Source organism: Alkalimonas mucilaginosa (assembly GCF_036327005.1).
Taxonomy (GTDB): domain Bacteria; phylum Pseudomonadota; class Gammaproteobacteria; order Enterobacterales; family Alteromonadaceae; genus Alkalimonas; species Alkalimonas mucilaginosa.
Genome location: NZ_JAUGZK010000001.1, coordinates 403700 through 457996, shown reverse-complemented (window position 1 = coordinate 457996; position 54297 = coordinate 403700). Strand labels below are relative to the sequence as shown.

At 51.2% G+C, this 54297-nt stretch carries 64 protein-coding genes (2 of these 64 only partly in view); 29 read left to right on the top strand and 35 right to left on the bottom strand.

Annotation, left to right across the window (positions count from 1 at the left end):
• The 12 genes from rfbC to rfbB all read right to left on the bottom strand — a co-directional run.
• Window positions 1-291: the 5' portion of a dTDP-4-dehydrorhamnose 3,5-epimerase gene (rfbC, locus tag QWF21_RS02075; protein ID WP_330086371.1), read on the bottom strand. The gene continues 255 nt to the left of window position 1, outside the view; only the first 291 of its 546 coding nucleotides appear in the window; its start codon is at window positions 289-291; the stop codon falls past the left edge of the window.
• A 131-nt stretch (window positions 292-422) separates the two neighbouring features.
• A complete protein-coding gene (locus tag QWF21_RS02070; RefSeq protein ID WP_330086370.1) occupies window positions 423-1148 on the bottom strand; it encodes a nucleotidyl transferase AbiEii/AbiGii toxin family protein in 726 nt (241 codons plus the stop codon).
• An 8-nt stretch (window positions 1149-1156) separates the two neighbouring features.
• Window positions 1157-1363, bottom strand: coding sequence for a hypothetical protein (locus QWF21_RS02065; RefSeq protein ID WP_330086369.1), 207 nt, complete (start codon window positions 1361-1363; stop codon window positions 1157-1159).
• Window positions 1364-1493: 130 nt separating this feature from the next.
• Window positions 1494-1799, bottom strand: coding sequence for a nucleotidyltransferase domain-containing protein (locus QWF21_RS02060; protein WP_330086368.1), 306 nt, complete (start codon window positions 1797-1799; stop codon window positions 1494-1496).
• On the bottom strand, window positions 1796-2200 hold the full coding sequence (locus tag QWF21_RS02055; RefSeq protein ID WP_330086367.1) for a nucleotidyltransferase substrate binding protein: 405 nt from the start codon (window positions 2198-2200) through the stop codon (window positions 1796-1798). Before QWF21_RS02055 ends, QWF21_RS02060 begins: the two co-directional genes overlap by 4 nt.
• Window positions 2197-2481: a nucleotidyltransferase domain-containing protein gene (locus QWF21_RS02050; protein WP_330086366.1), complete on the bottom strand. Its 285-nt coding sequence runs from the start codon at window positions 2479-2481 to the stop codon at window positions 2197-2199. Before QWF21_RS02050 ends, QWF21_RS02055 begins: the two co-directional genes overlap by 4 nt.
• Before the next feature lie 84 nt (window positions 2482-2565).
• Complete coding sequence (locus QWF21_RS02045; protein WP_330086365.1) at window positions 2566-3027, bottom strand: hypothetical protein; 462 nt, start codon at window positions 3025-3027, stop codon at window positions 2566-2568.
• Window positions 3024-3326 (bottom strand): nucleotidyltransferase domain-containing protein, encoded by a 303-nt coding sequence (locus tag QWF21_RS02040; RefSeq protein ID WP_330086364.1) that lies wholly within the window; start codon window positions 3324-3326, stop codon window positions 3024-3026. The genes QWF21_RS02045 and QWF21_RS02040 overlap by 4 nt, the downstream gene beginning before the upstream one ends.
• 150 nt (window positions 3327-3476) lie before the next feature.
• Window positions 3477-3764: a type II toxin-antitoxin system RelE/ParE family toxin gene (locus tag QWF21_RS02035; RefSeq protein WP_330086406.1), complete on the bottom strand. Its 288-nt coding sequence runs from the start codon at window positions 3762-3764 to the stop codon at window positions 3477-3479.
• Window positions 3764-4051 (bottom strand): CopG family ribbon-helix-helix protein, encoded by a 288-nt coding sequence (locus QWF21_RS02030; protein WP_330086363.1) that lies wholly within the window; start codon window positions 4049-4051, stop codon window positions 3764-3766. The genes QWF21_RS02035 and QWF21_RS02030 overlap by 1 nt, the downstream gene beginning before the upstream one ends.
• Before the next feature lie 159 nt (window positions 4052-4210).
• Window positions 4211-5083, bottom strand: coding sequence for a dTDP-4-dehydrorhamnose reductase (gene rfbD / locus QWF21_RS02025; protein WP_330086362.1), 873 nt, complete (start codon window positions 5081-5083; stop codon window positions 4211-4213).
• A gap of 28 nt (window positions 5084-5111) precedes the next feature.
• Window positions 5112-6152, bottom strand: coding sequence for a dTDP-glucose 4,6-dehydratase (rfbB, locus tag QWF21_RS02020; protein WP_330086361.1), 1041 nt, complete (start codon window positions 6150-6152; stop codon window positions 5112-5114).
• Between the two features lie 144 nt (window positions 6153-6296).
• Here rfbB and QWF21_RS02015 point away from each other — a divergent pair, with 144 nt between their 5' ends.
• Window positions 6297-6608 carry a DUF6170 family protein gene (locus QWF21_RS02015; RefSeq protein ID WP_330086360.1) on the top strand — a complete coding sequence of 104 codons (312 nt, stop codon included), beginning with the start codon at window positions 6297-6299 and terminating at the stop codon, window positions 6606-6608.
• Between the two features lie 60 nt (window positions 6609-6668).
• Here the strand turns inward: QWF21_RS02015 and QWF21_RS02010 are convergent, their stop codons facing one another.
• From QWF21_RS02010 to QWF21_RS01995, 4 genes are all read right to left on the bottom strand, one after another.
• Entirely contained in the window at window positions 6669-7574 is a 906-nt protein-coding gene (locus QWF21_RS02010) for an aspartoacylase (RefSeq protein WP_330086359.1), read from the bottom strand.
• Window positions 7575-7692: 118 nt separating this feature from the next.
• Window positions 7693-7899: a bacterioferritin-associated ferredoxin gene (locus QWF21_RS02005; protein ID WP_330086358.1), complete on the bottom strand. Its 207-nt coding sequence runs from the start codon at window positions 7897-7899 to the stop codon at window positions 7693-7695.
• A gap of 170 nt (window positions 7900-8069) precedes the next feature.
• Window positions 8070-9272: an ABC transporter permease gene (locus QWF21_RS02000; RefSeq protein ID WP_330086357.1), complete on the bottom strand. Its 1203-nt coding sequence runs from the start codon at window positions 9270-9272 to the stop codon at window positions 8070-8072.
• Window positions 9272-10078, bottom strand: a complete 807-nt coding sequence (locus QWF21_RS01995) for an ABC transporter ATP-binding protein (protein ID WP_330086356.1) — start codon at window positions 10076-10078, stop codon at window positions 9272-9274. Before QWF21_RS01995 ends, QWF21_RS02000 begins: the two co-directional genes overlap by 1 nt.
• Between QWF21_RS01995 and QWF21_RS01990 the strand changes: the two genes are divergently transcribed.
• Window positions 10061-10402, top strand: a complete 342-nt coding sequence (locus tag QWF21_RS01990; RefSeq protein ID WP_330086355.1) for a hypothetical protein — start codon at window positions 10061-10063, stop codon at window positions 10400-10402. The genes QWF21_RS01995 and QWF21_RS01990 overlap by 18 nt on opposite strands.
• Here the strand turns inward: QWF21_RS01990 and QWF21_RS01985 are convergent.
• Complete coding sequence (locus tag QWF21_RS01985; RefSeq protein ID WP_330086354.1) at window positions 10395-12086, bottom strand: hypothetical protein; 1692 nt, start codon at window positions 12084-12086, stop codon at window positions 10395-10397. The genes QWF21_RS01990 and QWF21_RS01985 overlap by 8 nt on opposite strands.
• 185 nt (window positions 12087-12271) lie before the next feature.
• On the opposite strand from QWF21_RS01985, the gene QWF21_RS01980 reads away from it, so the two are divergent.
• From QWF21_RS01980 to QWF21_RS01970, 3 genes are read left to right on the top strand one after another with little or no spacing between them, the layout of a single operon-like run.
• Entirely contained in the window at window positions 12272-12859 is a 588-nt protein-coding gene (locus QWF21_RS01980) for a LemA family protein (protein WP_330086353.1), read from the top strand.
• 15 nt (window positions 12860-12874) lie between these two features.
• The gene (locus QWF21_RS01975) at window positions 12875-13957 is read left to right on the top strand and encodes a DUF3137 domain-containing protein (RefSeq protein WP_330086352.1); all 1083 of its coding nucleotides are present in this window, start codon (window positions 12875-12877) and stop codon (window positions 13955-13957) included.
• A gap of 36 nt (window positions 13958-13993) precedes the next feature.
• Window positions 13994-14497, top strand: a complete 504-nt coding sequence (locus QWF21_RS01970; protein ID WP_330086351.1) for a DUF3592 domain-containing protein — start codon at window positions 13994-13996, stop codon at window positions 14495-14497.
• A gap of 55 nt (window positions 14498-14552) precedes the next feature.
• On the opposite strand, the gene QWF21_RS01965 is transcribed toward QWF21_RS01970, so the two are convergent.
• Window positions 14553-15176: a hypothetical protein gene (locus QWF21_RS01965; protein ID WP_330086350.1), complete on the bottom strand. Its 624-nt coding sequence runs from the start codon at window positions 15174-15176 to the stop codon at window positions 14553-14555.
• Window positions 15173-16399, bottom strand: a complete 1227-nt coding sequence (locus QWF21_RS01960; RefSeq protein ID WP_330086349.1) for a hypothetical protein — start codon at window positions 16397-16399, stop codon at window positions 15173-15175. Before QWF21_RS01960 ends, QWF21_RS01965 begins: the two co-directional genes overlap by 4 nt.
• A 222-nt stretch (window positions 16400-16621) precedes the next feature.
• Here QWF21_RS01960 and zntR point away from each other — a divergent pair, with 222 nt between their 5' ends.
• The 9 genes from zntR (at window position 16622) to QWF21_RS01915 (ending at window position 24106) form a co-directional block, all read left to right on the top strand.
• Window positions 16622-17062, top strand: a complete 441-nt coding sequence (gene zntR, locus QWF21_RS01955) for a Zn(2+)-responsive transcriptional regulator (protein ID WP_330086348.1) — start codon at window positions 16622-16624, stop codon at window positions 17060-17062.
• Window positions 17056-18177, top strand: a complete 1122-nt coding sequence (locus QWF21_RS01950; protein ID WP_330086347.1) for an SO_0444 family Cu/Zn efflux transporter — start codon at window positions 17056-17058, stop codon at window positions 18175-18177. The genes zntR and QWF21_RS01950 overlap by 7 nt, the downstream gene beginning before the upstream one ends.
• A gap of 99 nt (window positions 18178-18276) precedes the next feature.
• Entirely contained in the window at window positions 18277-19032 is a 756-nt protein-coding gene (locus tag QWF21_RS01945; RefSeq protein ID WP_330086346.1) for a substrate-binding periplasmic protein, read from the top strand.
• Between the two features lie 189 nt (window positions 19033-19221).
• Window positions 19222-20013, top strand: coding sequence for a putative hydro-lyase (locus tag QWF21_RS01940; protein ID WP_330086345.1), 792 nt, complete (start codon window positions 19222-19224; stop codon window positions 20011-20013).
• Between the two features lie 11 nt (window positions 20014-20024).
• Window positions 20025-20753 carry a 5-oxoprolinase subunit PxpA gene (locus tag QWF21_RS01935; protein WP_330086344.1) on the top strand — a complete coding sequence of 243 codons (729 nt, stop codon included), beginning with the start codon at window positions 20025-20027 and terminating at the stop codon, window positions 20751-20753.
• Between the two features lie 5 nt (window positions 20754-20758).
• Window positions 20759-21445 (top strand): 5-oxoprolinase subunit PxpB, encoded by a 687-nt coding sequence (pxpB, locus tag QWF21_RS01930; RefSeq protein ID WP_330086343.1) that lies wholly within the window; start codon window positions 20759-20761, stop codon window positions 21443-21445.
• The gene (locus tag QWF21_RS01925; RefSeq protein WP_330086342.1) at window positions 21442-22395 is read left to right on the top strand and encodes a 5-oxoprolinase subunit C family protein; all 954 of its coding nucleotides are present in this window, start codon (window positions 21442-21444) and stop codon (window positions 22393-22395) included. The genes pxpB and QWF21_RS01925 overlap by 4 nt, the downstream gene beginning before the upstream one ends.
• Complete coding sequence (locus tag QWF21_RS01920) at window positions 22395-23234, top strand: DUF4392 domain-containing protein (protein ID WP_330086341.1); 840 nt, start codon at window positions 22395-22397, stop codon at window positions 23232-23234. Before QWF21_RS01925 ends, QWF21_RS01920 begins: the two co-directional genes overlap by 1 nt.
• Window positions 23235-23242: 8 nt before the next feature.
• Window positions 23243-24106 carry a D-amino acid aminotransferase gene (locus QWF21_RS01915; protein WP_330086340.1) on the top strand — a complete coding sequence of 288 codons (864 nt, stop codon included), beginning with the start codon at window positions 23243-23245 and terminating at the stop codon, window positions 24104-24106.
• Between the two features lie 58 nt (window positions 24107-24164).
• Here QWF21_RS01915 and QWF21_RS01910 read toward each other — a convergent pair whose 3' ends face one another.
• The 6 genes from QWF21_RS01910 to QWF21_RS01885 all read right to left on the bottom strand — a co-directional run bounded on the left by QWF21_RS01910 (window position 24165) and on the right by QWF21_RS01885 (window position 31124).
• The gene (locus QWF21_RS01910; protein ID WP_330086339.1) at window positions 24165-25343 is read right to left on the bottom strand and encodes an ABC transporter permease; all 1179 of its coding nucleotides are present in this window, start codon (window positions 25341-25343) and stop codon (window positions 24165-24167) included.
• Window positions 25340-26281: an ABC transporter ATP-binding protein gene (locus QWF21_RS01905; protein ID WP_330086338.1), complete on the bottom strand. Its 942-nt coding sequence runs from the start codon at window positions 26279-26281 to the stop codon at window positions 25340-25342. Before QWF21_RS01905 ends, QWF21_RS01910 begins: the two co-directional genes overlap by 4 nt.
• Window positions 26282-26377: 96 nt before the next feature.
• Window positions 26378-27835 (bottom strand): FG-GAP repeat domain-containing protein, encoded by a 1458-nt coding sequence (locus tag QWF21_RS01900; protein ID WP_330086337.1) that lies wholly within the window; start codon window positions 27833-27835, stop codon window positions 26378-26380.
• A gap of 151 nt (window positions 27836-27986) precedes the next feature.
• Complete coding sequence (locus QWF21_RS01895; RefSeq protein ID WP_330086336.1) at window positions 27987-28790, bottom strand: DUF1338 domain-containing protein; 804 nt, start codon at window positions 28788-28790, stop codon at window positions 27987-27989.
• Between the two features lie 81 nt (window positions 28791-28871).
• Window positions 28872-29909: an arginine N-succinyltransferase gene (gene astA / locus QWF21_RS01890; protein WP_330086335.1), complete on the bottom strand. Its 1038-nt coding sequence runs from the start codon at window positions 29907-29909 to the stop codon at window positions 28872-28874.
• Between the two features lie 6 nt (window positions 29910-29915).
• The gene (locus tag QWF21_RS01885) at window positions 29916-31124 is read right to left on the bottom strand and encodes an aspartate aminotransferase family protein (protein ID WP_330086334.1); all 1209 of its coding nucleotides are present in this window, start codon (window positions 31122-31124) and stop codon (window positions 29916-29918) included.
• 140 nt (window positions 31125-31264) lie between these two features.
• Between QWF21_RS01885 and QWF21_RS01880 the strand changes: the two genes are divergently transcribed.
• Entirely contained in the window at window positions 31265-31693 is a 429-nt protein-coding gene (locus QWF21_RS01880) for an Lrp/AsnC family transcriptional regulator (protein WP_330086333.1), read from the top strand.
• 8 nt (window positions 31694-31701) lie between these two features.
• Here QWF21_RS01880 and QWF21_RS01875 read toward each other — a convergent pair whose 3' ends face one another.
• On the bottom strand, window positions 31702-32181 hold the full coding sequence (locus QWF21_RS01875; RefSeq protein WP_330086332.1) for a GNAT family N-acetyltransferase: 480 nt from the start codon (window positions 32179-32181) through the stop codon (window positions 31702-31704).
• 13 nt (window positions 32182-32194) lie between these two features.
• The gene (locus QWF21_RS01870) at window positions 32195-32755 is read right to left on the bottom strand and encodes a TMEM165/GDT1 family protein (RefSeq protein ID WP_330086331.1); all 561 of its coding nucleotides are present in this window, start codon (window positions 32753-32755) and stop codon (window positions 32195-32197) included.
• A 350-nt stretch (window positions 32756-33105) separates the two neighbouring features.
• Here QWF21_RS01870 and QWF21_RS01865 point away from each other — a divergent pair, with 350 nt between their 5' ends.
• From QWF21_RS01865 to dinF, 3 genes are all read left to right on the top strand, one after another.
• Window positions 33106-34029: a hypothetical protein gene (locus QWF21_RS01865; protein ID WP_330086330.1), complete on the top strand. Its 924-nt coding sequence runs from the start codon at window positions 33106-33108 to the stop codon at window positions 34027-34029.
• A gap of 155 nt (window positions 34030-34184) precedes the next feature.
• A complete protein-coding gene (locus QWF21_RS01860; protein ID WP_330086329.1) occupies window positions 34185-34799 on the top strand; it encodes a DUF4136 domain-containing protein in 615 nt (204 codons plus the stop codon).
• A gap of 222 nt (window positions 34800-35021) precedes the next feature.
• Window positions 35022-36290: an MATE family efflux transporter DinF gene (gene dinF, locus QWF21_RS01855; RefSeq protein WP_330086328.1), complete on the top strand. Its 1269-nt coding sequence runs from the start codon at window positions 35022-35024 to the stop codon at window positions 36288-36290.
• On the opposite strand, the gene QWF21_RS01850 is transcribed toward dinF, so the two are convergent.
• Window positions 36238-37134 carry an alpha/beta hydrolase family protein gene (locus QWF21_RS01850; protein WP_330086327.1) on the bottom strand — a complete coding sequence of 299 codons (897 nt, stop codon included), beginning with the start codon at window positions 37132-37134 and terminating at the stop codon, window positions 36238-36240. The two genes, dinF and QWF21_RS01850, sit on opposite strands and share 53 nt — an antisense overlap.
• Window positions 37135-37706: 572 nt before the next feature.
• On the opposite strand from QWF21_RS01850, the gene QWF21_RS01845 reads away from it, so the two are divergent.
• The 6 genes from QWF21_RS01845 to QWF21_RS01820 all read left to right on the top strand — a co-directional run bounded on the left by QWF21_RS01845 (window position 37707) and on the right by QWF21_RS01820 (window position 41406).
• Window positions 37707-38243, top strand: a complete 537-nt coding sequence (locus QWF21_RS01845) for a hypothetical protein (protein ID WP_330086326.1) — start codon at window positions 37707-37709, stop codon at window positions 38241-38243.
• A gap of 8 nt (window positions 38244-38251) precedes the next feature.
• The gene (locus tag QWF21_RS01840) at window positions 38252-38464 is read left to right on the top strand and encodes a helix-turn-helix domain-containing protein (RefSeq protein WP_330086325.1); all 213 of its coding nucleotides are present in this window, start codon (window positions 38252-38254) and stop codon (window positions 38462-38464) included.
• A gap of 46 nt (window positions 38465-38510) precedes the next feature.
• The gene (locus QWF21_RS01835; protein ID WP_330086324.1) at window positions 38511-39518 is read left to right on the top strand and encodes a tetratricopeptide repeat protein; all 1008 of its coding nucleotides are present in this window, start codon (window positions 38511-38513) and stop codon (window positions 39516-39518) included.
• 43 nt (window positions 39519-39561) lie between these two features.
• Entirely contained in the window at window positions 39562-39969 is a 408-nt protein-coding gene (locus QWF21_RS01830; RefSeq protein WP_330086323.1) for a hypothetical protein, read from the top strand.
• Between the two features lie 47 nt (window positions 39970-40016).
• Window positions 40017-40724, top strand: a complete 708-nt coding sequence (locus QWF21_RS01825; RefSeq protein WP_330086322.1) for a DUF4386 domain-containing protein — start codon at window positions 40017-40019, stop codon at window positions 40722-40724.
• Between the two features lie 97 nt (window positions 40725-40821).
• Window positions 40822-41406 (top strand): DUF5610 domain-containing protein, encoded by a 585-nt coding sequence (locus tag QWF21_RS01820; RefSeq protein ID WP_330086321.1) that lies wholly within the window; start codon window positions 40822-40824, stop codon window positions 41404-41406.
• Window positions 41407-41469: 63 nt separating this feature from the next.
• Here the strand turns inward: QWF21_RS01820 and QWF21_RS01815 are convergent, their stop codons facing one another.
• Window positions 41470-43950 (bottom strand): S9 family peptidase, encoded by a 2481-nt coding sequence (locus QWF21_RS01815; protein WP_330086320.1) that lies wholly within the window; start codon window positions 43948-43950, stop codon window positions 41470-41472.
• A 166-nt stretch (window positions 43951-44116) separates the two neighbouring features.
• A complete protein-coding gene (locus QWF21_RS01810) occupies window positions 44117-44722 on the bottom strand; it encodes an FMN-dependent NADH-azoreductase (RefSeq protein ID WP_330086319.1) in 606 nt (201 codons plus the stop codon).
• A gap of 236 nt (window positions 44723-44958) precedes the next feature.
• On the opposite strand from QWF21_RS01810, the gene QWF21_RS01805 reads away from it, so the two are divergent.
• Window positions 44959-45561: a sigma-70 family RNA polymerase sigma factor gene (locus QWF21_RS01805; protein ID WP_330086405.1), complete on the top strand. Its 603-nt coding sequence runs from the start codon at window positions 44959-44961 to the stop codon at window positions 45559-45561.
• Window positions 45545-46228 (top strand): ChrR family anti-sigma-E factor, encoded by a 684-nt coding sequence (locus QWF21_RS01800; protein ID WP_330086318.1) that lies wholly within the window; start codon window positions 45545-45547, stop codon window positions 46226-46228. Before QWF21_RS01805 ends, QWF21_RS01800 begins: the two co-directional genes overlap by 17 nt.
• Before the next feature lie 36 nt (window positions 46229-46264).
• Here the strand turns inward: QWF21_RS01800 and QWF21_RS01795 are convergent, their stop codons facing one another.
• Window positions 46265-48514 (bottom strand): aminotransferase class V-fold PLP-dependent enzyme, encoded by a 2250-nt coding sequence (locus QWF21_RS01795; protein ID WP_330086317.1) that lies wholly within the window; start codon window positions 48512-48514, stop codon window positions 46265-46267.
• A 149-nt stretch (window positions 48515-48663) separates the two neighbouring features.
• Window positions 48664-49380: a fatty acid metabolism transcriptional regulator FadR gene (gene fadR, locus QWF21_RS01790; RefSeq protein ID WP_330086316.1), complete on the bottom strand. Its 717-nt coding sequence runs from the start codon at window positions 49378-49380 to the stop codon at window positions 48664-48666.
• 174 nt (window positions 49381-49554) lie between these two features.
• On the opposite strand from fadR, the gene dsbB reads away from it, so the two are divergent.
• Entirely contained in the window at window positions 49555-50094 is a 540-nt protein-coding gene (gene dsbB, locus QWF21_RS01785) for a disulfide bond formation protein DsbB (RefSeq protein ID WP_330086315.1), read from the top strand.
• Window positions 50095-50143: 49 nt separating this feature from the next.
• Here dsbB and QWF21_RS01780 read toward each other — a convergent pair whose 3' ends face one another.
• The 3 genes from QWF21_RS01780 to QWF21_RS01770 all read right to left on the bottom strand — a co-directional run bounded on the left by QWF21_RS01780 (window position 50144) and on the right by QWF21_RS01770 (window position 52238).
• Window positions 50144-50764 carry an FKBP-type peptidyl-prolyl cis-trans isomerase gene (locus tag QWF21_RS01780; protein WP_330086314.1) on the bottom strand — a complete coding sequence of 207 codons (621 nt, stop codon included), beginning with the start codon at window positions 50762-50764 and terminating at the stop codon, window positions 50144-50146.
• Window positions 50765-50835: 71 nt separating this feature from the next.
• Window positions 50836-51117 (bottom strand): YfcL family protein, encoded by a 282-nt coding sequence (locus QWF21_RS01775; RefSeq protein ID WP_330086313.1) that lies wholly within the window; start codon window positions 51115-51117, stop codon window positions 50836-50838.
• A complete protein-coding gene (locus QWF21_RS01770; RefSeq protein ID WP_330086312.1) occupies window positions 51114-52238 on the bottom strand; it encodes an ATP-NAD kinase family protein in 1125 nt (374 codons plus the stop codon). The genes QWF21_RS01775 and QWF21_RS01770 overlap by 4 nt, the downstream gene beginning before the upstream one ends.
• Window positions 52239-52370: 132 nt before the next feature.
• Here QWF21_RS01770 and QWF21_RS01765 point away from each other — a divergent pair, with 132 nt between their 5' ends.
• Entirely contained in the window at window positions 52371-53786 is a 1416-nt protein-coding gene (locus tag QWF21_RS01765) for a coniferyl aldehyde dehydrogenase (RefSeq protein ID WP_330086311.1), read from the top strand.
• A gap of 92 nt (window positions 53787-53878) precedes the next feature.
• On the top strand, window positions 53879-54297 hold the 5' end (the start) of the coding sequence (locus QWF21_RS01760; protein WP_330086310.1) for a methyl-accepting chemotaxis protein. Its footprint extends 1699 nt past the window's final position; 419 of the gene's 2118 nt are visible here — the first part of the coding sequence; it begins with the start codon at window positions 53879-53881; its stop codon lies beyond the right edge, outside the window.

Genomic DNA, 54297 nt, shown 5'->3' with positions numbered 1-54297 from the left:
CCACTGACCAAAAGTGGCTGAGCTTTGGCGTAAGTCCACCACCACATCGTAAATGCTGCCTTGCAAGACACGGATCAGCTTGCCTTGCGGTTGCCTGAACTGGTAATGCAAGCCACGCAACACCTGCTTTTTGGAGTGAGAGTGATTGTCCTGTACAAAACCATAGCGGCCATTGATCGCTTGCGCAAAACTGCGCAGGTTAAAGCTTTCCATAAAAAAACCCCGCTCATCCTGATGCGCTTTTGGCGTCATCAATACAATATCGGGGATAGTCAAAGGCTGAATGTGCATAGGCGTTCAGGGGCTCTGCTAGCTGTTGGGGGTGAATTATAACAGCAGGAGCTTTGCTGGTGTTAGTGACCGTTGCCGCGGGCAACTAGTGACCGCCGTGGAACGGCTAATTACCGGTCTAAAAGGCCTGGTTACTGCTCGCTTTGCGAGCTAGTGACTGCTGGTGCAGCCAGCAACTTTTGGGCAGCTGGTAAAATGACATTCGAAAAAAAGTGGCTATCAACCCCCATACCTACAGCAGCTTCTGCATACACCGCTGTATTTTGAGTGAGTTGCAGTAAACTTTTCTGCAATGACTGGTCAATCACTTTCTTGCTGTAGTGGCTATAAGCTTCGTCCAGTGCGGCTTGCGGGATTTCCCCTAAATAAGCACACATCACAAGAATATCTAAAATATCCTTGTATGGCTTCACACCAACCCTATCCGCATTGGCCAGTAACTTGGTGACATAACAAGATGTATGATCGATGTAAGGCACAGGAAATAAAGTGCCAGCTTTGTCAGGCTCTAATTGGTAATTATCGAAGGCGACAAACTCAAGTTTAATCGGGACACCTGACGCAACAATAAACGTACGCACACCATAGCGGTCAAAGATGATATCCCGGCTATAATGGAAATCTTGCCGTACAAGCTTGCCTAGTGATTGGTTGGTGACCTGCTGACGCACCGCACGATACGCCGCTTTATCCGGGCACAAAAAATCAATATCAACCGATTCTCTGTACTCGCCAAACTCCAACGCAATTCGAGTGCCGCCACCAAACAAAATAGTATGCTGGCTCAGGAAGTCACTGTTAAAGTTTTCCAGGCAAGCTGCTATCCGTTGATGCTGTGCGCGCTTGTAGGCTGACATAGGATGAATTACCCCCCAGCAGGCAGAAAACCACCGGCACGCTGGGCGAGTTGTTGAATGAGGGTGCGTTCGGCTTCCAGCAGCTTGCTTTTGTCGACAAAAGACCAACGGCGCTCATAGACATCCAAGGCATCTTTTTCGGTTAAAAATCGAGCCTGAGTATCCCATAACAACTGATCCAGCTCGGGATATTGCTTACGATCAATGGTATTCATGATGACCTCTGGCATGCATGGTGCGCTTCATTAACTTTACAATAGGCTTTTGGGGCTGTCTAGTTGTTGAACGTTACTGCAGGCAACTAATGACTGCCGTGAAGCGGCTGGTTACCGCGGCCACAGCCAGCTAGTGACGCCGATAAAACACCTGACCAACAGCTTGAATGTGTTCAATCAAGTCTTGCGCTTGCAACTGGTGATAAATCGATACATCCATCAGGTAAGGGGTGTTTAACTCGTCCAGCTCGGTAAGAAGTTTGCTTAAAAGTGTCGCATCAAGCTCTGGCCCTTTCAGCGTTAAATCAATGTCAGAACCAGGGCGAAAATTGCCTTCGGCGCGGGAACCATAGATGACAACTTCTTCGATTGCCGGGTAGCGGGCGAATACTTGTTGCATACATTGGATAGTGTCGGCCGGCAAGCCAAAGCTCATAGGTATTCCTGCATTTTAACAGCGAAAGCAGTAAAGGCCGGTGCGTACAGCTGTTGGACCTTGGTAAACTCTTCCTCCAACACACGCGCCTCGTAGGTATGAACCGTGCGGTTACGGCTTTCTATCATGTCCATCCATACCTGACCTTCGGCGATCAAACCTAAAGAAAATGCCAAACGGCTGGCAGAGCGGGAGCCGGTAATGCCCTGATGCCCCTCGTACTCCAGATAGTCTTTCATCACTTTCCAGGCTAGTTCATGGGTAAATTCAAACCGCTGCAATATACCCTCTTTGATCAAGGCTTCTGCATCCTGGCCGTATTGCTGCAAAGCTGAAGTAAGTTGAACCAACGCCTTTTGGTAATTCTGAAAACGTTGTTGCCATCGTACTTCAGTGGTCATGCCAACTCCTGCGCTTGCGGCTGTATCAGTTGAACGAAGCTTTCGTGACCATCTTTGGTTGCCACAATATCGATTTTATGCTCTCCAAGTTGTTCCTGAATGCGCCAGCGGGTGTTGCGAACATTTTGTTTTGTGAAGTTTTTGGACACAATCAGCAGATCGATATCCCCACCTTTGCTGGAATCATTCGCCCTGGAACCAAACACAAAAACACGCGCCGTGGCATCTTCAGCAGCAACGGCCTCCAGAATGATGTGTTTTTCGTGGTCAGAAAGTCGCATGGAATCGCTCTTAACACCCTGTATGGCTTGAGTATAACAGGAAGTGTTGCGAAGCGACTAGTGACCGCTGGCTTAGCCAGCTAGTTACAAATACTTTCCAGCAAAAGTCTGCACCCGCTGTAACTCATCAAGCAGCAGCACTGCCATATCGGATGCTTTGCACAACAAGCTGGCCTGGATCTCTGGATCATCCGGATAGTCGTGGGCAAACTGATTGCGCATTTCGCGAAACTTCAGCCATTGCTCAGCGGAGCTTAAAGCCCCTATTTTCTCCAGACGGTTCAGCTTATCAATGAAGGTCGCTAACTCACCTTCTTCATAGGTTAACTCCAGTGTTGCTGGCAGCAACTTTGCACCCATAGCATCCTGAAGTTTTGAAAAACGCACGATAAACTGATCGAAAATCGCTAAGTCCATCTGAGTTAGCTTTTCCAAAGAAGCGGGGGTGAACGGCTTGTGTTTTTCCAGCTCTTTCATCGACCAGCGCAGACGCTCAGCATGGGTGTGGCAAATATCCAGCAGGCTGAAGTAGGCATCCTTGTTCACAACAACACCCCTTGCTGCTTGGCTGCACGGTAAATCGGCAAGTCGAGGCCTTTTTTACGGTTAATCACCAAATCGATTTTTTGTTCACCCAACTGTAGCTGCAACTCTACCAGCGCATTGATTTTTGCCTCGACTATCTCATCGACCGAGACAAGTTCTGGTTCAATGTACACGTCGATATCGCCGCCTTTGGCCTGATCATCCAGGCGTGAACCAAAAAGCCGTATTTCCGAGTGTGAGCCAAAGTGTTTGGTCAGGATCTGCTTAATCGTCATTTGCTGTTGAGTGGATAGGCGCATTGGGCATGCTTCATGGCTATGGTCATGCTTTGAGTATAACAGGAACAGTCGCGAAGGGACTAGTGACCGTTGCCGCAGGCAACTAGTTACCGCCGCGAAGCGGCTAGTTACCGCTCGCTTTGCGAGCTAGTGACCAGTCGCATAGCAACGTCATGCGATACCGGACGGCGGCCACTGCCGGGCAGCGTGAAGAATTCGAAGCACGCGAACTTGCTCCCCGACCACGTCATAAACGATAACATAGTTTTGATGAGCAACCAGCTCGCGTGTATCAGTTACGCGGCCAAGACGACCGAGGTTAGGATACTCGGCTAAGCGCGAAGCTTTCTCTGACAACAGCTCATCGAGAGCCAAGGCTGCGGTGGGGTTATCGGCTTCTATGTAGTCATAAATTGCATCGCGGTCTTGTATGGCCTCAGGCGTCCAAAGCAATTCCATCATTCAGATGATTTGAGCCTACGACGTGTTGAAGCACGACGAGCCGCAAATTTGGCTTCTACTTCAGCAGCAGGCACCAAGCTGCCTGTATTAGCCGAATTCAGGCCGATCTGTACTTGGCGGCGAAACCAATCATCGTGCTCTGTGGCCAGATGCTGTTGCTGTACGAACTCCCGCATGAAATCCCGCAGCAGCTGGGCCCCGCTACGATCGCGAGATTTGGCTGCTTGGGCAAACTGGCTTTTCAACGCTTCATCGACCCGGAAGGTAAAGGTTGCGTCACTCATGGCTACGCCTCATGTGTTACAAAGTAAGTACAATGTAGCACCTTGTCTGTTTTCTGTCTATTACAGACTAGACCGTTGCTGCAGGCAACTAGTGACCGGCCCGAAGAGCCTAGTTACCGCTCGCTTTGAGAGCTAGTGACCGCTTGCGTAGCCAGCTAGTTACTGCGTCATCGACGCAAGCAGCTGCTGCCATTCAGGCAAGCGGATGCCAAGAGCGCACTCCAGTTTATCGACACTAAGCCGTGAATTTAATGGGCGTTTGGCCGGTGTGGCATAAGCACTGCTTGGTATGGGGTGAATCGCACTGGCATTCAAGCTGAGGCTCTGCCCTTGCTGCTCTGCCTGCTGCACAATTATCTTGGCAAAATCGTACCAGCTACAGTAGCTGCGTGGGGCCAGATGATAGACCCCGCCAGCAATGGGCTGGCCCTGCTGGTAGCGCTGCAGTGTCTGCACACTGATGGCAGCAATCAGGCTGGCTGGGGTGGGTGCGCCGATTTGATCAGCCACAATGCTAAGCTCCGTTTTCTCTTTAGCCAGGCGCAGTATGGTGTTGCGAAAGTTTTTACCATGGGCCGAGTACACCCAGCTGGTGCGAAAAATTACCGCTTGCGGGCACTGCGCCAGCACCGCAAAATCGCCTTGTAGCTTACTTTTACCGTAGTGGTTGAGCGGGCCGGTTTGGCTGTCTTCTTGCCTGGGCTCGGAGCCTGTTCCCGGGTAAACGTAATCGGTGGAGTAATGCAGCAGATAAGCGCCGTTTATAGCGCAGTAACGGGCCAAGAGTTCCGGCAGATGGGCATTCAATGCCCATGCTGCTTCCTGCTCGGTTTCAGCCTGGTCTACCGCGGTATAGGCAGCGGCATTGAGAATCGCCTGCGGCCGATGCAGTGCCAGATAGGCCCGCACTGCAGACGCATTGGCCAGATCCAGATCTGCCCTTGTTGGTGTAAGCAGTTCATCCTGCCCTGCCAGTTGCTGCTTTAGTTCGGTGCCAACCTGACCTGAGCTGCCGGTGATGAGTAGTTTCATAAGTCTCCTGGTTAGCGCCGTGAAGCGGCTAGTGACCGCCGCAAAGCGGCTCCCACCAATCCCGACGAGCCAGATACCACTGCACCGTTTTGCGCAGACCCGTTTCGAACGTTTCCTGAGGCACCCAGCCCAGTTCGCGTTCTATCTTTGAGGCATCGATGGCGTAGCGTAGATCGTGGCCTGGACGGTCTGTTACGAAAGTTAGTAAACTTTCGTAATGTTGAATGTTTAGTTTTGAATGTTGAATGGGGGCCAATTCTTCCAGAATTGTACAGATGGATCTTACTACTTCGATGTTTTGTTTTTCGTTGTGGCCGCCGATGTTGTAGGTTTCGCCTACCTGGCCTTGGGTGGCAACGCATAAAAGAGCTCTGGCGTGGTCCTCGACGTACAGCCAATCGCGGATTTGCTGGCCATTGCCATAGACCGGTATGGGTTTTCCTGCCAGAGCATTTAAAATGGTGAGCGGGATCAGTTTTTCCGGAAAGTGATAAGGGCCGTAATTGTTCGAGCAGTTGCTGATAACGCACGGCAAGCCATAGGTGCGTTGCCAGGCCCTTACCAAATGGTCTGAACTGGCTTTGCTGGCTGAGTATGGCGAGCTTGGGGCATAGGGTGTAGTTTCAGTAAACAAGGCGTCTGTGCCGGCTAAGTCGCCGTAGACTTCATCGGTTGAGATATGATGAAAGCGAAAGCTCTGCCGTTTCTCCAAAGGCAGGTTTTGCCAATACTGACGACTGGCCTCCAGCAAGCTGTAAGTACCCACAATATTGGTTTGAATAAAAGCTGCCGGGCCATCGATGGAGCGATCAACATGGCTTTCTGCCGCTAAGTGCATGATGATATCGGGCTGAAATTGCTGCAACAACTGCTGCATCATGGCCTGATCGCAAATATCCGCCCGCACAAACTGATAACGCGGATGATCAGCAACCTGTTGCAGCGACATCAGATTACCGGCATAGGTAAGTTTATCAACATTCAGAACCTGATGGGTTGTGTCATTGATCAGATAGCGCACTAGTGCAGAGCCAATAAAGCCGGCACCACCGGTCACTAAAATGCGCATAGTACACCTTTTTGTTTTGAGCCAATCAAAGCTTAAAACTGTAAAAGAAAATCAGAGTGTCCGCAAATACAGTTTTTGCGGCATCCGGCGACTTTCTTCGCAGGCTTTGATACAATTTACGCAGATTATAGATTGAGGTAGCTGATGTTTTTCAACAGCCAACGTATTCCAGAACTTGAAGGGTTGAAATTTGCCGAGCGGATGCAGGTGATGCGCACTGCCGCCGATCGCTTGCCGGTGCCGAAAAAGTTCCTGCTAAACATTATCAAGTTGGTTATTTTATTTGTGTTCTTTCTGCTGATGGCCCAAGCCAACGACTGGCGCATTATTCCTTACGCCATAGCGCTGATTGTAGTGTACCCGGCAGTAACCAGACCGCTGACGTATCTGTTATGCCGGCCGGATTTACCGGCCATACGTAAAGAGCTGGAGCAAGAGGCCGCTAAGCAGCAGTGAGCGGCCCAGATGGCCTGGTTACCGCTCGCTGTGCGAGCTAGTGACCGCTGGCGATGCCAGCTAGTTACCTGCCACAGGCGGCACCACCAGGGTAATTTTCTCATTCAATGACATCGCCAGGTTGTTGTCGTAATAGGCTGCTTCGTTAATAAAGCTCGGGTAGACCTCGCTATCTCCTTCATAGACCAGCTGGTGGCCATCAAACAACTTAAAGATGGGATCACCCGGTTTGATTGGCTTAAAATCCTGATCCTGCACATTGCTGTGCACCATGCCAAGACGCTCGCCCTGCTCATTCACCGGTAGCTTGATGCTGTGCAAATAGCGGTAAGCTTCTACTTCGGCTGGCAACTGCGGTAACTGCTTACGGTTGTATAAATCAACAAAATCCAGAATGTGCTGGGTCATGTCATGCATTTGCTCCAGTACATCTTGCCGGAGCACCGACTGCGGCTGCGGCCCTACTTCGACAATGACACCGTAACGGCCTGTGGTACAGAGCAACTTATGTTCTTCTGCCGGCAAGTGATCTTCATCGCAGCTGATCACCGCTTCCGGCATCTTCATTTTGACATAGCCTGCCAGTTGGTTGTAAAAGTCTCCGGCCTGGGTAAGGATAAGCACCGGTCCCATATTGCTGGTGGTATTGTGTAAATCTATCACCAGGTCGACTTTAGGGTTGCCTTTAGGCCCAAGCACAGCATCGATGACTTTAGCCCGGCTTTGCTCGTAATTACTCAGCTCAGGGTTATCCAGGTCCTCGCGCCGGAACTGGCGATTTAAGTCGGCATCCAGATAACGCCTATTGGCAGCATACGCCTCGGGGTTGGCAAATAAAGTCCAGGCATGGAAGCTTTGGCGCTGCAACCACTCAGGCTTATGCTGGTAGTTTCGGATCAGGTAAATACCTGAGAATTCATTACCATGTGTACCGCCGACAACGGCAACTTGCTTGATGGTCTGCATGCAAAAGCTCCGGTTAACTGAGAACCAGAGCAGTATGCCGTAAAAGAGCGATAATGAGAACCAGTGAACGCAGAAAAAGAATAGAAATGCAGAAAAACAGAATTAATATACAGAAAGGTTAGGCAACTTCGTGCGCTAATTCATAGTCCTGCGCACCAGTTAGCACCAGCTCATTATGCAAGATTTGATTGGCCTGACAGGTGCACTGACCACATTGACTGCCCAGGCCACTGCACGCACGCAGTTCGCGCATAGAACGAACACCATTGGCCACATGTTGCTTAATGGCTTTATCGGTTACCGCTTTACACAGGCAGACGTACATAGATCACCTCATCAGTTGATAGGGTGATCCTAATCTAATTAATAACTATTATCAATAGTATTTATTGATTAAAGACGATAACCTGGTCTCAGGACCGGTCACTAGCTGGCTTTGCCAGCGGTAACCGGCCATAACTAGCCGCTACGTGGCGGTAACGGCAGCTCCGCTGCCTACCGAAACAACACCTTTTCCTGCTGGAACCAGTGCACACAAAAAGCAACCAGGGCACCGGCTACTACTACGGTAGAGATAAAAATCATCAACAACAAGCCATAATCGACCGTGCCTTTGATCAACTCTTTAATGGCAAGCGCCACGTTGGTCAGAGGGACCATGGCCGTAGTAGCATTGAGCTTTACACCAGGCAAAATCGCAGCCACCAGCGGCAACAAAACCACAAAGGACAAGGGGCTCATGTAGTTTTGTGCCTCTTTAAAGGTTTTGGCGTAAATGGAAATCGCCAACAGCAAAGAAGCAAAGATCGCGGAAATAGGCAGCAACATCAGGAAAATCAACAACAAATCGGTCGCTGAGATACTGGATAACACAGTGGCTACGACATCCAGGCCGGCAAAGGAGCTGATCACTGCCGCCCAGCCACCAAAACTAATGACAGTAATCAGTGTGGTGGCAAGACCGGTAGTTAACACGGTAAGAAACTTGCCAAGTACAATGGCGGTCCGGCTAACCGGACAAATCAGCAAGGTTTCTAAGGTGCCCCGCTCTTTTTCCCCAGCCCCCATGTCAATCGCAGGATACGAGGCGCCCATCAGGCAAAGAGGGATCAGCACATAGGCAATGAAAGCGCCTATTTTCTCGCCCAAATTTTCACGCTGATCGGCGGTATCAATTCGTTGCACTTCAACCGGCCGTAAAATAGAAGCAAGACGGTCCGGATCGACCCCAAGTTGGCTCAGGCTGGCAATCTGCAGATCTTCTGTAAACTTCCGCATTAATTCATTGAAGTACTGGTACAAAAAGTCAAGCTGAGACGACTGATTGTAAATTAACTGCCACTCGCTCTGCTCAACGGCCTGCTGCTGTTGCTTGAAGTCTGCCGGGATCACCAGCGCCAGATCAAACTCATCCGCACGAATGGCCGCAATAAGCTGGGCTGGCTCAGTCAGATCCGACTCCACCCGCTGAAAGTTTTTATGGTAGAACAAGGCCTCGGCAAAGTGCGGTGCCTGCTCTGGGTTGACGATCACATAGCGGTGCACTTCCTGCATGGCTTTATGGGTTGTACTGCTAAGCACGACGCCCATTAATGCAAACAGTACCGGAAACACCAAAATAGGCAGCAAGATCACAAAAATAAGTGTTTTTCTGTCACGCAGTAATTCTGTAAGTTCTTTACAATACACTTGCCACATCAGGCAGCTCCTTGTGTTGTGGCCAGGTTTGGCTGATTAATCACGGCTAAGAACGCCTCTCTTAAATGCCCATTAGCCGATTGCTGACGAAAATCATCCAGGGTGCCGGAGAATGTACTGATGCCTTTATCAATGACAACCACCCGATCACAGAGGGCGGCGACTTCATCCAGATGGTGTGTTGAAAAAATCACAGGAGTTTTCAGTGTTTTTAAAGATTGAATAAAGTCCAGTACCGTTTGTACCGTCATAATATCCAGCCCTGTGGTGGGCTCATCCAGAATGACCACTTTCGGACGATGCACCACAGCCCTGGCGATGGCTGTTTTTTGTTTCATCCCGGTCGACATACTATCAGCGCGGCGGTTGGCAAAATCATGCATATTAAGCAGCGTAAAAAGCTCTTCAATGCGTTGTTGTAAAGCCGTTTCTTTCATGCCATGCAGGCGACCAAAGTAAGCGATGTTTTCTGTTGCGGTGAGTTTGCCATACAAGCCGGTATCGGCCGATAAAAAGCCAATTTGCTGCCTGGCTTTAAGTGGCTGCTTTAAAACATCCACCCCATTAATCAGCACTGAGCCCGCATCTGGTTTCAGCGCAGTCGATAACATCCGTAAGGTGGTGGTTTTGCCGGCGCCATTAGGGCCAAGCAAGCCCAGCACTTCGCCCTGTTCGCAATGAAAGCTCACATCCCGCACTGAGTGAAACGCGGTTTTGCTGTAGCGCACATCCTGTTTTTCGCTTTCCGACAGCTTGGATGTCTTGCCTACGGCAAAGGCTTTGGCAAGGTGTTGTATTTCTATCATCCTTTCGTCCTTTTTCGGTATGCAACCATTGCCCATGCCATCACAGCCAATGAATGGCATCTGCTCCCGCCGGTGATGATGGCTTTGGTTATGGAAATCCAACGCATTATCAAAGAGAGCCTGCAGAATAGCAATTTGCTTTCAATGTTTTTCACCAGCAAAAATGTAAGTAGATTTAAAGGAATCAGCCTGCTTTTTACAAAAAATAAGGGCACCGGTGATTTAAGGTGCCCTTTGGTTCTGAAAGCCTCGATAAGATTGTTAGTGCTTTCGGATAAAACCAATACCGGCCCGACATGCCATGTCGGGCTGGCAACTAGTTAAAGACCGCACGCAAATGCTGCTCCAGCGAAAGAGCTAGTTCCTCTGGTAATGCCAGATACAAACTATGCGCTTTAATCTGTTCAAAAGTCTCAGGCGTGATCAGCTCCACTTCAAACATCTGGCCATCTTCAGCGAAGTAGTAAGTGGTCTCTGCATTCGGATAGATTTCGCCGTATGTCGACAGCCGGATTAACTGGGAGTTATCTGGGGCTGTTACCAATTGCCACTCGTAATGACGGCTTACATTGATGGTAAAGCGCTGCGCTTCGTTATCTGCCGTGACTTTGCCTTCGGCAAACTCTTGCGGGAAAAACATTTCAGCCACATCCTGGGTGTTCAGCTGTTGCACACTGTCAGCTAACAATGGAGCAGCAGGTTCTGTGTTGTAATCCAACTCACGGCATAACACCGGTTCAGGCAGCTGCATTTCATAGCGATACACCACCTCAGGCCAATCCAGCTCATAGAGACGGAAATGCTCATAACTGTCTTCAATCAGGGTATTCCATTGCTCACTGCTGGTGTCAATTTTGCTAAAACGGTAACGCAATGGCACACCACTGCCAACAAAGTCGGCATCAATGCTGTTGTCTGTCTGGTTAGTCAGCAGCAGCTCGATATCGTCTTGATGCACCCATTGCTGACGCTCGTTATTCCAGCATTGAGTTACAACAAGATCCCAGTTGGCGTCATCGAAAAGTTGCCCCTGGACGATGGCGATACTGTCTTCACCATAGACCAGCTCTGCATGTGCTCTGGTCAGGGTATCCAGTTTCAGGTAAAACTCACGCGGTTCCGTCCGGAACAAGGAGGCTTTTACCACTTCCCAATCTGCAGCATTCAGTACCGATGCATTAAAAGGTGGTGTGGAGCCTTCACCTTCATTTTCATTGGCATTGCCATACCCCAACTCAAACAGCACTTGCTCTACCCGGGCAGATATTTCTTCGGCATGCTGGCCAAAGAGTTCAAGCACGGATAAATTTTCAGCCTGCATCCGGGCCAGCAGCTCTTGATGCAACTGTTGCACGACCTGAGCTGGAGCCTTGGCATGCATTTCTCCGGCGACCAGCAAGGTTTCAACGATCAGCCGGATATGTAATTTCATCAGAGCAAGGTAATGCTCGGCTTCGAAAACTTTCTGATACACCTCGTTGGCAGGAAGTTGATAAATATCTGCGTGCAACAGGTTAAGATCGGTCAGGAGCTGCTGTTGCTGTGTGCTGTTGTAGCCTTGCTGAATGGCAACCCGCAAGGCATCAAGCGTTAATGTGGTTAATGGATTGATGGCTCCCTGATGCTGCTTTAAAGCACCAATCGCTATTTCATCAGAGTTTTGACTAATGGTGGTCAGTGGGATCAGGTCGCTAGTTTTAGGCCAGTAGGCCAACAGATAATAATCCGGATCTTGGCTGCCAGATGTCCAGTTGAGCTGATAGCTGCCATCCGTGGTGGTAGTGGCAGTTGGCTCACCGTCGTCACAGCGCAGATTTTTATTTAAATCGGCACAGACCTGCACACCAGCCATCGGGCTTTCATAAGTCACTACGCCAGAGATTTGAATATCATGGCTGCCGGTATTTCCACCGCCGGATCCGGTATCTTCGGATGAAGAACTGCCTGAGCCGCCACAACCAATCAACAGTGTCGATAGCAGTGACGCGCCTAAAACTTTCTTTAACATTTGACCTCCTAAAAACATGAAATCAACACAGTACACAAACAACATGAACGAATAATGAATGAGAATGCATCGTTTATTTTTTGAGCCAATCTTGTAGTAAAATTCTGGCTGGCGGGTAATCTGCTTGTTTGCTTATGGCTCTGTGCTTACAATAGGTTTGAATAAACGACTTTAGAGGGTTTACCATGCCTGAGCTGATGCTTTATGGCCTGCCGCTACTTGCTCTGCTGATAGGATACTGCTGGTATGTCGCTATTATTTCGCGTCGCAACGCTGTGCTGGATGCATTATCTGGCATTGATGTGCAGCTAAAGAAACGTCACGATTTAATCCCCAACGTCCTGGCCATTGCCAGACGCTTTATGCAACACGAGCAAGCCTTGCTGGAACAGATCACCCGGTTGCGGTCTGAGGCATTCTCTGCCCTGCAAAAGACCGAACAAAGCCAAAGTGCCAAAGATATTGAGCATCATTTTGCATTGGAGCAACAATTGCAGCAGACCATGGGACGTTTTATGGTGCAGGCCGAAGCCTACCCGGAGCTCACCTCTGCCCAGCCTATGATCACGGCCCAGCACACCTATCAGGAAGTTGAAGCCAACATCGCGGCGGCACGGCGCTTTTACAATACGTCTGTCCGCCGGCTACGCAACAGCTGCGAAATTTTCCCCGGCAGCCTGTTGGTTAAGTTAACCAACGTAGAGCCTTTTCCTTTTTACGAAGCCGATAGTGTTGAGCGCCAGAACGTTCATGCTGCCGACTTGCTGGGCTGAGCTTGTTAACTAAAGATGCAGAATACTTCCCCCCAACCCGATCACAACAAGGCACTGATGGATGGCTGGCTGAATAAAGCCCAGCGAAGCCGTCAGGCGCTTTCATTGCTGCAGGCTGAGCTGCATGGTTTTGTGCAACGATGGCGCCGTTCGCCTGAAGCTACCCCTCAGCAGAGCAATGCAGCAGCCAGCAATCAACCCAGTCTGGTGGTGACAGAGCAAGACAGTGCAGCACTGGAGCAACTTAGGCAACAATTGATACGCAGTGCCTGGCCAGTCCGCAAAGTAGCAATCCCTAGTCTGCTGCTGTATTTGTTCCTCTGTGTGTGGCTATTTCCTCTGAACCAATGGTTAAACCTGCTGCTTATCACAATCATCACAGGGCTCTTTTTGTTGTTTCTTACCGTACGCGAGATTATGCTGCCAAACTACCAAGCTTTTAGTGAGCACTTCCGCCATCACTTTGTGCCTGCATTAGCAAGAAACTTCGCCAATATCAGCTACCAGCAGAACGGGCAACTCGACCCAAGCCTTTTTGTTCAGCGCTTGCACTTTGGTGACAACCGCCTGCACCCCGGCAAAACAGTAGCTCGTTCCGAACAAAGTGATTACTTCCGGGGCAATCATCGTGGTTGCGCCTGGGAACTGGTACAAGTGAGTTTCTACAACCAGCAGGATACTCAGCTGTTTTGTGGCCAACTGGTATTATTGACGCTGCCTAAACATTTTGCCGGCTCTACTTCGATCAATATGCCTTGCCTGGAGAGTTCTGCATCAAGGGTCCATCTGGAAAACAGCGATTTCACTACCCGCTTTTCCGTTATGGCGACGGATCAGATTTCCGCAAGGAGCTGGTTAACTCCGGCCGTCATGACCCGACTGGAACAATTAAGCCAGCTGTTTAGCGACAAACTAAGAGCTAACCTGAGCGGCAATAGTTTATTGCTGTTGCTGCCGGCGAAGCAACTGGTGGCTCTGCCAGCTATTGATGAGCCCATCACACAAAGCCAGGCTGGGTTAGCTTTTGTGCAAGAACTGCAGCTGTTTCACCAACTGATTGATGCTTTGGTGGCGCAGTTTCCCACAACCCAGGCCTGAGCCGCTGATCGACACCGCCCGCTATAAGGACTATGTATGCGAACCTTTATCTATCTGTTGCTAGCCATTTTTTTCTGGAGCCTGGCTGCTATGGTCGTCCATAAACGGCTTGTCTTTATTGAGCAAAGCGAGGCGGTGGAAGCAGTTATTACAGATGTGCGGTTAAGTAACACACAACGAAGCCGAAACAGGAGCAGAAGCACTGAGACCATAGTGCAATTTCGTACCCCCACCAATCAATTAATAGAACATGCTCCCTACCGCCACCGCTCGAGCAGCCAAAAAGATAAAGGAAAAACCCTGACGGTGCTCTATGCACCGGATCACCCAGAGCAGGTGGTGATCAAAGAGTTTATGACGCTTTGGTTTTTGGCGCTGTTTTGTGGGCTAATTGCAATGGGCTTTACGCTGTTGTGTTTACGGCAACTGCTGCCAGCTTCCCCTCTGACAGCCCAGTGGTTGAAAAACCTGCGCACGGCGGCTTTGGTCCCGGCAGGTTTGTGCTTTGCGCTGGCTATTAAGATACTGCTGTTGCGTTAGCTGTGCCGGTTACCTGCATAACCTGGCCTGCTTTGTCACTCTGCAACAGATAAGCTTAGTGCTCCTCCAGCAACCAGTTCAGCGCTTGACTCATAGCAGCAGGGTCCAGCAGTTCAGGGCAGTTCGTGTTAGCGCCTGCTTTCAGCTTTTGCAGCAGTGCTTTTTGATTGTTTACAAACAACTCACCGGACTTTCTGTCTGTCACTTCTGCGCCAAGGAAAGTGGTAAGCCACTCACCGGAGGCAGGTTCAAATAACGCATTGATGTAAACCTTACCTGTACTAACGCCTGTACTCACCCCTTTCTCCAGCACCAGAACCAAGGTATCCTGCTCACAGATCCTGCTATAAAAAGCGTCTGCCAGCACTGGGATTTCATAATCAGGACTATCGGCTACCCAGCTGTCTACCGTCTTACCTGCACTGTTTTGCAAACGCACATAAATATCTTCCTCACCATCCACTATAAAATCCATCGCCTTTTGTTGTGCCGCAACCGACAATGCTGGTACTTGTTGATATGAGCGAAAAACTTCCACCTCAGGGAGGGTTTCTGCTGTTAAAAAGGTGGCTTCGGCAACACGGGCATCAACCGCCTTTTGCTCACTATCGACCGGGTAACAAGCAGCAGCGAAGAAAGTTGCTAACAGCGTAACCAGGAAAGGTTTACTTTTCATCATTGTGTATTGGCTCCTGATGGGGATGGACATAACTCAAAATGCGACAAATTCATAATATTGTTTAGGTTATTACAGCGCTGAGCATAACTGCTGGTGTGTAAATTCACCACCGCAGTGATCGCATCCGCCTGGCTGCAACTGACCCCCTGCTCGGCAATCGTTGCCAGATTATTGGTTTGCCAGAAAAGCAACGCTGAACGAACGGCGTATTTTTCTTCAGCCAGCAATTCTGGCTCGGCAATAAAATCCTGAAAATCGTCCTGCCAAATTGCATTGTGCCGGGTAGTAAAGGTCTCGTAATTGGCTCTGAATGTCAGTTGAATCATACCACGGCCCCGATAGCGCCAACCATCCCCTGAATCAATATCACCATTATTGTATCTATTGCCATAGGCACGATTAGCTATCGCTTCCTGATTGGCTGCCTGGCCGGGTTTTCGGCCGTACAACTCGGCTTCATCCGGATTGGCCCGAAAGTAACTAAAGGTACTTTTCAGGGCGTCAACAGTGTAATTGAGGTTTTCGGTTAAACGCATGGTTGGCCCAACTTCTTGTTGAACCTGACTAAGGAAATGCGCCATTTTAGATTTGGTATTAATAAGGTTGCTGACCGCCGGGTTTTGCAACGCGGCATTCAACTCATCAGCGATAGCATCGATACGGCTTTGCGGAATAGCAGCCGAGTTGAAAATTTGCTGCAGAACCTCTGTCGAAATCTCTGTGATTGCATCACTGCATGGTTCGTCCGGTGGCACACCGCACTCCAGTTGCATAGCCATTGCCTGCTGGGCCGGGCCAATGGGACACATGCCACCCCCGCCGGGCGGGAGGAAAAAGTCATCGCCCGGTGGTAATAAGTTGTCGCCACCTCCGGGGGGAGTCCCAATACCTCCGGGAGGGATCCCAATACCTCCGCCACCGCCACCTCCAGCACCACCGCCGCCATTGCCCGGTATGCCTGCCTCTGAACTATCGTAGTGCCCCATACCACCCGGTTTTGCAGCTGCTATTGTTGCCCTGTCGGCATCCCGCCTGGCTCTGCTGATTGCGGCTTCTGAGGACTGTCCGGCGACCTCTTGACTTAAACCTGCAACCTGATTGCGCTGAGTACCGCCAAAATAACTAAAGGCTGTCAAAGCACTGACCGCGACCAGTGCCACAATAATTGCATACTCAGTAATTCCCTGGCCCTTAGCCCGCAGATTATTAATTAATCCAGCCATGTTTAAATACCTGCCACTTTGCATAATGAATCGAAGCAATAAAAAACCATACATTAACAATGCAGCGAGATAAAAACAATGGTGTTAATATGAAATTGCAAGCATTAGCAACAGCCCAGTGGGGACTACCCCCAATCCACCGGCTGTCAACAACCAAATACATCGCCTTGACTCTGGAGTAAGCTCAAGGGTTTATACTAAGATCCAGACAGGAGGATGGCGATGAAAATTGGTGAGTTGGTCAAACGGCATGGGGTCAGTGTGGATACCATCCGTTTTTACGAAAAGCAGCAGTTATTAAAACCGAGCGCTCGCTCGGATGCCGGCTATCGACTGTACCGTGAAGCAGACAGTCAGCGACTAAACTTTATTCTGCGTGCCAAAGCGGTCGGCTTTAGTTTGCAGCAGGTTCGCGAGTTGTTGCAGATAGAAGACAATAAAGCCGAATGGCACTGTGCCGATGTCAAAGACAAAGTGCAGCAAAAAATGCTGGAGATTGAGCAGCAGATGCTGGAGTTGAAACAGTTTCATCAGGCGCTGCAGCAACTGGATGCCGCCTGTTGCGGTGGGCCAATAAGTGCTACTGAATGCTCCATCCTTACAGCTCTGGAACAAGGTAAACCACCCCAAACAGAACAACATAAGGAGCACACATCATGCTAAGTTTTATCGACAACTTCTGGCAACTCTTTGTGTTATCAGCTCCCTGGCTGTTGGTTGGTTTGCTGGTGGCTGCCATGATGAAGGCCTGGATCCCAATGGATTGGTTGCAACAGCAGCTCGGGGGCGATGGCGTCAAACCTGTGATAAAAGGTGCTTTGTTGGGCGCCCCATTACCTCTGTGCAGCTGCGGTGTGATCCCGGCAGCGATGCAATTGCGACGCGGTGGTGCCGGCAAAGGAGCGACCGTAGCATTTTTAAGTGCCACACCGGAAACCGGTGTCGACTCGATTTCAGTTTCCTATGTGTTGCTTGGCCCGCTGATGGCGATTGTCCGGCCTGTCGCTGCTATTTTAAGCGCCATTACCTCCGGCCTCTTGGTGGGTAAAGCTACCGGACACGACAGTAACACTAAAACAGAAGCTCCGGTCAAAAGCTGCTGTGCCAGCAACAAAGCTGCCACTCCAGCACCAGAACCAGCACCAGTAAAATCGGCTTGCTGTGCGACTAAAAAGACAGCAGCAGCCCAGCTATCCCGGCCACAAAAGCTATGGCTACAAGCCAAAGATGGCATAGCCTATAGTACCGGCAAACTGCTGAGCGATTTTTATCTGTGGCTGATGATTGGCTTATTCTTTGCGGCTCTGGTGCAAACCCTGGTGCCAATGGACGCATTGGCAAAATACGGCAGCAGCATCTGGACCATGTTGTTGATGGTACTGATTTCCGTGCCGATGTACGTCTGCGCAACCGCCTCTACCCCGATTGCTGCAGCCTTGATGATGATGGGCATTTCACCCGGCGCTGCCCTGGTCTTTATGCAAGCAGGGCCGGCTACCAATATAGCGACCATCAGCGTGGTGTACAAAGAGCTGGGTATGCGGGCGCTGGTTGCTTACTTATTTGGTGTCATTGTGATGTCGGTGTTCTTTGGCTGGTTGCTGGATTTTGCATTGCAGTACTTTGATATCTCGGTGCAAAGTGCCATGCAACACCAACACTCGGTGTTGCCCTACTGGCTGGAGCTATCGGCTGCACTCCTGCTTGCCGGCTTGATCGTCCGGATCCTCTGGCAGCAATGGCAGAAAAAACAAAGCATGAAAGCGCATACAGCCTGATCCCGGCATTTGCGACAACAAGCACTTGCACCCTGGCTGTTACCATGCGTATGATGGCTTACACCCCTTGGTGATGCCATCATTTTTTCCGGGAATGCTATGTTACGGTTAGGGATTCTGCTTTTGCCGCTGCTGTACTCTGTGCATCTTATGGCCCATGAGCCTCCAGAGCTAATCTGGTGCCTGGATGATCATTGGCACACTCCGGCGCATGAGCACAAGCCGGAAAACAAAACAGCACTTTTTATGCAAACCATTGCCGAGCGTCTGGCAATCACTATCCGGCCAACCCCCCTGACTCCCTTTAGCCGTTGCTTACGTAAAATGGAGCTTGGCCAGGCCGATCTGATGGTTAGTTTAAATTACAGTGTCGATCGTGAGCGTTTCCTGCACTTAATCCCCTACGATGAAGCACAGCCTGAATCGCTTTATTTACTGCGCACGGCTGATGATATTGCCAGTTGGGATGATATAAAGCAGCGGAACATTGTGGTGCTTCATGACTATGGGTATAGCCCCGAGTTGCAGCAGATGCTGAGCAAGGATTCGTTCCGTCTGATTCAGGCTGCCTCGCTGGAAGATGCCTTTGCCATGTTGTTGCTGCAAGAAGCCGATGTGGTGATTGGCCCGGCGCAAAGTGCCGTGAATGTGATTCACAACAACCCAAGACTGCACGATCAATTTAAACAAGCCAGTTATCAATTCAACTTCCGCCAGGCCCGCACCATCAACCTGGCTTTCTCCCGAGCCAGCTCCCATCAGGAAATACTCCCCAAATTGCAGCAATTGATACAGCAGATGATTGAGAATGATGAAATAAAGCATTTCCGTCCGCAATCAAAAACGCTGGATTAACCAGAAATCACGAACATCCATGGCTCAAACCTGACAGGCATAATGCTATGATTAGCAAAGTGCCCTGAGCGCACTGCCGCAGCGTTAAAGAATAATTTATTTTAGCCATGCATTGTTGAGTAAATAGTTTATTCATAATAAAGTAGCACTAGAAGGTTGTAGCCATTCGGAATGCCTGAGAGGACGTTGATGTTAAGCAAAAGCAGTCACCCCAAAGATGTGCGCCTGGCATGCCGCCAGCAACAGCACAACGGCAATACCTCTGGCCTGGCCGCTGGCTTTGTGCAGGCCAATATGGTGATCTTGCCAAAAGCCGATGCCAGTGATTTTCTGCAGTTTTGTCAGCTCAACCCCAAGCCCTGCCCTGTCGTGGCGCTCTCTGCCCAGCCCGGTGATACCGGCATTGCGGCTATTGCTGCCGATTTGGATATTCGCAGCGACTTACCAAGCTACCGGTTGTTTCGCCACGGCGAACTGGTGCAGGAGCTGCCGGATATTGGCGAGCTCTGGCGCGATGATTTGGTCACGTTTTTCCTGGGCTGCTCCTTCTCGTTTGAAGAAGCCCTGCTGGCCGATGGCCTGGAAATTCGGAATATTACCGAAGGGGTCAATGTGCCGATGTACCGCACCAGTATCCGCTGCCAAAGCGCCGGTAAATTCAGCGGCCCCATGGTGGTGAGTATGCGGCCGATGAAACCTGCTGATGCCATTCGCGCCATTCAGATTTGCAGCCGCTTTCCGCAGGTGCATGGTGCACCGGTGCACTTTGGCGATCCGGCCGCCATTGGCATTGCCGATTTAACCCAACCGGATTTTGGCGATGCCGTCAGCATCAAGCCAGGCGAAGTACCGGTGTTCTGGGCCTGTGGCGTGACGCCGCAACTGGCGATTGCCGAAGCCAAACCGGAATTTTGTATTACCCACAGCCCGGGCTGCATGCTGGTGACCGATATTCCAAATTCAAAATTGGCGTTGTTTTAGCCGGAGGAAGCATGAAATTAAACTGCGATCTGGGCGAAAGTTACGGCAGCTGGACCATGGGCATGGACAGCAGCGTGATGCCTTACATCGATATGGCCAACATTGCCTGTGGTTTTCATGCCGGTGATGCCGACGTGATGCAGCGTACTTTAGCATTGGCCAAGCACTACCGGGTTGAAGTCGGCGCTCATCCCAGTTACCCGGATCGACAAGGCTTTGGCCGCCGCTCAATGAACTGCTCAGCCGAAGAGCTGGTGAATCTGTTGCATTATCAAATCGCGGCGCTGGATGGCATGGCGCAAATCCATGGCCTTGAGCTGAGCTACGTCAAGCCGCATGGTGCTCTCTACAACGATATGATGCGAGAACCTGCTATTCTGCAGACGGTGTATACAGCCATTAAAAGCTACCACAAACCGCTGGCATTGATGCTGCTGGCAACAGCCGAACAGGCAAAGCATCAGGCCGATGCCAAAGCGCAGGGTATTTCGCTGCTGTTTGAAGCCTTTGCCGACCGGCGTTATACCGATGACGGTTTGCTGATGCCACGCAGCAAGCCAGGTGCCGTGCTGGATAAAACTGAAGTCATGGCGCAGGTACTGTTGTTGGTGAATGAAGGCGTGGTGATCACGGAAAGTGGTAAGCGGCTCGCGCTGCAAGCCGATACACTCTGTGTGCACGGCGATAACGAAGCCGCCATTGCCGAAGTCCAGCATATTCGTCAGTTGTTGCAAGGCTAGTCGTTATGCTTGATTACAGCATTCAGATTGCCGGTGAAAGCAGCCTGATCCTCTACCCGCCGCAGCAGATGTCGACCGAGGTTAATCAGTGGGTGCTTGCTGCCTGCCAGCAACTAGAACAGGCATTGGCCGATGTGTTGCTGGATGTCACGCCATCCTATGCCTCCATCCTGGTCAGCTACAATCCGCTGCGCACGGATCATTTTTTGGTCAAAGCCAGGATCCGACAGGCACTGGCAGCGCAAAGCGGCGAAAGCCAGCAGGCTGGCAAACTGGTCGAGCTGCCGGTGTATTACAGTGAAGAAAGCGGGCCGGATCTCACCCGGCTGGCAAAGCTGCATCAACTGGGCATCGAGCAAGTGATTGAGCTGCATCAGGCGCCGTTGTACCGGGTGTATGCGATAGGTTTTGCGCCTGGTTTTGCTTACATGGGCGAAGTGGATGAACGCCTGGCCACCCCACGACTGGACAGTCCCCGCGCCAAAGTGCCCAAAGGTGCCGTAGCGATTGCCGATCGCCAGACGGCGGTCTATCCGGCTGAGTCCCCTGGTGGCTGGAATCTGCTGGGCCTGTGCCCGCTGCAGTTTTTTGATCCAAGCAAAACGCCCAGCATGCCGGTGGCAGTGGGCGATCAGGTTCGCTTTACCGCCATCGACAAAGTCGAGTTTCTGCGCCTGGGAGGCGTATTATGAGCGGTTTTCGTATTGAGCAACCCGGCCTGCTTTGCACCTTGCAGGATCAAGGGCGTTTTGGTCAAAGCCGGCTCGGCCTGACCACGGCAGGCCCGGCCGATGGCCATGCTTTTCGCTGGGCCAATGCTTTGCTTGGCAATACGCCTGGCAGCTGCGCGCTGGAAATCACACTCGGCGGCTTACAACTGAGCGCCGAACAAGATACTGCCATTGCCGTCTGCGGTGCGGCTGTGCCCTTTAGCATCAACGGCAAGCCAAAAGCTTTATGGCAAGGCCATATCATCAAAGCAGGCGATCGCATTGAGCTGGGTATGGCCACTGCTGGCGTACGAGCTTACCTGGCAGTAGCCGGTGGCTTTAGGGTGGCTGAGCAGTTTGGCAGCTGCGCTACGGTGCTGCGCGAAGGCATTGGTGGCCTGGATGGCGGCAAGCTACAAGCCGGGCAATTACTGCCGCTGACAAAACCAGCTGCGGCCATGGCTTCGCAGCAGCTGTTTGCCTTGCCCGAGCGTTTCTGGCCGGATTATCAGAGCCCGCTGACATTGCGCCTGATTGAAGGCTATCAGTGCGAGGATTTTTCAGTCGCAGAGCGGCAACGCTTTTATCAGCACCCCTACCAGATATCGCCTAAATCCGATCGGATGGGCTGCCGGCTGCAGGGCCCGCCACTGCACTGCCAGCGCAGCAAGATGTTGTCAGAAGGCATCTGTTATGGCGCTGTACAGGTACCACCGGATGGTCAGCCCATTGTACTGCTGAGCGATCGGCAAACGCTTGGTGGCTACCCCAAGCTTGGCTCAGTTTTGTCGCTCGATTGCTGGCAACTGGCACAACGTTCGGCTGGCTTTGAACTGCAATTTGCAGCCATTAGTATGGAGCAGGCACACAATCTGCTGCATTTGCAGGAACAACGCTTTTGGGGACAACACAGCCAACTGGAGGTGCTTTGATGAAGTCATTGCTGTCACTCAGTCGTCAGATTGAAGACTTGCTGGTGGGGCGTAATTTACGCGGCATGCAGCAGTTGCAACAGGCGCTGCGCCCCGGCTATTACCTGCGCGCGGCCCGTATCCTGAACCAGTGCCAGGGGGTGGTTTTTATTGGCACCGGCTTTCCGGTTGCCGATACCTTTGAAACCGATGGCCCGGTTGGCGCCATAGCCTTGTACGATTGCCTGCAATACCTGGGCGCCCGGCCTGTGCTGGTGTGTGGCGATCCGCTCTACTCGGTGCTAAAAACCGATTACCATTGCCATCCACTGCCCATCAACAGCCAGCAAGATTTGGCGGCACTGGCGGCCGAAGCCCTGCAGCATTATCAGCCACAAGCGGTGATCTCCATTGAGCGCCCCGGCCGGGCCCGGGACGGCAAATATTACAATATGCGGGGCGAAGACATCAGTGGCCGCTGCGCCAGCTTCGATGATTTTTTACATCTGGCTCCCTGCCCCACCCTGGCCATCGGCGATGGCGGCAATGAGATTGGCATGGGCAATATCAATACCGCCGTCAGCAAGCTCAACATTATTCCGGCGGCGACTGAGTGCGATGAACTTTTGCTGGCCGATGTCTCCAACTGGGGAGCTTATGGCCTGATTGCGCTGCTCAGCGTCTGGCGCGAGCAGGATCTGCTGGCGCAGGTGCAACCGCTGCGTATTTTGCAGTATTTATCCGATCGCGGCAGTGTGGACGGTGTCAGCCGACTGAATACCTTGACCGAAGACAGCTTGGATGCCAGTGAAGGTATTGCTGTTATTACCTCTTTACGTGCCCTCTGTGGCTTTAGCTGAGTATGACTATGAGTATTGTGTATTTAAATGGAGACTTTCTGCCGGCTGTTGAGGCCCGCATCTCGCCAATGGATCGTGGCTTTTTATTTGGCGATGGCATCTACGAAGTAGTGCCGTCCTACCAGGGCCACTTTGTTGGCCTGGTGCCCCATCTGGAGCGGATGTTAAGCGGCCTTGAGCAACTGAGCATTGAGGCTGGCCTTAGCCTGGCCGACTGGCAGCAGTTGCTGACGGATTTGCTGGCGAAAAACCAGAGCATGGGAGAGAACCTGGGGGTTTATCTGCAGGTGAGCCGCGGCACCGATGTAAAACGCAATCATGCCTTTCCGGCCAATATCCGGCCTACGGTATTTGCCTTTGTGTTTGAGATCCCGCCGGCACCAGTAGCCGATAAAGACAAAGCGCCGCGCTACCGGGTGGTGACCGCCGACGACTTGCGCTGGCAGCGCTGCCATATCAAATCGACCTCTTTGCTTGGCAATGTGCTGCACTACCAGCAAGGCTACGCTCAGGGGGCGCAGGAAACCATTTTATTTAACCGCGAAGGCTTTTTGACCGAAGCAGCTGCCTGCAATGTGTTTGTGGTCAAAGACGGCGTGATTGCTACCCCGCCACTGAGTACTGAGCTGCTGCCTGGCATTACCCGACTGATTTTGCTGGCGATTTTGCGCAAGTACAGCAGCTACCCGGTGGAAGAGCGCGCCATCAGCCGGGCTGAAGTACTGGCCGCCGATGAAGTCTGGTTAACCAGTTCCAGCAAAGAGGTCGCGCCTGTGGTGCAAATCAACGATCAGTGGGTGGGCGATGGCGAGCCCGGCAATATCTGGCTGGATGTACAGACGCTGTTTAGCGCCCATAAATACGAGTTTTAAGCATTAGCACAACGCGTGAACGAAAGAGCCCGCTGCTGCGGGCTCTTTGTCTGCAGCTTTAGTCTGCTTTACGGCTCAATGCCCAGCGCATAATGTCGCCCCAACTGGGCTCTTTGCCGTACATTTGCATGCCACGCAGGAAAATCCGCCCACCGAGCCGACGCATGTAGTACACCGCAGCCAGCAACAATGCCAGCGACAAGCTGAGTTGCCACCAGGGCACCTCCACCATCGACATCCGCACCGGCATGGCGGCAAAGGACGTGACAGGTAGCCAACTCAGCAGCGTCATAGCCCAGCCGGATGGGCTCTCAATCACCAGATAGGTAAAGAGCAGCGGCAACCAGGTGACCATCATCACCACGCCTTTGCCGCTGGTATTGGGATCATCAATCGAGGCAGCAATGGCCCCCATAAAGCAGGCACAAAGTAATAACCCAGCCAATGCAAAGGGAATAAGCCAAAGAATAACCCACCAGTTCAACCAGCTCAGATCCAGGCCGTCACCGGCAATTACAGATATCACTACGAAAAATACCAACATCACCAGCAGGGTGGTGAGCATGGCTTTCAAGGCGCTGAAGCTATGACCAAGCATCTTTCCATCCATCCATTGCTGCGGAGTCACAATGGCATAGAGTTGCTCAGTCACCCGCTGCTGCTTTTCGCCGGTTATGCTCATTAAAATTTGGCCAAAGGCAGTGCTTAGGCCTATCAGCAATAAAATCAGCACGGCAAAGGCAATCATCTTCTCCGGCGTGTCTTCACCTTTAAAGTCATCATCCAAAAAGTTGCGTGCTATTGGCTCTGGCTGTTGCAGCTCGGTCAGCTGCGCATCGGTTAAACCAAAATCACCGGCCCGTTGCATTTGAAAATAGCTTTGCAGTACCTGCTCCAATTGTGGCAGCCATTTACTGCTGGCACCGGTGTACAAGACCCAACTGTCGTCCTGATAGGCCAAAACAGCATGCCAGGTTCGGTGATCGCGCAGTTGCTGCAATTGCTGCGACAGATCGATGCTGGGGCGCTGAAACTCAAACTGTTCGGTATTTTGCACCACCAGTGTGCCAGGCACGGCAATACGGTACTGCTGACGGCTTTCATCGGTCAGATAGACCCAGGCAAAACCGCCCCCCATCACCGCCAGCATCAGCAAGTATGAAATCAGTTGCTGCTTCCATTTAAAGAAGCGCAGAAACTCCCAGCGGGCCACAATCAGACTTTGACGGGATATCATGCCGCGGCCTCCTGTGGCGTTTGCCGCTGATGCCTGGACATAGCGTTCAGGTACAACTGATGCAAATCCGGTTTTTGCATGGCTATTTGCTCCGGCTCAATCCGGCCCAGCAGTTGCTGCAACACAGGGCCAACGTCAGCATCCGGTGACAAGGTCAGCAGTGCCTGCTCTGGCTGAGGCAGCTCCACCCTGGTCACTGCCTCCAGACTGCGCAACCAATCAGCCGGCAACGGCACTTTGCTGCTTAACTGAATTTGCACCTCCGGTTGTGCCTGCTGGCGGATGTCGGCCAGGGTACCAGCCAGCACCACCTCGCCTTTGGCCATCAGCACCATGCGATCAGCCAGTTTTTCCACCATCGCCATCTGATGCGCACTTAATATCACTGTCATGCCGTTTTGCTTGAGCTGCTTGAGGAAATCGACCACTTTTTCCTGATTGATGGGGTCCAGCCCAGAGAAAGGCTCATCCAGAATCACCAGAGCCGGCTTGTGCAGTACCGCTGCAATGAGCTGCACTTTTTGCTGGTTGCCTTTAGACAGCTGTTTCAAATCGTCATGCCGCCGCTCAGTTAGTTCAAATACTTCCAGCCAGTGCTCCATCCGGCTCAGTGCTTCCGCTTTGCCAAGTCCATGCAACTGCGCCAAAAACAGCAGGTTTTTTTCGACACTTTTATCACCATAAAGGCCACGGTCTTCCGGCAAATAGCCCAGTAAGCGCCGTGGCACATGCTGAAAACTCTGCTCCTGATAACACACTGAAATATTGCCGGCATCGGGCTTGGTCATGCCCACCAGCATACGAATAATGGAGGATTTACCAGCTCCGTTCGGGCCAAGTAAAGCAAAAATTTCGCCACTTTGGATCTGAAAGCTAACCTGGTTCACCGCTGTGACCGTGGCGTACTGCTTGGTCACAGCATCAATACGAAGTTGCATCTGAAAGCTCCTTACCAGCCGTTTACACTGGAAAAGACTAGCACTGCGCTCTACAGGAGCCCATCAGAAAAGTGTTAGCAAATATAAAAGCCCGCTTCAGCGACTAAAGATTAAATGCAGCTGATTGCGATGCTCGCTTTTATCCTGCGCATCAAACGGCAGCACCAGATCGTCTTTGCCATTGCCGGTCAGATCGGTGATTAGTACCCGGCTGCTGTCACGTGGTACATCCAGCTCCAAGCGTTCACTGCGCCGGCTAAATAACCGGCCGCTATCCGGGCTGTATAAACGCAAACGACCACTTTCACCGACCAACAGGTGTTTCTGACCAGTACCGGCTAAATCGGCCAATTGAAACAGTGGCAAATCAAAACGTACATTGCTGATGCTGACATCTACCCGCGCCTGCTGGCGCAAATCAGCCCGGCTGGCATAACGCCCCTGCTCATTCATCAGGAAAAAATCCACATCCAGATTGGCATTGCCACGCAGCAATACCCGCACTATGGTGCCTACCCCAATGTTGGTGTTAGGGATGTAAAAATCCTGCCGGCCATTGCCATTAAAATCACCAATCACAACATCTATCGGCACATTATCCGTTTTCACACGGGTATCCGGTTCGGCTTGAAACACCAAGCCTTGTTCCGTCATACGGCCAAAATGAATGCGGTACTCATTATTGCGTTCCAACGCATCGGCCAGCAGCTCGCGCACCATCACCAGATCAGGGATGCCATCGCCATTCATATCCTGCACATCAAACAGCCGATCCAGTTGCAGTCCCTGGTAACTTCGGCCTGCATCGATTCTCTGATCCAGCGTACGCTCAGTCGATAAGGGCACCGGCCAATCCAGTGCGGTTGGCTGCTCACTGAAACTGCCGTCATCTGCTTGCAGAAAGGCCCAGAAGCGACCATCCTCCACCACCACTAAATCCTGGCGGCCACTGCCATTGCTGTCCAGTACAAAAGGACGACGTGGTTGGTAATCCAGGCTGCTCTGCCAGCTTTGAATGCGACTGGGCAGCTGCAACCGGTACTGGCGGAAGCTACCATCAGCTTGCTGGCGCAGCAGATACGATTCGGTAAAATCCGGAATAAAAAAGTCCGTCAGCTCCCCCCCCAGGTCCAGCGTAAAATTGCGCTGGCGCAGCCGCACCGGATCCAGCACCCGGTGCACCGAGTTCAGTTCCAACAACCGCTGATACTGACCATCCGGTAAACGCATCTGGTACAAGCCATCAATCCCCCAGAACACCAGTTGCGGCTGTTCGAAGCCTGCCAGAGTGGCTTTGCTAAAAAACTGCGCTGCTGCAGGAATTTCCAGCTGTGTGACCGTAAAGTCAACGGTGTTGATAAGGCTAAGCCAACGCTGATACTGATTAAAGCCCGATACCAGCAGATAAGGCTGACCGGGTAATTTAAGCAGACTGCCATTGGCTGGATGCTCAAGCTGCAACTGCACCCGCTCCAGCGTCAGTTCCTCGGCAATAGCAAGATCAGAGCACAGCCATAGCGCGAACAGTCCGATCCATAAAGTTTTGCGTATCATAGGTTTAGCATCCAGCTTTCAAGTGACTGGCCACAAAGTATCATGTGGCCTAAAAAACGCAATGATTAGAGTGTAAGCAGATGCATGATAAAACGGAAAACGCCGGGTGATGGATCACCCGGCGTGGCAGGATAGCTTGTACGCCTGATGTTTAACGAGCGTTGGTGCTCTCAAAGATTTTATCGGCAGAAGCCGCAACAAAGCCGGTATACAAGATGCCTGGTGCCACTTCGTAGCGACGGGCAAACTCATAGAAACAGCTTGGAATGGTGGCCGGGCCATCGCTGAACTGCAGGGTAATCAGATCAGCCAGGGTGGAGGATTGCTCCAGCAACACCTCTTTGCTGCCTTTGATTTCGCCGCCAGAAGTATTCAGCAGGAAGCCACCGTCTTTCAGTGCCTGATTGACCTGCTCCAGCGTCTCGAAGTTCTCCAGCGCATTGACACTGACGGTAAAATGATTGGCGCGGAAGCCCCAGGCTGCCATCCAGGCTGCGTACTCGCTTTCTGCCAGTAGCTTCTCGTAACTGGCATGATCCACTGACCAGTGAGTACCAGAGTACAGGAAGTTATCTGCAGTAACTGCCTCATCCGGGATCTGGGCAACCAGCTCACCGACTATCTGCTGCAACTGCTCAGAGCACTGCTCCAGCAACAACTCAGAGATAAAGACCTTCGGCTGATTGCGATCCGGATGCTCAAAATGCTTGGCATACAGTTTTTTCGCTTCAAAATGGTACTCGCCACACTCTTCGTAGCCAACCGCTTTAAAATGCGCAGCCAGCTTTTCCAACCCGATTTTTTCCAGGTTGAAAGTACGTAAGGCGATGTGGTCATTGATAATGTCCGCTTGCTGAGAGCTTCCCAGCAACTGGTGGACACGCTTGGCAGAAGGCGTTACTTCCAGGTAGTTCTGCCACAGATTTTCAAACAGCTCATTGACGTTGCTATGCATGACGCTCACCTTACTTCTTAACTTCCGGGATGCCCCAGCGGGGCAGCTAGTATAACAAATTTGCTTTCTATCAATACCGCCTTAACGGCGGCCCTTTTCCAGCACAATAAAGCGGGCCAGCTCGCCATCGGACAGTTGCAGTGCATCCGCCAGCTCCGGTTGGATTAACAACAGCCCCTGATGTTCATCAAAGCGGGCCTGTTCACTGAAGCTGGCGCGAAAGCCCTGGGTCTGCGTGTTGCTGACTGCCAGCATCTGGCCAGGCTCAACTTTGGGTACCACCCTTACCGGCACCTTCAGGCTGCTGGCCACGGAGTGGATCTGACCAAGACGGGCTTCGATGGTGGGGCCGGCATCGAATAAGTCGACATAGCCACGATGGACAAAGCCTTCTTGCTGCAACATTTTCAGCGCCGGCCTGGTGTGCTCATGCACCTGACCTATCACTTGCTGGGCTTCTTCCGGTAACAAGCCCACATAAATAGGATGACGTGGCATCAGCTCGGCAATAAACGCCTTTTTACCGACCCCAATCAGATGATCAGCAGTCGGAAAATCGATGGTTAAAAACAGCTTTTGCAACCAGCCCCAAAATGGCGGTTGACCATTGCCGTTCGAAACACCGCGCATTTCGGCAATCACTGTCTCGGCAAAGCGCTGTGGATGCTCGGCCATAAACAAAAAACGCACCTTGGATAAAAAACGCCCGGTATAGCCGGTGCGATAGCTTTGGCGCAAAAACAGCGTGCAGATTTCCGAAGCACCGGTGTAATCGTTGCAAAGCGTCAACGTTTTCAGCTGATTTAACACATTCAGCTCGGCCGAGTGATGCATCACCCTATTTTGCTGAAAATGATACAGTGGCGTCTCCAGTCCCACCGCCGCTTCAATCCCGGTGGTACCAACAATACTACCCGTTGCGGTATCCTCCAGCACGAACAGATAGCCCTGTTGGCCCGGCTGCTCGACACAGTCTGCAAAACTGCTTTCAGAGTGGGCAATCTTTTGCTGCAGCCGACCATCGTTGACCGGCAGGGAAGTAAAACCCGGGCCGGACTCTTCTGCGATCTGACGCAGCGCAGCAAAGTCACTGCTTTGAATAGGGCGAATAACCAGCATCCGTTGTTAACCCTGTACGATTTTGGCAACCGCACGCTCAAAGCGGGCCAGGCCTTCGCGGATATCCGCATCCGGGATCACCAGCGATGGCGTAAAGCGCACCACATTGGCACCCGCTACCAGCGCCATCAGGCCTTCTTCGGCAGCCGCAACCATAAAATCACGCGCCTTGCCGGCATAATCGCTGTTCAGTACAGCACCCAACAGCAAGCCCTGGCCGCGAATGGTAGCGAACACCTGGTATTTTTCATTGATCTGAGACAAACCATCACGAAACAGCTGCTCTTTAGCTTTTACGCCAGCCAACACTTCCGGCTGATTGACGGTGTTCAGTGCCGCCAGCGCCACAGCACAAGCTAAGGGGTTGCCGCCATAGGTTGAACCATGAGTACCGACCACCAGGTGCTTGGCGATGGCGGTGGTGGTAAGCATGGCACCAATCGGGAAGCCGCCGCCGAGAGCCTTGGCTGTGGTTAAAATATCAGGCGTGACACCTAACCCCATATAGGCATAGAGCTCACCGGTGCGGCCAACGCCGGTTTGCACTTCATCAAAAATCAGCAAGGCCTTGTGTTGATCGCACAGCGCCCGCACCTGCCGCATAAACTCCACATCGGCTGGCACTACGCCACCCTCGCCTTGCAGCGGCTCAACCATCACCGCACAGGTGCGATCAGAAATCAGTGCTTTTAAGCTGTCAATGTTGTTGAATTCGGCATGCTCGATGGCTTCCGGTTTCGGGCCAAAGCCATCAGAATAAGCCGGTTGGCCGCCCACAGTCACCGTAAAGAATGTACGGCCATGGAAGCCTTGTTTAAAGGCAATGATTTGGTTCTTCTCGTCACCATAGTTGTCTTTGGCAACACGGCGCGCCAGCTTCAGTGCGGCCTCATTGGCTTCAGCACCCGAATTGGCAAAGTAGACTTTCTCGGCAAAGGTCGCATCGACCAGGGCTTTGGCCAGCAACAAAGCAGGCTCATTGGTCAGCACATTGGATAAATGCCACAGCTTTTCGCCCTGCTCTTTTAACGCAGACACCAGGGCCGGATGGCAATGCCCCAGACAGTTCACCGCAATACCGCCGGCAAAGTCGATGTATTCCTTGCCTTGCTGATCCCAGACTCTGGAGCCGGCACCTTTGACCGGGATCATCTGAGCCGGAGCGTAGTTTGGAACCATCACATCATCGAAAAGTGCTCTGTTAACCTGTTGCATGAAAAACCTCATTGCGTGGATTGTCGGTAGGGAACCGGAGAAAAGATGGCCCAGTGTAATCGCCATGACTGCCATTTTGCAGTATCATTCTGTACATTATTACCATTTATTCATACAATCTGATAAGCCAAGGTGTCGATATGATAAATTCGGACGATGAACAGTTGCTGGCTATCCTTAGAACCAATGGCCGGGCCAGCGTGTCGGATCTGGCGCGGGCGCTCGATGTGTCGCGCACTACCATTCAAAACCGGCTGCAACGGCTGGAGCAGCAAGGGGTGATTCAGGGCTACACGGTGGAGCTGGGCAGTCGCTTTCTCAGTGAACAGGTATCGGCCCATGTGTCGATTAAGGTGCGGCAAAAACTGACTGCCCGAACCAATCTCGAACTAAAACACATGCCACAGGTGTCGGCGCTTTACGCTATCAGTGGTGAGTATGATTTGATTGCCATCGTACAGGCACAGAATACCGAGCAGCTTAGCCATATTCTGGACGATATCGGCAATCTGGAAGGAGTGGAAAGGACCAACTCCTCGGTGATTTTGGAAACCAAATTTAAGCGCTAGGGCATGCCCTAGAGCTTTTTCTGCCAGAACACCGCCTGGCCCATAGCAGGATCGAGCTGATAGCCGGCAAAGCCAAATTTCTGGTAGCTGGCTTTGGCGATGGTATTGCCTTCCAGCACTTCCAATGTCAGTTTGCAGCAGTTACGGGCACGAGCCAGTTGCTCCACCGCCTGCAGCAATGCGGTGCTCAGCCCCTGCCCACGGTAAGCGGGCAGCACAGCAATATCGTGAATATTCATAATGGGCCTGGCGGCAAAGGTAGAAAAGTTCTCCACGCAATTCACCAGGGCGGCTGCCACCCCATCGATATAGGCAATAAAACTGAAGGTATCGCTGCGCTCTGCCAACCGCTTGGCAAGCTGGGCCTGTACTTCCTCCGACAGAGGCTCCCCGCCCCCCATTGGATCCAGTGCGTACTGGTTCAGTAAATACACCAGTTGCTGGGCTTGTGCTGGTTCCTGGTAATTGACGGCTTTGACTTCAATCATCGTTGTCTTCATCCTAATAATTGATAATGGTTAGAATACCCAACAGCATAAAAATGGCGCAAGCAGCGCGACGGGCCCAATCGAGCGAAATTTTTTCCATCAACCAACTGCCGGCATAGACCACAGGCACATTGGCGGCCAGCATACCAAAGGTGGTACCCCAAATCACCATCCAGATAGCATCCTCAAAAGTCGCTGCCAGGATCACGGTGGCAATTTGGGTTTTGTCACCAATTTCCGCTAAAAAGAACAAAATGCAGCTGGCCATAAAGGCACCAAACTTCAGTACGCCGGTATCCTCACTGTCGTCTTTATCCGGAATAAGCAACCAGAGTGCGACCAGAATAAAAGAGCCACCCAGCAGAAAACCCTGCCAGCCTTCTGGAATAAACTGCGCCACCCAGACACCCAGCCAGGCCGAAGCTGCATGATTCAATAAGGTAGCGACCAGAATACCGGCGATAATGGCTAATTTGGAGCGAAAGCGTGCTGCAAGGAATAATGAGAGAAGTTGGGTTTTATCGCCAATTTCGGCAATAGCCACCGCAGTGAACGAAGCAAGAAAAGCATCCATGGGAACGACTCAGCGGGAACATCAACCAAAGACATACAACAGACTCCCGCTTTGGGTCCGTTGCATGTCTCAGGTCTCATCAGTCTGCAGCAAAGCTGCAAATGTTGTTGCCATGTGCAATGAGGCACAAGGATGTTGACAACAACGCCAGTCTGGCCGATTACTCCCCCAAGCGCGGCCGCATTGTAGCCTTGTTTAAGGGCTGATGCAAGTCAGCAGACAGGGTGTCAGCTCCTCTTACACCCATGTAAACAGAATTCCATAACAACATGATTTAATGAGAAAATAAAAATGGCACTTCCTATGCATTAGATTTTATTGATGAACTATTTGGCTGCATGGAGGCCACTATGAAAGCACTATCAGGTATTGCTGGTTTTATTTGCTTGTTGTCGTTTGGCAGTATTGCAAGCCCAATGGCAGGACCTAAAGCCTGTGATCTTTGGGATATGCAGGTCACTAAAGTGCGCGCCGTTGGCAGCGACAGCTGGTTGGAATTAACGCCGGAAGTCAGTGCGCTTAGCTGCATTGGTGCCTTTACCGGCAACAACAGCAGTTTCTATGATCCAGTGAAAAATCACCCGGACTACTACAATCTGGGTTTTAAAAATGATGGCTGGATGAACTACTATGGCAACCAGAGCCCCTATTGGGATACGGATGGAGCTTTTATAACCAGCAACGATATGCTGCAGGATTTACAAGGCTTGGGCCCGATAGATCCAGGTTGGGTCCAGATGGGTAAAGACGATGGCCAGGGCTTTATGCCCGACTCCAGTCGTAAGGGAGATAAGTCGTACACCTACGAGCAGACGGTCTTTTCGATGAGTGATTGCAAAGACAAAAATGGCCTGGCTGAAACCTGTGTCGGTGGCGATGCGGTTTCCGGTAACTGGCTGTTTTCACCTCCGGCGGTGAGTCCGGAAGAACTGTTTGATATCCTGGGTGGTACTTTCTTCGATCAAATGGCCGTTGTATTTAAAAGCAGTACAGCCTTTGCCATTTATACCTTTAGCATCACGCAATTTGCCGACATCGGCCTGGGGCCCATTTTACCGGGCGAGCAAAAGTTTGAGTTTGCTGGTACCTGGGATATGAGCGACACCTTGATCAATAAAGGTGGGCAAGCGGCAGGCTTGTCAAACTACACCCTGTATGGCCGGGATCCAACCGGTAGCTTTGTGGTACCGGCGCCGGCTACCATTGGCTTGATTGGCGTATCGCTTTTGTTGATGAGGCTGTTCCGTCGGAAAAATTTACATCTTTCCAATTAATGCAGTCGTCACCAAACGAAAAACCACACTTTCCTGGTGTGTTTTTTTTATTCAGAATCTATTCATCCAAAAAAGCTAGTATTAAGGTAGAATGAACTAAACCATTTTTGGGTTTGTCCCATAAATGATAAGTACTTTTTTCCTGGAGTAACGACATGAATGTTCAGTCTCACCGCTTAGCTCAGTTCTCGTACCAATCGCTGCGGTCATCTGTTGCGATAACAGTCATGGTGGTGTTCGCTCTGCTGCTTTCTGCTTGTGCCAGCAAACCCGAGCCACGGATTGACTACGCCCGGGACGTGAATTTTGCTCAATACCAGACCTTTGGCTTTTTTGACAATCCTGAAACCAATACTGAAGAGTACCAAAGCCTGTTAACTGATCACTTTAAATCGGCTCTACGGCGCGAAATGGAAGCCCTGGGCTACCGCTATCAAGCCGAAGGTGCCCAACTGTTGTTAAATTTCGCTTCCAACACAGAAGATAAAACCGATATTCGTTCCAGCCCCTTCCGGGCCAATGTTGGCTTTGGTCGTTACGGCTACCGCTCCGCCTGGCATCTGGGTTTCCCCATTTATCAATCGGACATCGAAACCGTGCACTACAAACAAGGCACCGTTCGGGTAGATTTAGTCGATGCCGCCCAAAACCGTCTGATTTGGCAAGGCGTGCAGGAAGGCCGCTTAACCCGTGAGGCTCTGAAAAACCCGAAGCAGGCAGTGGACGATACGGTAGCACTAATTTTTCAGCGCTTTCCTACCCGGCAGTAACTCAACTGTCCGCCCAAAAGCAGCCTGCGGGCTGCTTTTTTGTGGCAAAAAAAACCGGCCCAAAAGGGCCGGCAAAGTTAGCACTAGGAGGAACAAACTACCCTCTCTTTCGACAGGCTGTGCTAGTATGGCTTGCTAAGATGACAGCTTAATGACGATGCCACCACCTTGCTGAATATTAGCCAGCCCAAACAAAAACAAGTGCTGCTCATAGCCTTGCCAATGATCGCTTCCAACCTGACCATTCCCTTACTCTCTTTGGTAGATACCGCTGTGGTTGGCCATCTGGAGCATGCCTGGTATTTAGGTGGCGTGGCCCTTGGCAGTAGTTTAATTAGTCTGCTGTTTTTGCTGCTTGGTTTTTTACGCATGAGTACCACGGGCCTCACAGCTCAGGCTTTTGGTGCCGGGGATACCAAGAAGCAAAGTGACACCCTGCTGCAGGCAGCATCTGTTGCCATGATGTTGGCAATGCTGCTATTAGTGCTGCACCCGTTGGTGATGCCTTTGGTACAGCAGATCAGCCAGGCCAGCAGTGAAGTACTGCAGCAGGCCGGTATTTATTTTCACATCCGCATCTGGAGCGCTCCGGCAGCCCTGCTCAATATGGTGCTGCTCGGCTGGTTTCTTGGGCTGCACAATGCCCGCTACCCCATGTGGTTGCTGCTGCTTAATCAAAGCCTCAACATAGTGCTGGATTTACTCTTTGTACTGGGCTTTGGCTGGAAAGTTGCAGGGGTGGCCGCCGCCTCAGTGATTGCCGATTACACGACCTTGTTGGTCGGGCTGCTGCTGGTGCGGCGACTTTGGCAGCAACATCAACTTGCACCCTTTAAGTTTGGGCAACTGAGCCGGCTTACCGGTTATGGCCGTTTCTTTGCGCTTAATCGCGATATCTTTATTCGTAGCCTCTGTTTGCAGCTGGTGTTTGTCTTTATCGCCTTTCGAGGTGCCAGCTATGGCGATACCATTGTGGCCGCCAACGCTGTGCTCATTACTTTTCTGATGCTGGTCTCGTATGCACTGGATGGTTTTGCCTATGCCGCTGAGGCTTGTACCGGCAAAGCGGTGGGCGCCAAAGACAGCAGCGAGTTGCAGCAGTTATTTGCTATTTTGGCTGGCTGGGGTCTGATACTTGGCGTTGCTTTTAGCATGGTGTTCTGGTTGGGCGGCACAACCTTGATTGGCTTACTGACCTCTATCGCTGAAGTGCGACAAAACGCGGCTCACTTTCTGCCCTGGTTAATTGCCCTGCCCCTGATTGCGGTCTGGAGCTATCTGCTGGATGGCATCTACATCGGTGCCACCAAAGCCAAAGCCATGCGCAACAGCATGCTGCTGTCCTTTGCTGGTTTTGTGCTTTGCTACGCCTTGCTGCAAAGGCTGGATAACCATGCGCTCTGGCTGGCACTGTCGGTTTTTATGCTGCTGCGAGGCGTTACTTTGGCTTGGCCCTTGTACCGAAGTGGTGCTGGCTGGCTGCTAAGGTAATACCGCAGCCCTTGGAGCTTTGCTTCACCCATTGCTCAATATGATCCAACACCCCATCGGCAAAAGCACGCTCTCGATTCATGCTAAAACGAAGCCAAAACCAATACCTTGGTTTTTGGGTATTAAATTGAGGATGCTTTAACAAGCTATGTGTTGCGCTGGGCACCATGTGTATTTGAAACCTTGATGAGTGTTTCGTCAAAGGCTTCAGTGTCTGGTAAGTATGCCGAACATCCACATTCTGATCATGCTCCCCCAAAAGCAACAAGAAAGGCATTGAAATACCAGGATAATCATCGGTTGCATCGGCTTGATAATTTAACAGCACAAATTGAAAACGTTCTGGCGACATCACGCTCTCAGCATGACCGTACTGGACTAAATACTCAGCATAGTCAGGTTCACTATTGAAAAAAGCCAGCTCAGCCAGATGACGTTGATAGGCAGCAGCCAGTTGCTCACTGCTTTGCCCTTGCAACTGCATCCACTTTTCGGTCAAGTACCAACTTTGCTGCATCCAGTTAAGCGCAAAACCAACGCCTACTACAAAACACAGATCTTGATTCTGCTGTGCAAGTGCAGGGACCACCCAACCTGCCTGACTAAACCCAACAAGCCCAATCTGGTGATCTTCCAGCGAATAGCGAGTCTTTAGATACTGAATTGCCGATTGAACCTCAGCTTGCCTATCCTGCATAGACTGGTGCAACCATTGCCCTTCTGATTGACCAACACCGGGCTTATCCCAACTGAATACCGCATAACCAGCCCGAATTAACCGGTTCCAAATGGGTTGATAGTAACCATGAGCATCATAAGGTATAGCTCCATCGCCATGAACCATGATGGCCACCTTTTGAATGTTGTCCTGCCCGTCGGCTGAAATTAAATAGCCCGACAATCTTTGTTCAGAGTGAATAAATGGCTCTGCTGTGATCTGGTTGTCAAGGCTCGGCAGAGCGCACGAACAGAGCAAAAAGAACACACAACACATCCAACACTTGGTCATACACATTCCCTCACCTTCTTTGTTCATTGAAAAACTATCCAACTGCACCAGCCAATAAAGTGAATTTTATTTTGCTGCTGAAAACACTCGCAATAAGGGCTCCAATGGCCCGCGTCCAAACAGTCTGGCATAGCGGCTGTTCGGCGACAATTAGGATGACCGCTTGACGACAATTATCTTGGCAGGTTGGGCGTCACAGTAGGTGCCTTGTTTGCTGTTCGGAGTTCAAGGTATCTGGAAAACACATCACCCACCGACAAGAGGCACTGTATATTCAGCATCGCCAACAAGGCATGATTAAGAAACCCTTTGTCGGCATTTTTTTACCGATAAACAATAAAAATAAATTGAGTTGAATTAATTTCTCCATTACAGTGACCAAACAAAGACCGAGTACAGGAAAAACCATGGATATACAAACTCATTCCCGAACCCATCAGATAAAGCAGTTAAGCCGCTACTTGTATTTTGTGCTAACCGGTATGCGCTACCTGCTCTTTTTGGGGGGGCCTGCCATTGTCGTTGTGGCATGGATACCTGATGGCGGGCTCTATCTTGGCAATGCCTTGATACCTATCGAAAGTATAAGCCTGCTGCTCAAGGGAGGAATTTTGGCTTTGTATGCCATTGGTTTACTGATGATGCTTAGGATCACCCAGCACTTTAGGCAGTTGATGCAGCAATTTATGCAGGGCCATATTTTTCACCCTAAGGCCATTGCCAGTGTGCGCGGGGCACTGCATGGCGGCATGCTGTTTTTTCTCCTGTCCTGGCTGTATGCCTTGCTTGGCAGTCTGTACGACTACTTTGTTCATGCCAGGCTGGATATATCATTTGCTACGGAAATCGTGATTGCCTGTATTTACTTTGGTCTGATGTATACCTTGTTGTGGGCGTTGGAAATAGGGGCGGATCTGAATGAAGAATCCGAGATGACGATTTAGGAGCGGTTATGGCCATTATTGTGAATCTGGATGTGGTATTGGCACAGAACAAAATGCGTTTAAACACCCTGGCGGAAAAGGTCAACATCACAGCGCAGAATCTGTCGGTATTAAAAACGGGAAAAGCGAAGGCGATTCGCTTTGATACGCTGGAAAAAATTTGTCGGGCACTGAACTGTCAGCCTGGGGACATCCTGGTTTACCAGGATGATGAAGAATGAACTGGAAAGCGGTTGCTGGAATCACCGCGCCGTAATGGAGAATTGTATGCGTTTTTTAATGATGTTTCTATGCTGTCTGCTTAGCAGCGCTTCCTATGCTCTTGAATCACTGGCAGGAACCTTTCAACAGGATCCTGGTGTGCTGCTCATTGAATCTTACCAGTACGAGGATGCCGAACGTTACTTTAACGAACAGCTGGCAGCACAAAGTGATCGATACAAGCTGTCCTTGCTTTATCTGGCCAAACTTGCCGTGCTTCGGGATGACGGTCAAAAGGCAGTTCACTTTATTGAACAATCTCTGGCGATAGAGCCTCATGGTGTGGCAGAGATGATGCTGGCTGGTGATGCCTACTGCACAAGGGCCATGCAAGTTTCAATGTTCAGAGCGCTGGGACTTGGGAGAAAATGTGGTTACTGGTACAGCAAAGCGGCTGAAACGTTTCCGGAGCATATAACAGCACTTAGAACCGCCATTGAGTTTCATCTAGAAGCCCCCTCCATTGCCGGCGGCTCGATGAAAACTGCCAGGCAACTGCTGGACAAACTGGTGGCATTATCCGAGGAAGATGCCAGAATCCTCCAGGTATCCTTTATTAAGGCAAATGACGGTGCGCAGCAAGCCGTGGTTGAAGCCAACCGCTTGAGTACAAAACCATTCACCAATCCAAGAACAGCCTACGATTTTGCGGTGTTTTTTAAACAGCAGAAAAAGCCTGAGCAAGCAATGACACTCTTTAACCAACTGCTGGAAGAGCGAGCAAAGGGCGCTGAAAGCTGGCATATCACGGACGCCCTTTTTCAAGTGGGCGACATGCTGCTCACCAGCGGCAGCAATACCGGGGAAGGCATTGCCTTGCTTGAGCAGTATGTCGCTGCCAGCACAGATATCTATGACAGGCACTATTTTTGGTCGAGACTGCGACTGGCTGAAGCCTACCAAGCAAGAGGAGACACATTAAAGCACAAGGATTTAGTAGCCTTTATTCAAAGCAGCAACTACAGCCACGACAGTGACTTTAAAAAGGCCTTGGATGCCCATGTAGCGAATTGATCGGATTAAACACTATGAATAACAAATTGCTGGAGGCAACATCATGCAGGTTTCCACGCTCAGATTAAATGGCCTAAGAGCCTTATACTTATTTATCGCGGCCGGGCTTGGGTATGCGGTTTGGCCGGAAATTTTGTTTCAGACAGAACCAGCAGCCAATGTACACACTGTGGTTTTGTCCTTACTCGGCGCGCTGGGCTTGCTGTGTTTGCTTGGGCTACGCTACCCGTTAACCATGCTACCCCTGTTGATTTTTGAGTTGCTTTGGAAGGTGATCTGGGTGCTGGCTTTTGCGCTACCAATGGCACTCGATACCGGTTTGGATGCCTATGCAAAAGATACGCTGTTTGCCTGTGTGATCGGCCTGGTATTGGTTCCACTTGCCGTGCCCTGGGGTTATCTCATGCATGCGTTTATTAAAGCAAAAGCAGAGCCATGGCAACGCAGTTAAGTGCGTCACTACGCCCAACACATAGTGAAATAAAAGGAAATTTTAAAATGCGTTCATTGGTAGAATCACCAAATCTTTATGCCAAAATTGCCGGGTTGTCTTATCTGTTGATCATCGTCCTTGGCGCTAGCGGGTACTTGTTTATCAGAGAGCCATTGTTCGTTTCGGGTGATGCAGCAGCAACGGCCAGCAATATTCTACAAGCCGAATCCATCTGGCGGCTCAGTATTACTGGTGATGTGCTGATGCATGCGCTCGACATTCCTGTGATGATCATTCTTTTTTTCCTGCTTAAGCAGGTGAACAAGCCCCTTGCAATTGCTTCGGTGGCTTTTAATCTGGTGCAAACATCCGTATTGGTTGCCAATAAACTGCTGCTGTTGGCGCCTTTGTTCCTGTTGCAAAGTGCGGACTATGTTGCCGCCTATGACAGTGCGCAACTTCAAGCCCAGGTCATGCTGCTGGTAAGACTGCACGATTATGGTTTTGGGCTGGGTTTGATTTTCTTTGGTTTCGCCTGCATCGGTTATGGCTTACTGATGTTTCATTCCGGCTATCTGCCAAAGTTTCTTGGGGTATTGATGCTGATTGCCGGGGCAAGTTATTTGATCAACAGCCTCGCTTTGCTGGCCATGCCTTCGCTGACCGTGTTTCCCATTCTGCTGTTTGCAGTTCTTGGTGAACTGACCCTCGCCCTTTGGTTGATTGTGAAAGGCGTAGATACTGAGAAATGGCAGCAAGCGGTTGGGCGATAATTGCTTTTAAGAAATAAAAATAGCACTCAAGTTCTGTACAACAGTGCCGATACATCAGATAGGCTATACTTCGTCTGACACCAAGAGGCACAAGATTATGGCGATTGCACCTATTCCCCCAAAAGCGGCTGAAGCAAGCAGCAAGCAAGAATCCGCACCTAAATCCGAACTGGATAAAGCCGTGGCGGAACGCGCGGCTAAAGACACAGCAAAAAATGCTCAAAATGCTGCCATTTTGGCGGCCAATGAGCAGGTAAGCTTAAAAGCCAACAGCGAAAGCCTGCGCTTGCTGTACAAAACCGCGCTGGAGGCCATCAACAAAGAGCTGGAGCCGGTGCTGGGTGAAAATGCCGCCCAGAAAACCTATGACTCTGGCATTGATGTCTCGCCGGAAGCAACCGCCGAGCGCATTGTCAGCTTTGCCACCAAATTTTATGGCCGTTACGAAAAAATGACGCCGGATATGGACGAGCAAGAGCGACTGGATAATTTTTTGCGCATCATTGGTGGTGCCATCGACCAAGGTTTTAATGAAGCGAAAGACATCCTCAAAGGCTTGAGTGTGTACGAAGGTGAGATTGAAAGCAATGTCGATGCCACCTACGACTTTGTTCTCAAAGGTCTGGCGCAATTTCGTGAGCGCATGGAAGAGCTGATGCAGAAAAGCCCTGAGGCTGAATAATAGAACTGGCCTGAAAACAAAACCGGGCTCAGTGGCCCGGTTATGATGTTAATCTACTGCCCGTTACAGATTGTCTTCAAACAACTTAAAGATACGGCGGTATTGATCCAGCCAACTGCTTGGCTGCACATAACCGTGATCTTCCACCGGATAAATCGCTGTTTCAAAGTGCGGAATCTCCAGCTCAATAAAGCGTTGCACCAAACGCACCACATCCTGGAAGAACACATTACGATCGACCATAGGAGCGCTGATCAAAAGCGGGTAGCGCAAACCTTCGGCAAAATAGATCGGCGAGCTGCGCTCATAAGCAATAGGATCTATATCCGGCGTATTAAGGATATTGCTGGTATAGGGGTGGTTGTAATAGGCCCAGTCGCTAACCGGCCGTAAAGCCGCACCGGCTTTAAAAAGTTCCGGCTCGTTAAACATGGCCATAAAGGTCATAAAGCCGCCGTATGAACCGCCGTAGGTGCCAACCCGGTTACGATCAACATGAACGTTTTCCACCATCCAGTTCACACCATCCACCAAATCCTCTACTTCCGGCGTGCCCATTTGACGGTAAATCGCGGTACGCCAGTCACGGCCATAGCCTTTTGATGCCCGATAATCCATATCCAACACCACATAGCCATGCTGTGCCAGCAAATTGTGGAACAAAAACTCACGGAAATACACCGACCAACCCAGATCGCTGTTTTGCAGATAACCAGCACCATGGTTAAAGATCACCGCCCGACGCGGCTCACCATCCATATGGTTCTCTGGCAGGTACAGCTTGGAGTAGATGGGTGCTGCCTGATGACTGGAGGGCACCGGGACAATTTTGGGTGCCTGCAACGGCAAAGCTTTAAAAGCATCGGAAATGGTATAGGTTAAGCGCTGCACCTCTGCTGCTGGCTCTGCCGTCGTAACATACAGCTCATGAGGCTTTAGATTGTTGGAGTAACGCAGCAACAGCTGGCTTTCATCTGGTGATAACTGAAAATCAACCGCACCCGGCAAAGTGGTGACTTGCTGCAACTGATTGTTGCTCAGCTGGACTCGAAACACATCGTACTGCCCCGGATGGTTGCGGTTGCCTTTGAAGTAGATAAAGCGGCCATCACGGGTTAAAACCGGATTAGCGACTTCAAAGCGACCTTCAGTAAGCTTTTGTGGCCGGCGCTGATTCAGTGCCTTGGTATACAGATGTGAGTAACCGCTCTCTTCCGACAAATAATACAAGGTATCGCCAGCAGGTAACCAGCCAAAATCATTAAAGGCATAATTGACCCAGGCACTGTCGTGCAACCGGTGCTGCGGTACCAGACGTTTATTGGCAAAATCAACAGTTGCCAGCCAACGATCTTTGTTATCAAAGGCTTTTAGCATTACGGCGGCCTGGTTGCCTTGTGCATTCCAACGCATGGCACTCTGTGTCCAGTACCAATCGGTCATGAGACCAATATCGCGGATCACTTTCTCGCTACGGTAACGCTCGCCACGGGCACGGGCATTTTCGGCTTTGACGTCTTTTAACACATCATCGTTGTAACCCGGCAGGCTGCTGTAACTTAAAGTATGCTGGCTGCCATCCGTCAGATCGACCAGGATCAACTGCTGTGGCAATGGTTTGAAATCATGCACCCGCCGACGCACCGACTCCGCAATAATATCACCGCTTGGCGAAATGTAGTTTGGCATAATATCGCGGTCGCTGCTGCTTTGCTGCGCACGAATGGCCACCAGCAAATAGTTGCCTTGTGGTGACAGGCTGGCATCGACGATATGCTTGTCTTTGCCGACATAAATACTTTGTGGCGGCATAGCAGGGTTTTGTTGCTTTAACGCTTGCTCCTGCTGATGACGCTCTGTGCGATTGCGCTGTTGCAAAGCAACAAACTCCAGCAGCTTGTGTTGTTCTTGCGCCAGATAGCTTTCTGGTACGCTGGGGGCTTTCGGCGCATCTTCGGTGCGGATGCTGAATAATTGCTCTGTCAGGCCACTTAAGGGATCCACCGCAAAATACTGCCAGCCACTGCGGTAAGCCAAACGGCCATCGGTTAAAAATTGCAGATGACTTTGCCGGTCCTGGCTGCGGCTTAACTGACGAATAGTACCGCTTTGGCTTTCCTTAATGAATACATTACCCTGGAAGGTATAGGCCTGCAGCTGACCATCGCTGGAATAAATGGCATCGGCAGCGCCCATCTGATGCACTTCCGTCAAAGGGACCAAGCTGCCATTATCCCGGTTTGTCTCTGTTACCGAGCGCTTGTACCAGTCACGGATTTCACTGCCCTCACGCTTGCGCTGGTAGTAAATATACTGGCTGTCTGCAGACCAGAACTCATTTTCAGGTTGCCGCCCCAGCCAATCCGGATCGGCCATGATCTGTTCCATCGTTAACCGGATGCTGGCATCAGCAGCATACAGCGGTTCCAGTTGGATCGGTTCAATGCGATGAGTCAGAGGTTCGTTTTTGGCATGCACTGGTAAGGAAGCCATGCTGGCACCGGCCAGTGCAACCACCAGTATGGAGGAAGTCAGAAGTTTCATAGTGGCACTTTTATGGTTGTTGGAATAACGCCTTTTATACAAAGGCTCAAGTCAGGATGCAAGCAATGCAGGATTAAGCGGGAAAGAAACAGGTTTAGTTGAACCAAAAGCAAGCGGCCAACCCTGCCCGCTTGCTTGAATAATCGGTTTAAAGTGTTAAAACAGCTTAAGCTGCCAGCTCTTCACTTAATGCCGCAATCCGCTGTTCGGCTTTATCCAGCGTAGCACGGGCTGCGTCCTCGCCCATATTCAGGCCTTCTGCATAAATAAAGTGCTGCTCACTCAGGCCAATAAAGTTGAAGAACTGCTGCAAAAATGGTGTCTGGCTATCTGCACCTGTACCCTGATAAATACCACCACGAGTTGCAAAAATAACCACAGGTTTATCGGCCAGTAATCCAACCGGGCCTTGCTCGGTGTATTTAAAGGTAATACCTGCACGGGCAATCCGATCAAACAGAGCTTTCAATTGACTAGGTACACCAAAGTTGTACATTGGTACGCCCAGTATAATGGCATCGGCTTGCTTAAAACGGTCAATCAAATCATCGGAATGGCGAGCCAGTGCGGCTTGCTCCAAAGAACGATCCGCCTCTGGTGTCATCCAGGCAGCAATTTCATTCATTTCCAAATGTGGTAATGGTTCAGCCGCTAAATCAATCCGATCCAACTGCACTGAGGATGGTAACTTCGCGACAAATTGCTCAATCAATTGCGTTGATTTACCTGCTTTACCACTGATAGAGCTTTCTATGACTAATACTGTTTTCATAATGCGTCTCCTACTGGTTAATGCCGCCATAATACCGCAAAAAAATGGAATAAAAATCAGAAAATATAGCCGTTATCTTTCTATAAAATAAAATGAATCCAGTTTCACTATTGCAGCGTATAAAGTGCAGGTTTATCCATTGTCACCCATTGCACAATCAGGAAAGACGAATGATGTTGAATTTATCCTTGAGTCACAGGCATGATGGTAGCTCTGCTTCGAAACGTGAGCTTGAGATGTCGACGAAAGAAAAAGAAGAAAACGCTTCCGAGATCCGAACGGGTCAATGGGAAGATGCACTAAGCTTTGTTGCAGTGCATCAGGACAAAGCTGCTTATTCAGAGCTGTTTAGTTATTTTGCACCGCGGCTGAAAGCTTTTGGCATGAAAATGTTTGGCAACGAGCAACAAGCCCTGGAAATGGTGCAAGACACCATGCTGAATGTGTGGCGCAAAGCCCGCTTGTTTGACCCAAGCCGCGGCTGTGCTTCCACCTGGATTTTCACCATAGCCCGTAACGTGCGTTTTGACATGTTACGCAAGAAACAAAGCCGTAAAGATGATATCAGTGCCGACGATCTGTGGTACGACGGCAATTACCCCGAGCTGGAAGATTCTGGCAGTCATCAATGGGATACCATCCTGATGACTGAGAAGTTAGCACCTCACTTTGAACGCCTGCCCGAAGCACAGCGTCTGGTGATGGTAAAAGTATATTTGGAAGAGAAGTCGCATCAGGAAGTTTCGGATGAGCTGGCTATCCCGCTTGGCACAGTAAAATCACGAATTCGTCTGGCACTGGATCGTTTGAGAGAGGCACTCGATGGCACACGCAGTTAAACATCATCCGGGCATCCCGTTATTGGAACAATACGTGGAAGGCACCCTCGAAGCAGATATTGCGTTGGCGGTAGCCGCGCACATTGATTTATGCCCTCATTGCCAGCAACTTTGTCTTGATTTGGCTGCAGAGCAGGGTTTGCTGCTGGAGCAGTCTGCACCACCACCAGAACAGCAGTTGTCCGATGATATGGACGCTATGCTGGCAGAGATTATGGCGCAGCCTCAGCTTGATAGCCGTGAACTACCGCATCAGCTAAGCCCGGTCCAGGTGCAACTGAGAGACAAAACCTTCACTGTGCCCAGAGCTTTAGCCAGGCTGGTTGGCCAGCATACCAAATGGACTCAGCTCGGTAGCATTGCCAACGCTAAACTGCCTGCGGGTGACAAACGCCATGTCTCTTTGCTGTACATTGATAAAGATACTGCTATTCCACAGCACACCCACAAGGGGCTGGAAATCACACTGGTGTTGAGTGGCCGTATCGTGGATGAGCAAGGCAGTTATGGTGTCGGCGATCTGTTGATCAATACACCTGACGACACCCATAGCCCGCGCACCTTGCCAAATGAGGACTGCCTGTGTTTGTCGGTGTTAAGTGCTCCACTCCAGTTCAATAAAGGCATTACCCGTTTATTGAACCCATTGCAGCATTTGTTCTATTAATCCGTCCCGTAAGGGCCAGATGCACCTGGCCCTTTGTCAGCTAATCAGCGCCATACCGCCTTTTAAATTGTACAACTGGCGAAAGCCCAGCCGAGCCAGCACCTGGCATGCAACCAGGCTGCGATTGCCTGTGCGGCAAACCATCAACAATGGTGTATCCAATTGCCAATCGGCGTGACTGAGCAGATGGCACAGCTTAGACAACGGCACCTCCCGTACCAAGGACCCCGTTGGCAAGTAAGGAGCCAGAGCACCTGCACTTTGCTCGTGCGGCTCTCGTACATCCACCACCTGTAGCTGCGGATGTTGGCGCATAAATTCAGCCAACTGCTCAGGCATGATGGTTGCCTTGGCATCTGTCGGCATCACTTCGACCAAGCCACAGAAATGCTGCTCCAATGCTTGCAGTTGGCGAGCCTGCGCATTGGCAGCTTGTTGCCAGTCATCAGGTGGGAGCTCTCCTTGCAACAAGGATCGCAGCACGGGTTGCTCATCACAGGCTATGGCCAGGGTGGTAAAAAAGCGCTGGGCGTAATCGTGGCTGGACAATAACAGCGTATCAGGCAACAGCTGTTGCTGCAGACGCTGTAGACTGCCTTGCAGTGCCCTGGCATCTCCACCGGCCAGATCGGTGCGTCCAACCCCTCCGGGCAACAGTAAATCCCCCACAAAGGCTGCCCGAAGCAGATCCTGCTGATACAGCAAGTAGCTGCTGGCATCAGAGCTGTGTCCTGGCGTGCTAACGCGGCGCAAACGGTATTCACCACATGCGATTGTGTCCCCCTCCACAGGCCAACCTAAGGTGTTGGTGTCCCGACTGCAATCCAGCTGCAACAGGGTACAAAGCTCGCTACGCGCCGAAGCATGGTTCGGGTGCTGGTGCGTATCCAGCACCGCCTGCAGTTGCAATTGCTGGCCCTGGATCATCGCGTGTAAGCGGCCCAGCAAAGGCAACACTGGATCAATCACTACCGCAGCGCGACTCTCCGGGCAGACCAGCAAATAGCTGCACAAGCTTTCATGCTTTAATTGGGTTAAGCCTTTGGTATGCCATTCCAGAGTAGGTGTAGCGTCGGTCAGCACCAGGCAATGTTTTTTTACCACCTCAGCCAGTTCCACAATACGCAAACAGGCCTGCCGGCATTCATCAGGCGTCATGGCTGGACCAAAGGATAAGCGGATAGACCCTTGCGAGCGCCAGGGTTCAAGCCCCATCGCATCGAGCACAAAACTGCTGGGTACTTTCGAGCTGCAGGCAGAGCCTGAGCTGACACGAATGCCGGCAGCATCGAACAAATCCATAATGTCCTTGCTGTAAAAACCAGGCACCGAAAAATTGATGGTTGTCGGCACGCAGTAGGGTGCATCGCTGTTTAGTTCCAGCCTGGGAAATACCTTTTTTAGCGCGCTCAGTAAATCGGCCCGATATTGCCATAGCTGCGGCACTGGCTGAAATACCGAGCCTTCGGTTTTCAATAACTCAGTAAAAATAGCATGTAAGGCGGCAATACCTGGCAGGTTTTCAGTGCCAGACCGCAAGCCACTTTCCTGCCCCCCACCAACGACTAAAGGCTGAAAATGAACCCCTTCACGCAGATACAAAAAACCAATTCCCTTGGGAGCATATAGTTTATGGCCACTAAAAGGAGCGTAATCGATGCTGGTATTGGCAAGCTGCAGCGCCATTTTTCCCAACGCCTGCACACAATCCACCAACCAGGGAATATCGGTTCGCACGGCTCGAATGCAGTGCTCCAACGCTGTCAGATCTTGCTGCACTCCGGTTTCATTATTAGCGGCCATGGTGCAAATCACCGCCGCCTTGGGCAACTGCTGACGAATAAAGTCTAAATCCAGCAAACCATCTTTATCGACCGGGATTGCACACAGGGTCGCATCCAGGCCAAGCAGTTGATTCCAGTGCTGCAAACTCTGCGGAACCGCTTTGTGTTCGGTCGCACCATAAAGCAATAAGGTATCCGGCCCTGTCCGACCTTCGGCTTTCGCTTTGGTTAGTGCCGAGAGTACCGAGGCCTGAATCCCTTCGGTTGCACCGGAAGTAAACACAATATCGCCTTTACCGGCTCCTATTAGTTTACGCGCCAACTGGCGGGTCGCTTCCAGCTCAACCTTAGCTTTAATACCAGTAGCATGGGTACTGCTTGGATTACCAAAACATTGCATCATATGATGCTGCACCGCCTCGGCTGCACAAGGCAGTACCGGTGTGGTTGCATTGTTATCCAGATAGATTTCGGCGCGCTTTACAGACAGGATTGGTTTCATAACAGCCCAAGCATATAACTAAAAAGAATAAGATATTCCTTTTAATGATACGTCCCTTTTCGCGACTCCACAAGCCTTGGCTACTGCACCACTGACAATAAAAAAACCGCCGCAGCGGTTTTCATCGTTCAGACCAAAATCTTAGGTCATCATTCCATCAGATCATTGGGAATACTGGCACGCAGACCCGACCAGATTTTGCCACTTTCCCAGCCATACTTACGGACTACAGCGATCACTTCATCATGACGGCCCGCTTCAGCGTATGCACGTAACTCCTGATAATAGCTGCGGGCCAGTTGCCGGGCTTCTGGCTGAGAAAAGTAAAAACGGGCAATTTTGTTATAGAGCCCGCGAAACCCATTCAAAATTAGCACATAAATTCGGTTGGAGGAGTGCAGTGCCAATTCATGATTTAAATTGTAGTCAAAATCAGCAAAAGCTTCAGCAGTATCTGGCAATTCATCCGCGCCACCAAAAGACGCCATGGCTTCTTCGCGATGAGTTTTGATTGCACCGCGGATATAAATAGCGCTGATATTGGTTCGGGCAGAGAGTAGCTCATTAACCAAATCCGGCATTTGATCCTGATCCAGCCGGGCCAGGGTTTCCAAAATATTTAACCCCGAAGTTTCCCAAAAGTTATTTACTTTGGTTGGCTTGCCATGCTGGATAGTCAACCAGCCATCCCGCGCCAAACGCTGCAATACTTCCCGTAACGTTGTTCTGGTGACGCCTATCAGTTCTGACAACTCTCGCTCGGCGGGTAGAATAGAACCTGGAGCAAATTTACCATTCCAGATGGAGTCGACGATGTATTCTTCCGCAAAACCGGCAGGGCTTTGTGCTTTGATAAGGTTGGTCATCCAGAAAGATCCACTTATGCTGTTATCGTTATAAAATATCGACTGATTGTACCAGAGAACGGCTACTTAACAAGTGGTGCTGCCAATTTGGCGGGCATTTGGCGTGGCAGTTGTAACATCGTCGGCAATCGCATAGAGTAAGTGCCTCAAAACTCGACTTATCCCGGAGCCAGAATGATGTTTGCATGGCTGAAAAAATTTTCAAAGCAGCGACTAAGCTGGTTATTACTGCTGCTAACCGCGCTCGGATTACAGCTGGCGGCGCTGTACTTTCAATATGGTATGGGCCTGGAGCCTTGCATGCAGTGTGTTTACATCCGGGCTGCTGTAGCTGGTATTTTTTTGGCTGCTTTACTTGGCTTGCTGGCACCGGCAAGTACGCCGGTCCGGCTTTTGGCCGGTCTGGGTTGGCTGGCAGCAGCCGTCTATGGTTGGCAACAAGCACGAAAGCTTAGTGGTATCGAACAGTTGATTGCAGATGGCGGTTTTTACAGCTGCGCATTATTCGCTGACTTTCCTGAGTGGATGCCACTGCACCAGTGGTTCCCCGCGATGTTTGACCCAATCGGGCCTTGCGGTGCTATTGACTGGCAATTTGCCGGTGCGTCGATGGCGGACTGGATGCAATGGATCTTTGTAGCTTATGCGCTGGTGGCGGTGCTGGTGTTACTCAGTCAAGCAGTCCGGCTGAGTACGAACCCATACAAAGGCTGATTCACTGTTACAAAATCAGGCGCCTGAGCGCCTGACTTTGTGCAACGAATTACTCAACGATTGCCAGCAACTCGACATCAAACACCAAGGCACTGAATGGAGGGATCGCGTGGCCGGCACCGCGCTCGCCGTAGGCAAGCTCGTGCGGGATGTACAACCGGTACTTGGCACCAATTGGCATCATCTGCAAGGCTTCGGTCCAGCCGGCAATCACACCGGATACCGGAAACTCAGCTGGCTCGCCGCGCTGATAGGAGCTGTCGAACACAGTACCATCAATCAGAGTACCGTGGTAATGGGTACGAACCGTAGAGTCACGACCTGGCTTATCACCTGCACCGGCATTTAAGACTTCAAACTGCAGTCCGGACTCGGTAACCGTCACTTCAGCACGCTTGGCATTTTCAGCCAGGAAATCCTCGCCTGCTTTAGCCGCTTGTCCGGCTTTTTCTGCTTGCGCTGCTTGCATACGCTGGCTGATCTCGGTAAAAGCAGCACGGATCAACTCTTCGGATACAGCTGGGGTTTCACCCTTAAAAGCCGCAGTTAAACCTGCAGCGACGGCAGAAATATCCAGGCCATCGAAAGGATTATCGGCCAGTTGCTGACCCATTTGTAAACCAATGCCATAGCTGGCATGCTGCTCTAAAGATGTGTATTGTTCAGACATAAAGCTCACTTTGTAATTGGCGCTGCCGTAACAGCAAAGAACCGCTATAGTACCGCAAACGAAGTCCGCTGTCAGGCCGCCAGTCGCTGCAATTGCTGCCAAAGCGCGCCAACCAGTTGTTGATCGTCCGCATTCAGCTCACCATTGGCAATAGCCTGCTCCAGGCTGGAGCTGACCTGAACCATCACATCCTGCTGATTGAATGGCTGTGCTGCCACCTCTAAGGTGCCAACCGCCAAATCAAAGTGCCCGCGTAAATAGCCGGCAGCAAATAGCTCATCGTCGCTGGCCGTTGGGATCATCTGATCAAAGTAATCGGCTACGGCCGAGACAAAATTGCTGCTATCCGTCATTCTGAGTCTCCAAGTCGATACATCACATAATCATTGTAACCGGTCAGTACCGGTATCAGCCCCTGCAACTCATGATCCAGTCTGGCATCGCCGGTATCGGCCAGCAGTGGCCTGCCTTGCAGTTGCTGCAGTTTGGCTTTGGTGGCTATCAGCCAGATATTATCCCGGCCAATCGCCCGGATCACTGCTGGCGAAAGCTGTTGATTGCCACGGCCAAACACATGGCCCTGGCCGCCGATCAAGGTAATAATAAGCTTACTGGGCCGGTCCTGAACCAGGGTTAGCAATTGGCTGGCGGTCACATCGCTGGCAATCACCTGGCCATTTTCAACCACATCCACCCCAAGCAAGGTATTGGTAAGACTAAGCTGTGCCATCACCGCAGCCACCGTAGAACCCGAGCCCATCACATAACGCACATCGTCGTCCATCTGACTGACCACCCAGGCAGCCAGATCATCCAGCACCAGCTCTTCGGATTCACGCCCGCCCATTTTCACGCTTTGCACATACTGCAAGGCCGCGGGAATGGACAGTTCACCAAAGCGACGTGCTTTCACCACGCCCTGACGAAAGGCCTGCTCATCAATATCCATCACATCGGCCTGACGCATGGACACCAGTTCACCCCGTACCAGGCTGGCCACCAACTTGCCGGCAGCGGTCGGACTAATGGCATAGACACCGGAGTGAATTTTGCAGCCGGCCGGAATACCAAGCGCAGTCACCTGCTCCGGCAGCACAGCACAAATATTACGGGCAGTGCCATCGCCACCAGCAAACAGCAGCAAATCGATGCCATCGTCGACCAAGGCCCTTGCAGCAGCTTCGGTATCTTCCGCGGTGGTTGGCTGCGCTGCCGGCTGATAACAAACCCTGGTGGTGAAACCCAGCTGCTCTGCCAACTGCTGCCCCATACTGCCCGCCACGGTTTTAATCAGCAGCCTGTCTTTCAGGGGTACCAGCTCATTCAGCGCAGTTTCGCTGCGCTTACCGGCTAACGGCTCAGCGCCGAGCGCCAGCGCTTGCTCTGCCACACCATCGCTGCCTTTTAAGCCAACACTGCCGCCCAAGCCGGCCAGTGGATTGACAATCAAGCCCAAACGAAACAACGACGACATAGCCCCTCCAGCCCATAGCGGTAATGGCGCGCATTGTACCCGCTTGTGCCGTTTTTTCCCAGTAGCTGCGCTTGAGTTGCCAGCCGAACTGCCCTAGAGTAATGACATCCTGCCCTTGCTTGTATAATTAGCATGCCAGATTTAGCACAGATTTTTTCCCTGCAACAGAGTACCGCCCGAGCTAAACCCTACCCAGACTACCGCGAAAGGCTGAACTGGTTGCGTCAGTTGGAGCAACAACTCAAAGAACAGCTGGATGCCTTGAGTCAGGCGTTATCGGAGGATTTTGGCCATCGCAGCACTGAGGAAAGCCTGCGCATCGAGTTACTGCCCTGCCTGCAAAGCCTGAGCTATCATCGCCGGCGACTAAAGCGCTGGATGAAGCCAAAAAAACGCCATACCAGTTGGCTGTTTCAACCGGCACGCAACTTTATTCAGTACCAACCCAAAGGGGTGGTAGGCGTTATGGTGCCCTGGAACTACCCGGTGTTTCTGACCATAGGGCCTTTGATAGCAGCGTTGTCAGCCGGCAACAGAGTGATGCTCAAATTGTCGGAAGACACGCCTGCCACCAACCGGTGTTTGCAGCAGTTGCTGGCGGCCGTCTTTCCCATCGGGCAAGTCGCAGTGTTCACTGGCGATGCAGAGCAAGCCGCTGTTTTTGCCGCTCTGCCTTTTGATCACTTGCTGTTTACCGGCTCCACCGCTGTTGGCCGTAAAGTGATGCAGGCAGCCGCCGCACAGCTTACGCCGGTCACGCTGGAGCTGGGTGGCAAGTCCCCGGCCATCGTGGCCGCGGATGCCAACCTTGGTGTGAGTGCTGAACGTCTGGTGTTTGGTAAGTGTGCCAATGCAGGCCAAACCTGTGTCGCACCGGATTATCTCTGGGTGGATGCAAAAATCCAGCAGCCTTTGCTCGAAGCGCTGACAAGCGCTTTTCAGCGCCTTTACCCGCAAGAGCGGCTGCACCAGGATTTCAGCTGGCTTTGTACCGAGCGCCAGCGGCAACGGATGCAGTCGCTGCTGCAACAAGCCGAGCAAGCCGGAGCCACTATTATCAGTTGCGCTGAGCACAGCTGGCGGCATTATCTGCAGCAAGGCTCTGGCCTGCTGCCGCTGCAATTGGTGTTAAATCTGCCCGCAGAGCATGCGCTATGGCAGGAGGAAATATTTGGCCCTATCTTGCCGGTGAAAAGCTTTCACAGCATCGACCAAGTGTTTGCAGAACTGACCACTTTGCCCCGTCCTTTGGCTTTGTATCTGTTCAGTGCAAACAAAGCTCTGCAGCAACAATTCATCAGACACAGCCACTCCGGCGGTGTTTGTGTCAATGACTGCCTGATGCAGGTAGCACAGGATGATCTGCCCTTTGGCGGCATTGGAGCATCCGGTTGCGGTGCCTATCACGGCCCGGAAGGTTTTACCACCTTTAGCCATGCCAAAGCAGTGCACGCCAAAGGCTGGTGGCATCCGGGCAGGTTGATTTACCCGCCTTACAACAAATCCTGGCTGAATAGTGGATTGCGCTGGTTGTTACAAAGGAAATAGCCGTATTTCACTGAATGAGTTGCATTTTAGCAAATACTGAACTTAACTAAATGAGTCAATGACTTATATTGATGCCAGTAAGGAAACTTTCTATGCAGTTGAACTCCCTTCGCTTCCAGCTTAGTTTTGGAGTGGCCCTTTTGCTGCTGATCAGTATTGCCAGTATGGCCCTGATTGGCTGGCAATCTACTCGCAGTAGCAATCAAAATGCTATCGACCGGTTGGACGCTTCAATGCGCGCCACCGCGGAAACCATTCTTACCGATGCAGCCAGAGTCAATGCTCTGGATACAGCCAGTGTAATGAACCGCAATTACGATGTTGCAAAGAATCTGGCCAGCCTGATGCGCCATAGCGCTGTGGGCTCAGGCAACACACCGTACAGCAGGGAGCAGGTACAACTATTGGCCAGTCATTTGCTGCTGGCCAACCCCAGCGTGTCTTCTATTTACACTCAGTACGAGCCCAATGGCTATGATGGCAAGGACAGCGACTACCAGGGCAGTGGTAT

Excerpts from the sequence above, each read along its gene's own strand:
- QWF21_RS02070 (WP_330086370.1), bottom strand. The coding sequence starts at position 1,148 with ATGTCAGCCTACAAGCGCGCACAGCATCAACGGATAGCAGCTTGCCTG.
- QWF21_RS02065 (WP_330086369.1), bottom strand. The coding sequence starts at position 1,363 with ATGAATACCATTGATCGTAAGCAATATCCCGAGCTGGATCAGTTGTTA.
- QWF21_RS02060 (WP_330086368.1), bottom strand. The coding sequence starts at position 1,799 with ATGAGCTTTGGCTTGCCGGCCGACACTATCCAATGTATGCAACAAGTA.
- QWF21_RS02055 (WP_330086367.1), bottom strand. The coding sequence starts at position 2,200 with ATGACCACTGAAGTACGATGGCAACAACGTTTTCAGAATTACCAAAAG.
- QWF21_RS02050 (WP_330086366.1), bottom strand. The coding sequence starts at position 2,481 with ATGCGACTTTCTGACCACGAAAAACACATCATTCTGGAGGCCGTTGCT.
- QWF21_RS02040 (WP_330086364.1), bottom strand. The coding sequence starts at position 3,326 with ATGCGCCTATCCACTCAACAGCAAATGACGATTAAGCAGATCCTGACC.
- QWF21_RS02035 (WP_330086406.1), bottom strand. The coding sequence starts at position 3,764 with ATGGAATTGCTTTGGACGCCTGAGGCCATACAAGACCGCGATGCAATT.
- QWF21_RS02030 (WP_330086363.1), bottom strand. The coding sequence starts at position 4,051 with ATGAGTGACGCAACCTTTACCTTCCGGGTCGATGAAGCGTTGAAAAGC.
- rfbD (WP_330086362.1), bottom strand. The coding sequence starts at position 5,083 with ATGAAACTACTCATCACCGGCAGCTCAGGTCAGGTTGGCACCGAACTA.
- rfbB (WP_330086361.1), bottom strand. The coding sequence starts at position 6,152 with ATGCGCATTTTAGTGACCGGTGGTGCCGGCTTTATTGGCTCTGCACTA.
- QWF21_RS02015 (WP_330086360.1), top strand. The coding sequence starts at position 6,297 with ATGTTTTTCAACAGCCAACGTATTCCAGAACTTGAAGGGTTGAAATTT.
- QWF21_RS02010 (WP_330086359.1), bottom strand. The coding sequence starts at position 7,574 with ATGCAGACCATCAAGCAAGTTGCCGTTGTCGGCGGTACACATGGTAAT.
- QWF21_RS02005 (WP_330086358.1), bottom strand. The coding sequence starts at position 7,899 with ATGTACGTCTGCCTGTGTAAAGCGGTAACCGATAAAGCCATTAAGCAA.
- QWF21_RS02000 (WP_330086357.1), bottom strand. The coding sequence starts at position 9,272 with ATGTGGCAAGTGTATTGTAAAGAACTTACAGAATTACTGCGTGACAGA.
- QWF21_RS01995 (WP_330086356.1), bottom strand. The coding sequence starts at position 10,078 with ATGATAGAAATACAACACCTTGCCAAAGCCTTTGCCGTAGGCAAGACA.
- QWF21_RS01985 (WP_330086354.1), bottom strand. The coding sequence starts at position 12,086 with ATGTTAAAGAAAGTTTTAGGCGCGTCACTGCTATCGACACTGTTGATT.
- QWF21_RS01980 (WP_330086353.1), top strand. The coding sequence starts at position 12,272 with ATGCCTGAGCTGATGCTTTATGGCCTGCCGCTACTTGCTCTGCTGATA.
- QWF21_RS01975 (WP_330086352.1), top strand. The coding sequence starts at position 12,875 with ATGCAGAATACTTCCCCCCAACCCGATCACAACAAGGCACTGATGGAT.
- QWF21_RS01970 (WP_330086351.1), top strand. The coding sequence starts at position 13,994 with ATGCGAACCTTTATCTATCTGTTGCTAGCCATTTTTTTCTGGAGCCTG.
- QWF21_RS01965 (WP_330086350.1), bottom strand. The coding sequence starts at position 15,176 with ATGATGAAAAGTAAACCTTTCCTGGTTACGCTGTTAGCAACTTTCTTC.
- QWF21_RS01960 (WP_330086349.1), bottom strand. The coding sequence starts at position 16,399 with ATGGCTGGATTAATTAATAATCTGCGGGCTAAGGGCCAGGGAATTACT.
- zntR (WP_330086348.1), top strand. The coding sequence starts at position 16,622 with ATGAAAATTGGTGAGTTGGTCAAACGGCATGGGGTCAGTGTGGATACC.
- QWF21_RS01950 (WP_330086347.1), top strand. The coding sequence starts at position 17,056 with ATGCTAAGTTTTATCGACAACTTCTGGCAACTCTTTGTGTTATCAGCT.
- QWF21_RS01945 (WP_330086346.1), top strand. The coding sequence starts at position 18,277 with ATGTTACGGTTAGGGATTCTGCTTTTGCCGCTGCTGTACTCTGTGCAT.
- QWF21_RS01940 (WP_330086345.1), top strand. The coding sequence starts at position 19,222 with ATGTTAAGCAAAAGCAGTCACCCCAAAGATGTGCGCCTGGCATGCCGC.
- QWF21_RS01935 (WP_330086344.1), top strand. The coding sequence starts at position 20,025 with ATGAAATTAAACTGCGATCTGGGCGAAAGTTACGGCAGCTGGACCATG.
- pxpB (WP_330086343.1), top strand. The coding sequence starts at position 20,759 with ATGCTTGATTACAGCATTCAGATTGCCGGTGAAAGCAGCCTGATCCTC.
- QWF21_RS01925 (WP_330086342.1), top strand. The coding sequence starts at position 21,442 with ATGAGCGGTTTTCGTATTGAGCAACCCGGCCTGCTTTGCACCTTGCAG.
- QWF21_RS01920 (WP_330086341.1), top strand. The coding sequence starts at position 22,395 with ATGAAGTCATTGCTGTCACTCAGTCGTCAGATTGAAGACTTGCTGGTG.
- QWF21_RS01915 (WP_330086340.1), top strand. The coding sequence starts at position 23,243 with ATGAGTATTGTGTATTTAAATGGAGACTTTCTGCCGGCTGTTGAGGCC.
- QWF21_RS01910 (WP_330086339.1), bottom strand. The coding sequence starts at position 25,343 with ATGATATCCCGTCAAAGTCTGATTGTGGCCCGCTGGGAGTTTCTGCGC.
- QWF21_RS01905 (WP_330086338.1), bottom strand. The coding sequence starts at position 26,281 with ATGCAACTTCGTATTGATGCTGTGACCAAGCAGTACGCCACGGTCACA.
- QWF21_RS01900 (WP_330086337.1), bottom strand. The coding sequence starts at position 27,835 with ATGATACGCAAAACTTTATGGATCGGACTGTTCGCGCTATGGCTGTGC.
- QWF21_RS01895 (WP_330086336.1), bottom strand. The coding sequence starts at position 28,790 with ATGCATAGCAACGTCAATGAGCTGTTTGAAAATCTGTGGCAGAACTAC.
- astA (WP_330086335.1), bottom strand. The coding sequence starts at position 29,909 with ATGCTGGTTATTCGCCCTATTCAAAGCAGTGACTTTGCTGCGCTGCGT.
- QWF21_RS01885 (WP_330086334.1), bottom strand. The coding sequence starts at position 31,124 with ATGCAACAGGTTAACAGAGCACTTTTCGATGATGTGATGGTTCCAAAC.
- QWF21_RS01880 (WP_330086333.1), top strand. The coding sequence starts at position 31,265 with ATGATAAATTCGGACGATGAACAGTTGCTGGCTATCCTTAGAACCAAT.
- QWF21_RS01875 (WP_330086332.1), bottom strand. The coding sequence starts at position 32,181 with ATGATTGAAGTCAAAGCCGTCAATTACCAGGAACCAGCACAAGCCCAG.
- QWF21_RS01870 (WP_330086331.1), bottom strand. The coding sequence starts at position 32,755 with ATGGATGCTTTTCTTGCTTCGTTCACTGCGGTGGCTATTGCCGAAATT.
- QWF21_RS01865 (WP_330086330.1), top strand. The coding sequence starts at position 33,106 with ATGAAAGCACTATCAGGTATTGCTGGTTTTATTTGCTTGTTGTCGTTT.
- QWF21_RS01860 (WP_330086329.1), top strand. The coding sequence starts at position 34,185 with ATGAATGTTCAGTCTCACCGCTTAGCTCAGTTCTCGTACCAATCGCTG.
- dinF (WP_330086328.1), top strand. The coding sequence starts at position 35,022 with ATGATCGCTTCCAACCTGACCATTCCCTTACTCTCTTTGGTAGATACC.
- QWF21_RS01850 (WP_330086327.1), bottom strand. The coding sequence starts at position 37,134 with ATGGTTCATGGCGATGGAGCTATACCTTATGATGCTCATGGTTACTAT.
- QWF21_RS01845 (WP_330086326.1), top strand. The coding sequence starts at position 37,707 with ATGGATATACAAACTCATTCCCGAACCCATCAGATAAAGCAGTTAAGC.
- QWF21_RS01840 (WP_330086325.1), top strand. The coding sequence starts at position 38,252 with ATGGCCATTATTGTGAATCTGGATGTGGTATTGGCACAGAACAAAATG.
- QWF21_RS01835 (WP_330086324.1), top strand. The coding sequence starts at position 38,511 with ATGCGTTTTTTAATGATGTTTCTATGCTGTCTGCTTAGCAGCGCTTCC.
- QWF21_RS01830 (WP_330086323.1), top strand. The coding sequence starts at position 39,562 with ATGCAGGTTTCCACGCTCAGATTAAATGGCCTAAGAGCCTTATACTTA.
- QWF21_RS01825 (WP_330086322.1), top strand. The coding sequence starts at position 40,017 with ATGCGTTCATTGGTAGAATCACCAAATCTTTATGCCAAAATTGCCGGG.
- QWF21_RS01820 (WP_330086321.1), top strand. The coding sequence starts at position 40,822 with ATGGCGATTGCACCTATTCCCCCAAAAGCGGCTGAAGCAAGCAGCAAG.
- QWF21_RS01815 (WP_330086320.1), bottom strand. The coding sequence starts at position 43,950 with ATGAAACTTCTGACTTCCTCCATACTGGTGGTTGCACTGGCCGGTGCC.
- QWF21_RS01810 (WP_330086319.1), bottom strand. The coding sequence starts at position 44,722 with ATGAAAACAGTATTAGTCATAGAAAGCTCTATCAGTGGTAAAGCAGGT.
- QWF21_RS01805 (WP_330086405.1), top strand. The coding sequence starts at position 44,959 with ATGTCGACGAAAGAAAAAGAAGAAAACGCTTCCGAGATCCGAACGGGT.
- QWF21_RS01800 (WP_330086318.1), top strand. The coding sequence starts at position 45,545 with ATGGCACACGCAGTTAAACATCATCCGGGCATCCCGTTATTGGAACAA.
- QWF21_RS01795 (WP_330086317.1), bottom strand. The coding sequence starts at position 48,514 with ATGAAACCAATCCTGTCTGTAAAGCGCGCCGAAATCTATCTGGATAAC.
- fadR (WP_330086316.1), bottom strand. The coding sequence starts at position 49,380 with ATGACCAACCTTATCAAAGCACAAAGCCCTGCCGGTTTTGCGGAAGAA.
- dsbB (WP_330086315.1), top strand. The coding sequence starts at position 49,555 with ATGATGTTTGCATGGCTGAAAAAATTTTCAAAGCAGCGACTAAGCTGG.
- QWF21_RS01780 (WP_330086314.1), bottom strand. The coding sequence starts at position 50,764 with ATGTCTGAACAATACACATCTTTAGAGCAGCATGCCAGCTATGGCATT.
- QWF21_RS01775 (WP_330086313.1), bottom strand. The coding sequence starts at position 51,117 with ATGACGGATAGCAGCAATTTTGTCTCGGCCGTAGCCGATTACTTTGAT.
- QWF21_RS01770 (WP_330086312.1), bottom strand. The coding sequence starts at position 52,238 with ATGTCGTCGTTGTTTCGTTTGGGCTTGATTGTCAATCCACTGGCCGGC.
- QWF21_RS01765 (WP_330086311.1), top strand. The coding sequence starts at position 52,371 with ATGCCAGATTTAGCACAGATTTTTTCCCTGCAACAGAGTACCGCCCGA.